Below are 57,671 nucleotides of genomic sequence, written 5' to 3' on the forward strand. Positions count from 1 at the left end.
TTTCTTAAACGATCGGCATTAGTCCGACGGACGAGGCTTTACACGATGGGGAAATATTGAACTACTTTTTTGGGGGAATCAAATCTGTGTAACCATCCCTTAAACTAGGGGCATATATTTTAAGAGTGATTCACAGTACGTGGAATTTTCACTGTTTAGGGTAGTATTGTAGTGGCATAGTGAATTCAGCCACCTGATAAGAGGTGTTAACTGCATGGCTGTAACTGAAGGTGAAAACAAATGGGCTTCTTGATTTGGCTTCTGGCTCACATAATGTTGATATGGTGGGTAGTTAAAACACCTCGGAGACAAAAATTATTGGATCTACAACAAATAATCAGTGATTTTAAAGAGTCTCCTTTTAGAAATTTATATTTGATTACCGTTGTTTTAGCAATAGAGGTTTTTGCTTTGGGAGTTACCTGTCCATCATTGTTTATGTTTCATGTGAGTACCCCCTTTGGTGTTTATGAAAGCTGGTTCCTCGCATTAATTTACTCATGTATTTGGTATTTTTGGGGATGGTTTATCAACAAATAATTATAGAGATTATGTAGTTAACAAACGTATAACCCTTAAACATACTTTTCCTAATTTGACAGAAACGTTTTAAAGCAACAGAGATAACACGTTTCTGCCCCATTTCTAGTTACGGGTGTACCCTCATGGTTAGTATTTTTCCTTTCACCAAATATGCTTGATATGAAATAAGTTGACTATTATTCTCCAAGTGTCATGATGAAGCTTATTAGGACGACATGTTCCACATTTGTGCCTGTAACCTAAAAATTTTGGATTATTAATCAGTATTTTAATCCAGATGTTTCCATATTTTATCTTTTACATATACAGAACATATCTGTTGAAAAGCTACTATGTGCTCTGCGGAGAAAACGAAAAATCATGGACATATTAGAGTCTATTTATCCTAGTGAATTGTTGATAAATTCAGAGAAAGTTCAAAGGTATGCTCTAGCTATGACAAAAGGGGAGAGTTTTCCTCCACCCGAACTTGTATCTGTCGGCTCATACACTGTTGTAAGAGATGGTAATCATCGTGTTTGTGCTTGAATTCAGTGCTTTGAGCAGAGTATAGATGTTCATACCATCGAGTGTTGAACTACATAACAAAATGGCAATCAAGCAGTTTAAAGTCATTGCTGAAATGTACGGAAGTCGAATTAACGGCTTCTTGGGTATTCCTAGAGCTTCTTCTGAAGAATATGATGAGAGGCATGGCAAGTTACAGTAACAAATCTATCCATTGATACGCACATAACAAGTTTGAATCATTTAGTCCATCGGTACTACTTGGCTATGAACAATTAGCTACAAAGGCATAACAATCTACTGCAATTGACGCTGTCAACAGTGGCGGTTAGGGTTTAAAGTAATTTGTTAACTTCGCTTCCAGCGTACTGCGCAATTGAGTGGGGCGCTATAGCCACCCCAATTTTTTTATTAGTATAAATTTTTCAAGTAACATTCAGTTTGAGGTCGTAATGACAGATAGTTTTAATTTATTTGATGAAGTCAATAAAGCAGTAGAAAGTGCATTAAAAAGCCGCGGTGTCGCAAATATTTTACTGGCGGGGAAAACAGGTGTTGGTAAAAGTACGCTTTTAAATGCGGTATTCCAAGATAATTTTGCTGAAACTGGTCAAGGACGTCCCGTGACTAAATCAACACGTAAATTTACTAAAGAGGGAATCCCTGTAAGTATATACGACTCACGAGGCCTTGAAGTTAAAGACTACAAAGAAACGTTAGAGGAACTAGAACAACTAATTGTGAGCCTCAATACATCAGACAACGCACTAGATCACATTCATGCATGCTGGCTATGTATTTCAGAAGGGGGGAGAAGAATTGAAGATGCAGAAATAGAACTAGCCAACTTATTAGCGCGCCATAAAATTCCAGTAATTGTGGTTATTACTAAAGCAATGTCAGATAATGGCTTTAGAAATGAGGCAATCGAGTTAATACCATGTGCAAGAAACCATGTGCGTGTGAACTCAGTATCTTTTGAACTAGATGGTGGTTTAAATATTCCTGCGTTTGGTTTAGATAACTTAGTTACTTTGACTATGGAGGTTATCCCTGATAGCCAAAAAAATGCATTTGCCGCAGCCCAAAAAGTTATGCTTGATGCGAAAGTGTCAAGATCTCACAAAGTAGTTGCCGGAAGTGCTTCAGCAGCAGCTACAGCTGCGGCTATTCCTATACCATTTTCAGACTTTTTTGCAATCGTTCCTATACAGATTGGTATGCTCGCAGGTATTAGTGCAAGTTTTGGTCTGAATCTAGATAAAGCGTTTATGGGGACGTTAGTCTCAGGCACTTTTTCTAGTGTAGCTGGCTCAATGGGGGGGCGTGCACTAGTTGGCAGCTTACTCAAAATGTTTCCTGGCATGGGGTCAGCAGGTGGTGCTGCTGTATCGGCTACAGTCTCGGCTTCGATTACCACTTTGTTCGGTGAAGCATATATCGCAACATTATATAGCCTTCTCAAAGAAGACCCATCAAAAGAACTGTCCGCTGACGAAGTCACAAGAGCTTTTAAAAATAAGTTAAACTCGTAGCTATAAAAAACTGTTTAAGAGTGATTCGCAACGCGTGGCATTTTTGCTATGCGTTACGTTTAGCGTTTAAGGTGGTATGCAGCAGCATCAATATTGCGTTGCTCACACCTTAACAAGGCTACATGGACTTCTGTAACCATCCCAGATACCATCGAGATACCCCTCATCCCATCGGTATGAGCGTCCTGACGGTCTTCCTGTTCCCCAAAACTGATACAAGGGAGCTATTTCCACAACCGGAAAGTCCCCCGGCTCATTCCGTTAAACCTCATCTTTCCACCTTACCCAAAGCTGCGCACTTTTACCTGTGTGCGGTTTCCTTTTTCGGAGATGGTTACAAGGACTACGCTACTTTCTCTTCCTCCAGCCGTTTCCTCAGCGACCGAACCGTTTCATCATGCTCTTGATAGAACATACTCAGAATGGCATCAAATGCTGGTTTCAGGTCTGAATGCCATAACTTCTCTGAAACATGAATGCCTTTCGTACGTAAATACTTGAAAGCATTGCCAGCATTCGGCATAAAACTTCCGACTCCTGAACATGCTGAGCACACAGCTCTCACTGTCCTCCCACATCCATGACACTTCGGACACTGATATGATTGTTGAGCCTGTTTACCTGCCCAGAGACTTAATCGCAACTCTTCACGGTTGATCAATTGTTCATATCTGCTGATTTCATTATTTATTTCCCATACTCTGAAATCTGTCGTTACGGTTAGGAGTCGGCTATTCAGAAGCGCAGTATGGGTTTCATATTGTTTTACCAACCGTCTACTCCGTTTTGCCTGAGCAGAGTGTTTTTGCCACAGCGAGGCTAGTTTTCTGATTTGTAGGCCGCCCCAGAAAAATCATGAACGCTATGGATGATAACTGACGCAGAATATCAGGCCGAGCGGTCTTACATTCATCCACATAGTCATCCAGATATTGCCCGACCCGCTGAATTGCATAGCTATCATTCAGCCAACGTGCCATCATTAAGTCACACCCGAGCGGATGCTGATGCTGTATAACACCTAGCACCGCAATAATCACATCACCAGTCAGTATCGGTCGGCCTCGCTGTAGCTCCGGGGCTCTCTCCAAATGCATTCTGATGAATAGTTCGATAGCCTTATCACTCATCGTTTTACTCTCCGGGTTAAATTCAGTTTCGGTGTCCACCAGCGCGATATCCGGTACAATGATTAAGCGGCTTCCCTGACTTTCACTTTTGTCATATCCCGCTCCCAGTGCTCAAAAATATGCTTATGAGGCTGTCTCCCTTTATCGTTCTGGTACGCATGAGCAAGCCAGCTCCGGCAGATGTTGTCTGTTGGAATAAACTGATAGCGGAACATCCGGATCTCAAAGTTCTGGGCAACTTCATTGAGCCGACCGGCATACTCTGCGGTAATTTCTTTATGATACATGTTCAGCACCGTACTCAGTGAAATGCCCAGATGTCTGGCAACAAAATCATGCGCATCATGGGTACTCAGAGGCATACGCCGAACCAGTGCCGAAAACGCATGGTTCATCAGTTCACGGCGCATGGCTGTGATTTCGTTGGTTGTAAATTGCATAGCTTCCTCCTGTTATTTTCTGTAACTTTCCCATTGAAACGAGATCCATTTCCCACCGTTAGCCCTCATCCGATCCATGATCCGGACTCCCAGCACACTGTTGATTGTCTGAGTGTCCAGTGCTTCAGCACCGGCAGGAAGATTAGTCAGCATCCCGGTCGGTTTAAATCTGCATGTCCGCTGGTCTACAATCTGATTGAGCACCAGCCGTTCCGCATCAGAATTTCTCTGTAGCCCAACCTCATCGAGAACCAGCAAGTTGAAATCAATCATGGTCCGGAGAAACTGCTCTTCGGAGACTTCACTGCTTGCCTTGTAGCAAGCCCGTAATTTCTGCATCAGCTCATTGACGGTGATGACCAGACATGAATATCCGGCGACCATAAGCTCATTACAGATTGCTGCTGCCAGATGATTTTTTCCGGTTCCCGGCTGTCCTCCGAAAATAAATCCTGTCCCATTGTTGAGATAAAAATTATCGATATACCACCGGGCAAAATCCGCTGCTTTGCGATGCCCTTGGGTTAAAAGTTCAAAGTTTTCAACCCGGCAATTTTGATGGATGGGTAAAACACCACACCGGCTGAAAGTCCGTTCAGCCTTAAAATCATGAAACTGCTTCCTGAATCTTTCGTCCTGTCGGGCTTCATCTTCAGCACGTAAACGCTTCAAGTCTTCCCATGAATATTTATGGCTCCCCTGAGCAGCCCGACGTTTAATTTCATTCAGAGTGATCATGACTCTCGCCCCCCGTCAGGCTCCCATTCCCACCCAGCAGGCGGGGTAAAATCTGTTCCGATATAATTCACCCCCTGAGAAACAGATGGCGAGGTATGGCGATGACCGATATGATTTGCCAGCCACTCAAATTCACACCCCTGCCAGCCTCTGGAAACACAAATACTCAGCACCGCATCGACAGATAGACTCAGTTCATTTCCGGCTCGATGCATCACCTGCCCCATATGATTCAGGACGGTCTGAGTAATGGCTGCCCGTTTAGCTTTCCTGAGGGTTTTCCAGTCATCCAGCACCTGTGGGTCAGGCAGAGTCGGCCAACATGAGAAATCCAGTTTCTGAGCCATTTTCTTTTTTGGTTTACTTTTTCCATCTTGTTTTTGATCCGTATTTATTACTAGATCAGTATTTATTAGTGTCTGGAAAGCCACATCTGGCTTTTCCGGCTCAGGGATATTCTTATCTGTATTTTCCATATCTGGATTTGCCGTATCAGGCTCATCGTAAATAACGTAGTCCAGCTCTCCGGACGCATGTTTTCTGGTTTTGATATATCCTGCATCTTTCAATTCTCTGAGGATCACATAGACCCCATCCCGTCCGGTTTTCTTCGCTGTCCCCGATGTAACCGTTACCAGTTGAGAGGGACTGATCCGCCAGTTATCCGGCTTTGACAGGATGTAACCGAGTAATCCCATCGCCTGAAAAGAAAGGTGCCCGCTCTGATAAACATGATTTCCAATCAGGGTGAAACTGTGTCTTCGTCTTGCCCTCTGGATAGCCATTAACCTGTCCTTTCTGTCGCTTGCTGAGGTTTCGCCAAATCCAGAGTCAGTGCAGCACTATTCCGGCCAAAATCATCCGGGTTGTATGTATAGGGAATATGAGGGTCGAGATGACATAACAACGCAACATGCTCAGGCACTCTGTTTTTAAAATGCTGGGCTCTGGTCACACCAAACGCCTGAGATATCTTTGCTTCGGTTCCGAAATGATTGATAAGGATCTGATACAACTTGCTCACTGAACTGTCTCATGAAATGTTATGTTTCATTTCATTCTAAGGAATACTTTCGTTTCGACAAGTAATTTTCGTGACAAACCTTAATTTTCATGACATTATGAAAGAATACTTTCAATAATCTTATTCAATAGATTTCATTTCAATGGAAACATTATCAGAAAGATTAAAAGCGAGAAGGCTGGAAAGAGGGCTGACTCAGGATAGACTGATCGAAGAAATTAAACGGCTCTATCCACAGGTTGATTCACTGTCAAGAATGACGATTTCCAACCTTGAAACCGGGATGCAGAAATCTGTCAAGGACTTGATGTTACTGGCATTATCGAAAGTCCTGAACTGTAATGCGGAATGGCTGGTTTGTGGGACCGGCGAGAAAGAGCCTCCCTGCGCTACCGCAATCAGTCAACCACTCAATGTAGAAGGCAAAACACACTTGCAGTATTGCCCGGTACAGTCATGGGAACAGCTTCACTCATTCATTCAGGCACCGGATGCGACAATTTCAGAAACGACACAGTTTTTACTCTGTCCTCTGCCCACCGGTCCCCGAACCTTTGTGTTGAAAGTCCGGGGGGAAGCCATGGCTCCCCGGTTTAAAGAGGGTGACTGGCTGTTTATCGATCTTGATCAGATTGAACCTGCCCACAATCAATTTGTGATTTCCCGACATGATGGGGAATATACGTTCAAACAGTTTCAGTCCATCGAAGGCAGAAATTTTTTGAAGGTGTCTAATCCCGACTATCCACCAGCGCTGCGTTATGTAGAAATCACTGGCAGTCATACCATCATCGGCACCGTTATCACGACGGTCAGCTCACTGTAATCACCCGACACACCATTAAATCTCAGGCTGGAAAAGCTCAAAGCGACCCACCTGAGATTTAATGAAATAAAACCTTCAATTCATATCTATTCACAGCCTTTCACCTTGGATAAAAGCGACTTCAAATAAGTGATACATATCACACAAATACTCGGATTAATTATAATTTCACTGAATTATGTTGATTTCATTTCTACATTTTTTATTCTACTGAGCATTAGCGTGATGACAGGAAACAAGTAATGAAAACGAATGAACATGAACAGCAAAGTGAACCACTGTATATCAGCGATGAACAAATCAGAGACTTACTAGATATCAGCCAGCCAACCTTATGGCGACTGACTAAAAATGGTGGTTTACCGGAGTCAATTTCCGGAATGCGGGGAAAACGACCCTATGCAAAATTTAAAGCATGGGCCATTGAACGCGGGATGATGACGGCTACTCAACTTCTTCGGTTATAATCTGACACCACATTTCATACGCCTCTCGCTGCTCATTAGGATATTTGTAATCCAGATAGTGAGCATCAATACCGGTATGAACTTTATGCCCAAGCATCACTTCACTGACTTTATAAGGAACCTTGCGCTCTTCCCATATATTACGAGCGTTTCGTCTCATGTCATGGTTTGTGGTTCTTGGGTATCCTAGAGCTTGTATTGTGTTCGCCAGCTTGGTTCCGATTTTCACAACACTTGACTGATGCATCACCTGATCCCTGCCAAACCCTACGGACGGAAACATCACTTTAAAGTCAGGCCAGAGCTTCATTTGCTCGGCAATAATTTCAGCGGCTAAATCCGGTATGGCTCTCACAATGGGAGACGGATCTTTTTTTCTGTTTTTGTTATGTTCAACGGGAACAGTCCAGATTCGCTTTTCTAAGTCAAACTCAGATTTTGTCGATAATCTCAGTTCGTTTCCCCGGCAGGCAAAAATCATCATCAGTTTTAATAAATTCCGATTACTCTGGTGCGTTGGAACGGTATCAATCGCCTTCCATAGCGCAATTACCCCCTCTTTTCCCTGCCGGGTTTTTCGTACCTTAGTCCCTTCTCCGACGTCAGTTCTTCGTAGTTCTGCAATAGGATTAAATTTAATTAAACCATGCCTGACTGCATAGGAAAGAACACTTTTCAGTTTTGACATCAGACCTGCTGCGTGTTGAGCACTCACACGCTCCCGGGCTTTTTTGAAAACCGGCATAAAATCAATCAACTCAAGCTGCCGGACCGGATAAGCACCAATATAGGGACTAATATCCGTTTTAAACATCTTTTGATGCGCTTGCCACAGTATCACATTATCCATCGCATGATTTTCAATCCAGTAGGCAATCGCCTCATCGATTGTTGTTGGCTTAGTTTTCGTTTTCAGATTCAGGCCGGAACGCGGGTCAATGCCTTGAGCAACCAGATCAGCCTTATCGTCCCGAATTCGCAATGCATCCCGAATTTTCAACTCAGGATAACCACCGAGAGTCATTTTGAGTGGTTTACCGAAAAAATTAACCCTGTAAATCCATGAGATTTTTCCTTTAGGACTAATCCGGATACCAAGACCATCCCGATACGTTATCTCCGGTTTCCCGTTATATGGTTTACCACTGTTCGCCCGCAGCCATGCATCTGTAATTGCCATTATCCACCCTGTATGTACCAAAAATTTAGTACAAGTTTGGTACATGCAACGAAGGTATGCAAGAGATTTATTCAGAAAATCATCGAATCAGAGTGAAACATTACGAATAAAATAATACATATTATTCAAATACTTAATAATAAAAAATGCAAACTTGTGAATTATAAAGAAAGAGAGTGATAAGTATAAAAACATCAAGCCCTATTCAAGGCCGAAAAAGTACCCCAAAAGGCCTCGGGGTTGAGTTCAGCGCACGTAATCAGGGTCGGGTTGATTCGCATCCTGCTCAAGCAATCCTGAAAAATCCTCCATGATTTTTCACCCTGAGAGCATCGATCAAGTTGGCTTTTTAAAAAGATTTCACTCCATCCAAATCAACCACTCCAGTCACCGTCATTCATGAACATTGATGAAAATCGCTGAACAACCGGACAAACCATGCGATTTTCGGGTCATTATGACGGGTTTTATGCCAGTAAAGCGTCAGCTGATAATCCGGTACATCTAACGGCATAGGTGATAAACGCAGCGATAAGCTTTCAGCAATGGTCTCAGCATACCGGGACGGTGCGGCCAGCAAATAAGATGTCTGCTGCAAAAAATAAGGTGCAGCCAGAACACTGGCAGTCCGAATCGCAATTTGGCGCCTTTTTCTTTGCCGTGACAATGTAATATCAACAATCCCTCTGGATTCATTCCACGGTGTCACCAAAATATGTGGATACTGAAGAAACTGAGCCAGTGAAAGATGCTCAGCCACCGGATGACTCTGACACCGCACACTGACATAGTAGTCGCTCAGCCAGACCAAGCGATTCAGACTTTCTGATTCTTCCTGTTGATGGGCAAACCCACATACCAGATCGATAGCTGACGATTTTAGTGCTGCCTCCGGTAATCGTTCGGCCAACTGGATAAATTCAATGCGGATATGAGGAAACGACTCGCTCAGGTAAGTGATAAATTCCCGCAGACACCATGATGTATAATCCGTCACGGCGATCCGGAATATATGCGTATCCTCCGGTGTAAAAGGATGCGATGAGGCCAGCCCCTGCCCCAGTAATGCCAATCCCGGCAAAACTTGTTCAGCTAACCGCTCAGAATAAGCTGTCGGTAACATACGATTTTCAATCCGGATGAACAGGTCATCCCCAAGCCGCTCTCGCAAACGTTGCAGGGCATGACTACACGCTGACTGACTGATATTCAGTTCATCGGCGCTGAGCGTTACCGAGCCCGTATGATATAAACTGGCGAACACCTTAAGTAAGTTCAAATCTAGATTAGGAAATTTACGCATGGGACTGTTTCTTGATGGGTAACCATCTGTCATGAATACTGTTCATATGAAGCCTGCATAAAGTGCACTTCATTCATAATTCATTTGAGCATACACTGTCACTAACCTGAGTCAACCAAAGCAAGGAAATCATGACCATTCATATCAGCCCTGCCACAATTTCAGACGCAGCGACCATTTTAGATTTTATCAATCAACTGGCGATTTATGAGAAAGAGCCTGATGCAGTCGCCAATAGCGTCGAATCGATTGAACGCAAGTTATTCGGTGACGACGTTCGTGCCCATGCCCTGATTTGTGAAGCAGACAATCAGCCCATCGGCTTTGCCGTTTACTTCTTCAACTATTCGACTTGGCTGGGTCAATATGGCCTGTATCTGGAAGATTTATATGTCAGTGAACAGCACCGTGGCCTCGGGGCAGGCAAAGCGTTAATGAAATATCTCGCTCGTCTGGCGGTCAGCAAAGATTGTGGCCGCTTTGAGTGGACCGTTCTCGACTGGAATCAGCCATCCATCGACTTTTATCAAAGTATCGGTGCTGAACCTCAGGATGAATGGATTATCTACCGGATGACCGGTCAGACGCTACTCGACTTTGCCGAACAGGGGTAAACTCACCGGTCTTTTATCTGCGTGACTGGCTAACAGAGGTGGCGTTTCAAGCCCGCTTTTTCGAGAATGCGGGCTGAAATTTCCTCAACCGACAGTGAGCTGGTATTGATATAAGGAATCGCTTCACGGCGAAAGAGCGCTTCCACATTTGCCAGCTCATGCTCACATTGACGGACGCTGGCATATTCACTCCCCGCCAGACGATTCTGCCGAATGGCCGTCAGACGTTCCGCGTTGATAGTCAGGCCAAATAATTTATGTCGGTGAATCTCAAATGCCGGCAAGAGCTTGAGCGAACGCATATCATCATGAATAAACGGATAGTTGACCACCCGCAGTCCGAACTGCATTGCCATATACAAACTGGTCGGCGTCTTACCACTGCGGGAAACCCCGAGCAGCACAATATCAGCCTGTTCAATATCTTTCAGGGACATCCCATCATCATGCGCCAAGGTATACTCGATGGCGGCAATCCGATCAAAATAAGTGTCGGTATTTTTGCTGATACTCCGTGACCGTTGCAATTTCGGCTGCGGTTCGGTTTGGGTATCGGCTTGCACACGCTGAACAATATTTTCCAGCACATCATAGCAATGAGCTGAGGCCTGAAGCAGTTTGGTCCGGATTTCAGGGACCACAATCGAGAAAAAAACCAACGGTGGCACACCATGTTGTTGATAAGAGCACTCAATCTGTTTGATCACATCTGTCAATTTTTCATCACTTTCGACAAACGGAAAAGTTTTCTCATTGACGATGAAGGGAAACTGACCTAATACAGCATGTCCTAGAGTCTCACATGTAATCGCTGTACCATCAGAAACGTAGAATACGTCACGACTTTGACTATCAATTTGCATATTTTATTTAAACTTTCAAATTATTTTGATTAGCATCATTATCACACTATAAATAGAACGACCTTCGGTATTCAACGACAGGTGCCACAGCTTTTAAAATATCTCCGGTTATTTTTTTAGCAGGCAAATGTAAACGATTACCAAATCCAATAACAAAGTCATACTTCTGGAGAAAAAAATGCCCAACAATACCCTCTGGTTCAACAACTTATCGATGACAGATGTCGATAAGGTCGGTGGTAAAAATGCTTCACTCGGTGAAATGGTTTCAAATCTGGCCAACGCTGGTGTCTCTGTGCCAAACGGCTTTGCGACGACCTCGTATGCATTTAATCAATTCCTAGATTATGAGGGGTTAGATAATCGCATTCATCAACTGCTTGATGCACTTAATGTTGACGATATTGACGCATTACGTCAGACCGGAGCCACCATTCGTCAATGGATTTTACAAGCCCCCTTTCCTGCCGATTTAGAACAGGAAATTCGTGATAACTACGCAGTGTTGACCGAAAACAATGCTGAAATTTCCGTTGCAGTCCGATCATCGGCCACCGCTGAAGATTTACCGGATGCCTCTTTTGCCGGGCAACAAGAAACCTTCCTCAATGTCAAAGGCATTGATGCCGTCCTTGAAGCCACCAAACATGTCTACGCGTCCCTGTTTAATGATCGCGCGATTTCATACCGGGTGCATCAGGGTTTCGACCACCGCGGCATTGCATTATCAGCCGGTATTCAACGGATGGTGCGTTCAGATAAAGCCTCTTCAGGTGTGATGTTTACCTTGGATACGGAGTCAGGCTTTGATCAGGTGGTGTTTATCACGTCCGCTTGGGGGCTGGGTGAAATGGTCGTTCAGGGTGCGGTCAATCCAGATGAATTCTATGTCCATAAACCCTTACTGGAAGCCGGTCAGACCGCCATTGTGAAGAAAACTTTCGGCTCTAAAATGGTCAAAATGATCTACTCAGAACGACAAGAAATCGGCAAACAAGTCGAGATTATTGACACCAATGAGCAAGAGCGTCAGCAGTTCTCTTTAAATGATGATGAAATCAGAGCACTGGCGCAACAGGCGATGATCATTGAACAACATTATCAGCGTCCGATGGATATTGAATGGGCCAAAGATGGTATTGACGGCAAGCTTTACATTGTTCAGGCTCGCCCGGAAACGGTTTGCTCGCAAAATGAAACCAACGTGATTGAACGTTTCCAACTTAATGCCAAAGCCGATGTACTGCTTGAAGGCCGGGCTATCGGTCAGCGTATCGGGTCGGGCACTGTACGTCTGGTTGACTCACTCGATCAAATGTCGCTGGTGCAACAAGGCGATATTCTGGTCACCGACATGACCGATCCCGACTGGGAACCGGTGATGAAAAAAGCTGCTGCGATTGTGACCAACCGGGGCGGACGCACCTGCCATGCTGCAATTATCGCCCGTGAACTCGGTATTCCCGCGATTGTCGGTTGCGGGACGGCCACCAGCGAATTGCAAGACGGTGCACTGGTCACCGTGTCATGTGCCGAAGGCGAAACCGGCTATGTTTACCGGGGTCAGCTCGATTTCGAAGTGCGTCGCTCTTCGGTCGATGAACTGCCAAACCTCCCCACCAAAGTGATGATGAATGTCGGTAACCCTGATCGCGCTTTCGATTTTGCTCAGATTCCCAATGAAGGGGTTGGCTTGGCGCGCCTTGAATTTATCATCAACAAGATGATCGGGATTCACCCGAAAGCACTGCTTGAATTCGATGCCCAAGATGATGCCCTCAAAGCCGAGATTCGTCAGCGTATCAAAGGTTATCAGGATCCGATCGATTTCTACGTCAGTAAGCTGACGGAAGGGATTGCAACGATTGCTGCCGCCTTCTGGCCGAAGCGCGTCATTGTCCGGATGTCTGACTTTAAATCAAACGAGTACAGCAATCTGGTCGGTGGTCGAAACTACGAACCGCATGAAGAGAATCCGATGCTCGGTTTCCGCGGTGCATCCCGCTACATTTCACCGACCTTTGAAGACTGTTTTGAGCTGGAAACGCGGGCGATTAAACGGGTGCGTCAGGAAATGGGGCTGAAAAACGTCGAGATTATGATCCCATTTGTTCGCACCCCGGATGAAGCGTCATCGGTGATTGACTTGCTGGCAAAATTTGGTCTGAGACGGGGCGAGCAAGGGCTCAAAGTGATCATGATGTGTGAACTGCCCTCCAATGCCATACTGGCGGATGAGTTTTTGAAACACTTTGACGGCTTCTCGATCGGCTCGAATGATATGACCCAACTGACACTGGGGCTGGATCGGGATTCCGGGGATGTCGCGCACCTGTTTGACGAACGTAACCCGGCAGTCAAAGCAATGCTGAAAATGGCCATTGAAGCCGCGACCCAAGCCGGTAAATATGTCGGGATCTGCGGTCAAGGCCCGTCTGATCATGACGATCTGGCCGCATGGCTGATGGAACAGGGGATCAGTTCTGTATCACTCAATCCGGATACCGTGATTGATACTTGGCTGAAGTTAGGGCAAGTGGCTCAATCCCGTTAATGGCAGATGTCACCGTGTTATAAAACGTCTTAATCGCATCGGGCACTTTTGAGTGCCCGATTTAATTTTCACTCACACATCATCACCTGCTCTGCTTGATTGCTGGATCGCCTCGACCAGTAGATTTAACTCATTCTCCACTTCCGGAGTGAGCTCAAAACCAATATTAATTCTGAAACAATCATTATAGAGCGACAGCGTACTGAATAACTGCCCCAAACGAATATCAATCTTATATGCTTCGATAAGAGCAGTGAATCGGGTGAGATTCAGATCAGGCACCTGTAGCCAGAGCACCATGCCGCCTTGCGGATTACTTATCTTCACCTTATCCGGCAAACATGCCGATAAAAAACTGAGATACGCTTGCCTTAAGTTGAGCAACCGGCTACGACGACGTTTCAGTTGTTTGGCATAGTGACCTGATTCAACAAAATCAGCCACCGCGAGCTGAATGGGCAGAGAAACGCCAAAGAAAGAAGCCGTATGCTGATGCACATACTCTGCGGTGAATCGACCGGGCAAACACCACCCCAGACGATAGCTCGGTGACAGGCTTTTCGATATCGAACCGCACCACAGAATGTAACCGCCCTGATCGTAATACTTCGCAGGCAAAGGCGTATGTTCAGCATAAGAGAGCTCAAGATAAACGTCATCTTCAATCACTGGGACTTGATAGTGGTTTGCCAAGGCTGCCAGCTTCTGCTTTTGCCGGGCAGACATGGTGATCCCCTGCGGATTCATATGTGACGTGCAAAAAATCCCCGCCTTGACACTCCCCTGTTGTAAGTGTTGTTCCAGTTGGTCAAGATCGATACCTTCGTCGAGCGATGGGATTTCGACAATCTGACGCCCCATTTGTCCGAGTAAATCTAAAATACCACTAAAGCAAGGAGAGCTGATTGCAATCGCGTCCCCGACTTGCGTACAAGCTTCGACCGCTGACTTAATTGCCGGCATACATCCGGATGTGATCACCAGTTCATCCGGGTTGATATGGAGTCCGAGCTTGGCAAAATGAGCACTAAGCGCATGACGCAGTGAAGGTTCGCCTTGTGGATGAGGATATTGATTGAGTCGCTGGCCGAGCCGTTTGCTGACGCGGCGAAAGCTCTGCTCAAGCGCATTCAACGCCATGTCATCAAGATAACTGGTTGAAATCCCGAGTGGCCCGTTATGTTTGGCAGAAGCAGCGAATGTTTGTCTGACCTGAGAAACCCGACTCACAAACTGCGCCCACTCCGGCGTGTGATGTTTATGACGCCGGGGCGACACATAATACCCGGCCTGAGGACGCGCATGGATCCAGCCTTGGGATTCCAGTTCTTGATAGCAACTCACCGCCGTAGACATACTGACGGCCTGCTGTTTTGCGAGCTGTCGTAGTGAAGGCAGACGACCTCCCTCAGCCAGCTGTCCCGTTTCAATCTCGCGAATAAATTGACTCGCCATCATCTTATACATACTCATAGGCCACCACTGTACTGGTTTTAATCTAAAAAATTGTATCTGTACCCTTAACTGTACCCGAGTCATACTGTTTTTCAAGTAAACAGGAGAACAGTAATGATAAGAAACGATTTATTTTTGGCGATTGTTGTCATGGCGATTTGGGGATTTAACTTCTCAATGATTAAGTTGGGTATTACAGAAGTACATCCATTACTGGCGACAGCGGCCCGATTTACCTTAGCCGTGATACCCGCGATATTCTTTATCCGCAGGCCGAATGTGGCTTGGCGTTATTTGTTTGCTTATGGCTTGGTATTCGGGGTCGGCATATGGGGGATGGCGTCCTGGTCGATTACTGCGGGGCTCTCTTCCGGTATGTCTTCCGTACTGCTCTCATCGAACGCGTTGATTAGTATGGCCGCCGGGGTATGGATCCAAAAAGAACAGATCTCAAAACGCAAAATCATCGGTGCTGTAGCAGCGCTCGCGGCGCTTTTAGTCTTGGTGGCGGCAACGAATGGTAATATTACCTCACAGGGGCTGATGTTTATTATGATCGCTGCAACTTGCTGGACCATCATGGGCATGATTGTCAAAGCCTCAAAAACCACCCAAGCCTTTGCATTTAACGTCTGGGGAATGCTCTTTGCGCCGATTCCTCTGGTACTTTTTGCAGTGAGCATTTACGGCTCTGAGATCATATTCCATGCTGTTGCAGCTTGGGATACGAAGACGACAATCGCTGTTGTCTTTCAGGCTTATCCAACCACATTGTTTGGCTATTGGGTATGGAATCGGCTGCTGATTCGTTATCCGCTCAGTACCACGGCACCGCTGACCTTATTAGTGCCCGTATTTGCCTTGATCTCCGGGTATTTGATGTATGATGAGCTGCTAAGCCTTGCTCAGGTTGTCGCTTGTATCATGTTTTTAGTCGGCATTGGATTCATCGTTAAACCTGTGGCCCCCCAAAGCGAGCGACAACAAATCCAACCTTCTATTGGTTATCTCTTGAAAAAATAACCACCCTATACTATTCGTTAAAACTAGTTTGATATGGATTTTATTAATAACGAATAATTTATTACATCAATAAATCTGCACTCAGTAAGGAATTACTGTTGTTGCAGATTCCCCGGGTGATCATTTGGCTAAGGAGAAGCAGGATGGACCTATTTAGTGTTAGAACAATAAGGGCCAGATATACTTTTAATTTTTCATTACTCAGTATTGTGTTTCTCATGGTGGTGGTCGCAGCCTATCAATTAGTAAGCTATATCCAGTATAATACGGGGCGGTATTCGCAAGGTGCCAATTTAATTCAGAATGCTGACCGAGATCTTTATCAATCCCGGCTCGCTCTCTCAACATTAATTTTTTCACCGGATGATGATGCACTGATTAATCAACCGACACTCAAAGAAGAAGTCATGTCCAATGCACAACAGGCATTGGATCGAATGCAAGCTTTTATACAAATGACTAAAGATGAACCGGAAATTGTTAATTATCTCTCATCTTTTCAAAACTATTACCAACGATGGCACGCAGAACACACTGCAGTATTAAAAGCATTAGAAAATCAACAGCGTGATTTAGCGGTTAACTTATTTTTGACTCGTGGTTTTGATTCATTCAAGAAATTAAGACATTTATATGACGGGTCTGAAGAATTGATCACCAAATATGCAACCCAAGAGAAACAACAAATTAATCGTCACGCTGATCAATTCAAGCTATTTGTTTCGATTCTTTCCGTGATTGTCTTATTTTCAAGCCTCATGCTTGCTTGGTTTGCCCCGAAAAATATTTCCAACGCCATCAAGAAAATCACATCGGATATCCATCAAATCAGTCAGGGCGATGGTGACTTGACGCGACGGATTAATAGCCGGAAATCAGATGAAACTGGCGATCTGAGTCGCGAGCTGGATGGTTTTGTCGATAAGCTCGGTCATATTATCCGCCAAATCAGAAATGGTTGTGGCAGCATTCAAGACGAGATGAAAACCATCAGCCATGCTGCCGCAGAATCCTCATCGCTCAGTGACAAAGAGGATCAATCGCTGGATATGGTCGTCACTGCAATCGAGGAGATGAGTTCTGCAACGAAAGAGGTCGCCCAAAATGCAGCCGAAACAGCCACACAGGTTGAGTTGCTTTCCCGTCTGGTTGATGAAGGGGAAGCATCTATTCTTCATTCAACCGAGCGGTTACATGATTTAACCCAACAGATTGAACATGCCTCAGTTGTCATTGAACGCTTGTCTCACAGCTCCGAAAAAATCTCATCCGTTTTAGATGTGATTCTCAATATTTCCGAACAGACCAATCTATTGGCATTGAATGCTGCCATTGAAGCAGCGCGAGCTGGTGATCAAGGCCGGGGATTTGCGGTGGTCGCCGATGAAGTCAGAAATTTAGCGAGTAAAACCCAGCTATCTACTGAAGATATTCGCCAAATGATCAATAGCCTCCAAAACGAAGTATCAGAAGCGGTTCAATCCATCAAAACAAGTGTCGATATTGCCACCAGTACCGAAACCTTGAATGCTCAGACAAAAGGTTTGCTCGAAACGGTGAAATCATCTTCGGATCAAATTCAAGGGTTAACTTTGCAAACAGCCAGTGCAACGGATGAGCAAAGTCTGGTTGCCAATGAAATTAATACCAATTTAGCGAACCTCTCTGAAATGTCGAAACAGATCAGAAATATGTCCAATACGGTGAATCAGTCGGTGCAAGATGCGGTAATAAGTATCGAATCGCTGGCAACACAAATTAAACGTTTTTCTGTATAAACCGGTGACCGGAAGGACGCATCAACACGTCTCCACAGACCAACGTCACAGCTAAAATGTGATATGACCTGTCCTCTCTTTCTGCGGGAGAACTTATATTGATCTCCCGCAGAGAACAGCCCGCTGTTATCATCGGATGAGTCGATTGTTCCATCACAATGCTTTCTTCTTGATGACTCCCCTTATTCATCCAGTCCAGCTTTGTCGCCCATGAACAAAAGTTACAAAAGCACAAGATAGTTACATTAGCCATAGAATCAATCTTTCTTCGCCACAGTGTTGATAGACTTCCCCCACAAAATCAAAAACACCCACCCCCTACAGAAACAAAAAAGGTGCAGGTAAGCTATGTTAACCAATAACTCTATCAACCCTACCGATAAGCGCATGATTCATATTATCTTTGCGCTTGCTGCGGCAGTAATTTTGCTCGCCACAATCCAAAATAAAATTCCAACGGGAATCATTGGCGCAATCGGTGTCATGGCCGTCGTCGGATATATTTTGAATGTCGTCGGGGACAAAACACCCATTCTGAACCAGTTTTTTGGTGGCGGAGCCATTGCCATTATTTTCGGCTCTTCTTATCTGTTTCACAGTGATTTCATGCCTCAACAGATTGCCGGTTCAATTACCACATTTATGAAAAGCGGTGGCTTCCTCTCTTTCTTTATCGCCAGTTTGGTCACCGGTTCAATCTTAGGTATGGACAGAGAAATCCTCAAAAAAGCTGCGCTGAAATATATCCCGGTGATTTTCGGCGGTGTCATTTTTGCATTTTTGTTCGCTGGACTTGTCGGTTTCATGGTCGGAGACGGGTTCTTCGATTCTATCATGTTGATTGCACTACCAATCATGGGTGGTGGCATGGGTGCCGGAGCCGTCCCTCTGGTTGAGATCATGTCCGGCAACACCACGATGACGGCTGCCGAACTGATGTCAAAAATGGTTCCGGCACTGGCTATCGGTAATGCGATGGCGATTGTTATCGCCGGCCTGCTGAATAAATTAGGCACCATCTATCCGTCACTGACAGGCAACGGTCAGTTGATCCGTGGCTCACAACAGCCATCGGTAGAAGAAACAAACGAAAAACCATCAGTTGATACTTTAGGCATTGGTGCATTACTTGCGATCACCATGTTTTTTGTCGGTACGATGCTCACTGAAGTGATCAGTATGCACACTTATGCACTGATGATTTTGTTCGTTGCGTTTATTAAAGTCATGGGCGTGATTCCCCGTGAACTCGAAAAATCGGCACACGCGTGGTACAAGTTTGTGGTCGATAACCTCACACCAGCACTGTTAGTCGGTATCGGTGTCGCATATACCGATCTCAATCAGATCATCGCTTCACTGAGTGTTGAATACTTCCTGATGGTCTTGGCGACTGTCGTTGGTGCGGTCGTTGGCGCTGCGTTGATTGGTCGATTGATGGGATTCTATGCCATCGAAGCGGCAATCACTGCCGGTCTGTGTATGGCCAATATGGGCGGAACCGGAGATGTAGCTGTACTGGCGGCATCAAAACGGATGGAATTGATGCCGTTTGCTCAAATTTCATCTCGAATCGGCGGGGCCTTTATGCTGATTTTGGCTACCGTGATCTTAGAATTACTGAAATAAGAAAGAAGGGACGATGACAATCGTTCCAATACAACAGCGAAGATGCGTCACCGGCGCATCCTTTGAAATAATAAACTGAAATTAAACATAATAATTGATAAGTGTCCGGACCTGCTCAGCTCTGAGTCACGTTTAATCTTCAGACAATACCAAAAAGCAATACTGTCAGCCCAAGGAAAATAAGCATTCATTTCAGAATAACAAGAATGCATCGGTATCCGACCCTCGCGGGTCGGTATACCTACTTGTTTGATGTGGAAAGTACCCCGGTACTTTTGAATTGATTATTTTTACACTTGGAGGATAGCTGTGAAAACTTTAACCACAGATATCGCAATTATTGGTGCCGGCGGTGCAGGACTACGTTCTGCGATTGCTGCCACCGAAGCAAATCCAGAATTAGAAATCGCCTTGATTTCTAAAGTCTATCCCATGCGTTCTCACTCAGTGGCTGCCGAAGGTGGTTCTGCTGCCGTCATCAAAGAAGAAGACAGTCTGGACAACCACTTCAATGATACAGTTGGCGGTGGCGACTGGTTGTGTGAGCAAGATGTCGTTGAATATTTTGTTGCCAATGCCACCCGGGAAATGATCCAGATGGAGCAATGGGGCTGCCCCTGGAGCCGGAAAGAAAATGGTGAGGTCAATGTCCGCCGTTTCGGCGGGATGAAAGTCGAGAGAACTTGGTTTGCCGCAGACAAAACCGGTTTTCATATGTTGCATACCCTGTTCCAAACATCGATTAAATACCCGCAAATCAAACGCTTTGACGAATACTTCGTCGTTGACCTGTTGGTCGATGACGGTCAAGTACAGGGGCTGATTGCCATTCATATGGCGGAAGGTGAGTTAGTCGCGATTAAAGCGAAATCCGTTATTCTCGCAACCGGTGGTGCAGGCCGAGTTTACCATTGTAATACCAATGGTGGCATTGTGACCGGTGATGGTATGGCAATGGCTTATCGTCACGGTGTGCCGCTGCGCGATATGGAGTTTGTCCAGTATCACCCGACCGGCCTGCCCGGTACCGGGATCCTGATGACCGAAGGGTGTCGGGGTGAAGGCGGGATTATCGTCAACAAAAACGGCTACCGTTATCTGCAAGATTACGGCATGGGTCCGGAAACGCCCGTCGGCCAACCGAAAAATAAATATATGGAACTCGGTCCGCGTGACAAAGTGTCTCAGGCGTTTTGGCACGAGCAGCAAAAAGGCAATACCATCAAACACCCACTCGGTGATGTTGTCCATCTCGACCTGCGTCATCTGGGTGCAGATTATCTGAATGAACGCCTGCCCTTTATCTGCGAGCTGGCCAAAGCTTACGTCAATGTCGATCCGGTCAAAGAGCCGATCCCAATCCGTCCGACGGTGCACTACACCATGGGCGGGATTGAAACCAACGGTCAGTGCGAAACCCGGATCCAAGGCTTATTCGCGGTCGGTGAATGCTCTTCTGTCGGTCTGCACGGTGCCAACCGTCTCGGCTCGAACTCTCTGGCGGAATTTGTGGTATTCGGCCGCGTTGCCGGGGAGCACGCTGTTGAACGTGCAGCGACCTTTACCGGATGGAATGACGCTGCGATAGCCGCACAAATCAAAGCCACCGAAGACCGGATTGCCGCACTGACCGAGCAAGAAGGCGATGAAAACTGGGCCGATATCCGTACTGAAATGGGTCATGCGATGGAAGCCGGATGTGGGATCTACCGTCAGGAAGATCTGATGCAAGAGGCCGTTGATAAACTGGCTGAACTGAAAGCTCGCTATAAAAAAATCAGCATTAAAGACAAAGGCAAAGTCTTCAATACTGACCTGCTGTACGCTTTGGAAGTTGGTTATGGCCTGGAAGTGGCTGAAGCAATGGTTCACTCAGCGATTCTCCGTAAAGAGTCCCGTGGTGCCCATCAACGTCTCGATGAAGGGTGTACCGAGCGTGACGATGTGAACTTCCTCAAACATTCACTGGCATTCTATCAACAAGATGCAGCCCCTCGGATTGACTACAGTGATGTCACCATCACCAAGTCACAACCGAAAGCCCGTCTTTACGGTGCCGCTGCTGAGCAAGCCGCAGCAGAAGAAGCCAAACAGCGCGCAGAGGAGAATTAATCATGGTCACCCAACGTATGCAAAAAGTGACATTCTGCGCTATGACCCGGAAAAAGATGAGGCGCCTTACTTACAGTCCTTCGAAGTCCCGTTCAATGAAACCATGTCGATCCTCGACACGATTTCATATGTGAAAGATCATCTGGACAAGAACCTCTCCTATCGTTGGTCTTGCCGGATGGCGATTTGTGGCTCTTGTGGCGTGATGGTCAACGGCGTGCCGAAACTCGCTTGTAAAAGCTTCCTGCGCGACTACCCGGATGGTGTCAAAATCGAACCACTGGCCAACTTCCCGATTGAGAAAGATCTGATTGTCGATATGACGCCATTTATCGAGCGTCTGGAGGCAATCAAACCTTATATCATCGGTAACGACCGTAAACCGGAAGACGGCACCAACCTGCAAACCCCGGAGCAAATGGCAAAGTACAAACAGTTTGCCGGCTGTATCAACTGTGGTTTGTGTTATGCCGCCTGTCCGCAGTTCGGCCTCAATCCTGAATTTATCGGTCCGGCTGCACTGACACTGGCACATCGCTATAATCTCGACAGCCGTGATAATGGTCAGGCCGAGCGGATGAATCTGATCAATGGCGAAAACGGTGTCTGGGGATTGTACCTTTGTCGGTTACTGCTCTGAAGTTTGTCCGAAGAGTGTTGATCCGGCAGCCGCGGTGAACCAGGGTAAAGTGGTGTCGTCGATGGACTTTGTCATTGCGATGTTGAAACCTCAGGAGGCATAAGAGATGAGTAATCGTAAGCCCTATGTAAGAGAAGTGAAACGGACGTGGTGGAAAAGCAATCCGTTCTATCGCTTCTATATGATCCGTGAGGCGACCGTTCTTCCTTTAATCGTGTTTACCCTATTCCTCACGGTAGGTCTGGGATGTCTGGTGAAAGGGCCGGAGGCATGGCAATCCTGGCTGAACTTTATGGCCAACCCGTTGGTGATCGTTATCAACGTCATTGCGCTGGTCGCCAGCCTGTTTCATGCCCATACGTTCTTCGGCATGATGCCACAAGTGGTACCGATGCGACTGAAAGGCAAGCTGATTGATAAGAAAATTATCGTGCTGAGCCAATGGGTTGCTGTTGCCGTGATTTCTGTTTTTGTGCTCATTATCGTTTAAGGAGACACGCGTGATTAACCAAAATCCAAAACGTTCAGACGAACCCGTCTGGTGGGGCCTGTTCGGTGCCGGTGGTACATGGTTTGCCATGATTACTCCAATCACCATTTTTGTACTGGGGATTATGGGCCCGCTGGGCATGCTTGATGCAGACGCGCTGAGCTATGACCGCGTGGCAGGTTTTGCGACCAATATCATTGGCGCACTATTTGTGATTGCCACGATTGCACTCCCAATGTGGCATGCTATGCACCGTGTTCATCACGGCATGCATGACCTGAAAATCCATACCGGTGTTGTCGGTAAAATTTTGTGTTATGCCATTGCATTTGCCGCATCAGCCATGGCTGCTACTTTTATATTTATGCTGGGGTAGTTCCCCCCATGTGACCTTGCGATTACACGTTGTGGTCGCCAAGGTCACGCAATGAAAGAGATAATGACATGTTCTATATTCATATGTTGCTGTTGCTTGCCATCATCTTTGTCGGGATCCGGCATGGTGGTATCGCTTTCGGCCTGTTAGGTGGACTCGGTGTCACCATTCTGGCCTTTGTGTTCAAAGTGACACCGGGGCATCCCCCTGTCAGTGTCATGCTGATTATTCTTTCGGTCGTTGCCGCATCGGCCACGCTGGAAGCAACCGGTGGTCTGAAGCTACTGGTCAAATACGCTGAAAAATTAATGCGTAAACATCCCGGTCAGATTGTTTTTCTGGGACCGCTTTGTACTTATACCCTCACGGTTTTGGTCGGGACCGGCCACTCTGTTTATCCGCTTTTACCGGTCATTTACGATGTTGCCTATAAAAAAGGGATTCGTCCGGAACGCCCGATGGCAATCGCGTCTGTTGCATCACAAGTGGGGATCACGGCCAGCCCGATCGCTGCGGCCGCAGCCGTGGTCATGGCAACTGCCGTTGATAATCATCTCGACATTAGTTTGATCGATGTACTGATTGTGACGATTCCAGCCACACTGACCGGTTTACTGGTTGCCTGTACCTGGAGTCTGAAACGCGGTAAAGATTTGGATAAAGACCCTGAGTTTCAGGCACGTTGTCAAGATCCTGAATTTGTTCAGGAACTCGAAGATAACAGTGCGCTGGAGCAAGGCAATGAGGTCGATAAAAGTGCGAAAAAAGGCTTAATCATTTTCATGCTGGGGATTGCAACCGTTGTGTTTGTCGCCATGTTTGGTAAAGACCTTAACCTGCTGCCTCCGGGTGTCAAAATGTCCGTCGGTATTCAGTTTTTAATGCTGGCTGTCGGGGCGATTATTCTGATCAGTACCAATGTATCGCCGAAGAAAATCGTGCACAGCAATGTATTTATCGCCGGGATGACAGCGGTCATTATCATCTTTGGGATTGCCTGGATGAGTGAAACCATCATCGGCTACCATAAAACCTATCTGATTGATATGGTTAGCGGTATTGTGCACTCGCATCCGTGGGCTTTCGCCTTTGCAATGTTCTCGGTGTCGATCTTCCTGAAAAGTCAGGCAGCGGTTCTCACCATTATGCTTCCGCTCGGTTTTTCTCTGGGTATTCCACCGAAAGTACTGATTGGTGTATTACCCGCTTGTTATGCCTATTTCTTCTTCCCGTTCTACCCGAGTGACCTCGCGGCAATTACCTTTGACCGCACCGGCACCACTCGTATCGGAAAATACGTTCTCAACCATAGCTTCATTCTGCCGGGATTCATTTGTGTCCTGACGTCAACCGTGGTCGGTTATTTCCTCTCAACCGCCATTCACTAATTAGATTTTTCGTTCTTTCCCGCGCTTGTGCAGCTTGTGCTGTACGGGAGCGGGCTCTCACTTCCCACCGACTTCTTTTCGCACTTGTCTCGCTGAACACCGACCCATGATACAATGCCACCGACTTGCTACCTGAACAGTTCAAGCCGATTGACAAATCATTTCTGACGTTAAATTTATGAAGTTAAGTTTATGAAATTAAAGAGTTACCTGATTTTAACGACGATTGCGACCACCTCTTCAGTCGTGATCGTCATGACGATCGCGATATTGTTTCTGTTACAGAATTCTTATCAGTCAGGTCTCGAAGCCCGTGGCCTGGAGCTTGCCCGGGTCATTGCCCATGACCCCAAGGTCATTCAAGCCCTGCACGCACAAGCGGCGCATCCGTCAACGGGAAGCATCCGTGATTATATTGAGTCGATTCGCTCCCGGACCGACGCCTCTTACATTGTGGTGGTTGATCAGCAAGGGATGCGTCTCAGCCATCCGGATCAAAGCCGGGTCGGTAAACACTTCATCGGTGAAGATATCAACCGGGTCTTGCAAACCGGTCAATCCTACAGTGCCGAAGCGAAGGGCTCCCTCGGGAAAGCAATTCGCAATTTCGTGCCCATTTATGATCACGGTAAACAAGTTGGTGCGGTGTGTATCGGCTACTTGTCTGAAAGAATTTCCGACATCATTTTTCGCCAACATGTTCATATCGGCTTATTGATCGCACTCATCTATCTGTTTGGTATCGCGACAACCGCTGCTTTTTTACTGAAGATGAAAAAGACATTTCTGGATTACGAGCCGGAATTTATCGTCAATAAATTTCGGGAACACGGTATGGTCTTTGACAGTATCCGAGATGCTATTATTGCAGTTGATCATGATATGAACATCACAATGATCAATAACAGTGCAATGAAACTCCTCTCAATGGGAGTGTTAAGCCGCTATGACTACCAGCGTCATCCACTGTCTCATTATTCGCTCCCTTTAAGTCATTTGGTACTGGAAAATCAGGGACGCTTCCATCAGGAAGCATTCAGTATTGGAAAAATCAAATACCGGGCTAACCTTTATCCGATAAAAACCGCCAAAGGTTTAATTGGTCATGTGATTGTATTCTTCACCGACCTGACTCCTAATGAACTGGAAAAAGAAATTATCTATCTGAAAAATTATGCCGAGCTGCTGCGTAGTAAAACCCACGAGTACTCGAATAAACTAAATGTGCTGTCGGGGATGCTGCAAATTGGCAAATATGAAGAGTCAATTGATTTTATTCAGCAAGAAACGGATCGCTATCAGGCGGTCATCAATCATATCGTGTTGAGTGTGTCAGACAGTGCCGTAGCGGGTCTGTTACTGGCTAAATTTAACAAAGCTTCCGAAATGGGGGTTAAATTTACCATCGATGTTGATACGACACTGGCAAGTTACGCCAAACAGACGTCTGAAAAACTAGTAACGATTATTGGTAATCTGGTAGATAATGCGCTGCTGGCCGCTTGGCAAAACCGGGGAGCGGTACATCCTGAAGTCATTGTTTATCTCAGTGATCGTGGCAAACATATCATGCTGGAAATTCAGGATAACGGCATCGGTGTCCCCGATGAAATCGCTGAGCATATTCTTGAGTTCGGGGTCAGCTCAAAACAAGAAGATGAACAAAATGGCGTTGGTCTGTACCTTGTCAAACAGTTAGTCGATTACTTTCACGGCAGTATTGACTGGGAACGCACCGAACAACACACCACCTTGTTCAGTATCTATTTAGAAAAGCAAGAAGAGGCACATGACGATGAAAACCCGAGTAATGTTGCTTGAGGACGATATTCGAGCCAGCTATACCTTGGAATCAACAATCAACCAACATCCTCATTTTCAGGTCGTTGCTGTCAGTGAAAGCTGTGCAGATGCACAAATTCAGTTCGATGTATTTCAACCACAACTGGTGTTTGTTGATATTACGCTTCCCGATGGCAACGGTTTGGCGTTGATTCAGCAGTTGCGTCAACAAGCGGCCGACTGCCACTTCATTATGACGACCGCTGAGCGTGAAACCACTACCGTTGAAAAAGCGGTCCAACTCGGGGTCATCGACTATCTGGTCAAACCGATCCGTATGTCGCGCATTCATCAGGCACTGGATGATTACCTACAATATAAACAGAAGCTGATCAGCGCTTCGACCGTTGATCAGGACGATATTGACCAGCTACTGCGTAAATCGCCCATCCAGCCAATTCGTCAGACGCCGAAGGGAATTGACGCAACAACACTGGAATCATTGAAAACGTTGCTCTATCAGGAACAGTTACACGACTTTTCTGCGGATGATATCAGTGAACGGATGAATTTCAGCCGTATCACCGCCAGACGCTATTTGGAATACCTTGAATCTGAAGGCGTGTTACGTCTGGTACTCAATTATAATACCGGTGGCCGGCCAAGGCGTCTGTACCAGATGATAAAATAGATATTTCCCTGTGCGTTACCGGTGCAGTCTTGATGCACTGACATTCACACATAAAGTGTTCTACCCTTGATACAATTAGACTGTTTTACGCGTGCTCAGATAACTTTTTAAGTGAAACAACATGCTCACACAATTAAGTATGCAACATGAAATATTCACTTGAACACGGAAAGAAGTGCCGCTAAGAGATTGTCATAAAAAGAAAAACTGTGTAACATTTCACCAAATTACGTGGTATGCCCATCGGGGCTGTTGGACGCTACATCGCTGGGGTCTATGTATGGTCATGAAATATATCGCCTTCGCGGATGTCGCTGTCGGCATTTTTCTACTGATTTACAGTATGAAACCCACTTATCAGATAGGTCGTATTGAACAATCGCCTCGCTGGAAAATACTCGTCACGTTACTCTTTATCTTTATTCTTGGCTATATTTCCGTGCTTATCGCGCTGGTTTATAATCAGATGAATGCATACCTGATGACAATTTCACTGATTCTTTTCGGTGCCAGTCTTTTTATTGCATTGTTTGTCTCACTATCCCGAAATACCCTCAACAAAGTCAATCGAGCAGCTCAGGATGAACAGTACAATTCTTTGCACGACAGTCTGACTACACTGGCAAACCGCAAATATTTACTCTGTTCGCTTCAAACGTTCGTTCAATCAAAACAGTTGTTTAGCTTATTGTTGATTGACCTGAATAATTTCAAACAGATCAATGATGGTTTGGGTCACTACTTCGGTGATAAGTTTCTGATTTCGGTTGCCAATCTGTTACAAGAAAACACCAAACAGTATGGTCGGTTATACCGTATGGGGGGCGATGAATTTGCGCTTATTTTTCCCGGCAATGACGACGACATGATTCTCACTGTGGTTGAATCCATCCACGACGCCCTCCATGCTCCGGTGAAAGTGATGACTTACTCGATGAAAACATCGGCAAGCGTCGGGATCACCAAGTATCCTCTCAACGGACATGAGGTTTCCAATCTGCTGAAACAGGCAGATTTAGCCATGTACGACTCGAAGAAGAAACATAAGCCCTATACGTTTTATCATGACCAGCTGGGCTCCGACTCTTATAAAAAGCTCAAACTTTCCATCAAATTATCTGAAGCACTCAAAAATGACGTCTTTGAACTGCATTACCAACCGATTATTCGCGGTCAGACACAAGGAATTGCTAGCCTCGAAGCCTTGCTGCGCTGGCCTCAGGAAGATGGTAGTTTTATCGAACCGGGGGATTTTATTCCCATTGCTGAAAAAAGTGCGCTGATTTCTGTATTAACCCAATGGGTCATCCATCGAGCCGCTCAGGATTTAAATGTCTTAAGGGCGCACGGTTTCCATGGCAGTATCCATATCAATCTTTCCGCCAAAGACTTTCAGGATGATGAGGTCGTCGCTCAACTGCGTAATCTGCTTCATGCAGGACAAATACAAGCTGATGATTTGGTGTTTGAAATTACCGAAAGTGCGGTGTTCGAAGATATTGAAAAAGCAAAGTGTGTGATTCATAAAATACATGCACTGGGTTTTCGATTCAGCATTGATGATTTCGGCATCGGTTACTCTTCTTTGGTGATTTTGCGTGAATTGCCCATTACTCAGATTAAGATTGATCGCTCGTTCGTCACGGAGTACCACCAGAAAGAATCCAACCGGACCATTATCTACGCATTGGTCCGGCTAGCACAAGATTTGAACCTGAGTGTCGTTGCTGAAGGTGTGGAAGTTTACAGTGTCGAACAGGCATTAGGGAAAATCGGCTGCCACTATACGCAGGGTTTCCTTCATTTCCCACCGGAACCTTTACACCACTTACTCTACAATGAGCAGTTCCGCAACCATCTTGAACCCATGCTTCCACAATCTCAGCAATGACGCTGTTGTATAGCACAACACTTTACTCAAACACCTTACCCAACTTTAAACAGGTCGGTGACCGACTCGTCAGTACATCGGGCTGCAATATATTCTGTAATTGCTTGCTGCTGTTCCTGATTGAGATATAAACCCAGTTTAGTTCTGCGCCATAAAAAGTCATCACTGGTTCTGACAAATTCACAGGCAATCATATAGTCGATTTCCCGCTGATAGACCCCTTCGGCAAAACAGCGTCCCATTGCTTCTAAACTATCGACACCGGACAACATTTTACGGGTGTAGGTACCAAACTGAATTGCATAGCGAAATGCCAGCTTCTGACTCAACCAAGGGTAACTGGCCCGGAATGATTCACCCAGTTGCTCCCGGGTACAGCTAAAGGAACCGCCCGGAAGCGGTACACTGGCCGTCCACGGTTTGCCCATCTGCCCAAAGTACGGTTTAAGCTTATTCATTGCTGCTTCGCCCAGCTTACGATAAGTCGTCAACTTACCGCCAAATACCGACAACAATGGAGCCTGCTCCCCTGCCTGTTCCAGCTCAATGGTATAATCTCTGGTAACGGCCTGCGGTGAACTTGACTCGTCATCACATAATGGGCGTACCCCACTGTATGACCAAATGACATCCTCACGAGAAAGCTGTCGCACAAAGTGCTGATTGACAATATCGATTAAGTAGTCCTGCTCTTCATCGTCGATTTCAACCTGACGGGGATCACCATGATATTCGACATCTGTGGTTCCAATGATGGAGAAATCGTCCATGTAAGGAATGACAAATACAATTCGGTTATCTTTATTCTGTAAGATATACGCCTGTTCTTCATGATGAATCCGGGGAACGACAATATGTGACCCTTTCACCAGACGAATATTGCGTGGTGACGCCGTCGATAAACCATCATCAAAAAACTGTTTCACCCAAGGGCCGGCGGCATTGACCAGTGCTTTCGCATAACGTTCGAAGCGCATATCCGACTGCTGATCATGAATTGTGACACGCCAGACATCGTTTTCACGAACGGCTCGTTCAACCCGACAGTAATTACTCACTTCTGCACCATTTTCTTGCGCAGCTAAAATGTTCAGAATCACTAAACGTGCATCATCAACCCAACAATCCGAATACTCAAACCCGGTTTTCATTTCTGGTTTTAATAACCCGCTTTCTGCCAGATTCACCTTATGGCTGGCTGGCAAGGTGGTCCGTTTTCCGAGGTGATCATATAAAAACAGTCCGCAGCGAATCATCCATGCAGGCCGTAAATAAGGACGATGCGGTAACCGAAATCGCATCGGACGCGCCACATGAGGGGCCTTTCTGAGCAAAACTTCCCGTTCGGCAAGTGCTTCTGCAACTAAACGAAATTCATAATGTTCCAAATAGCGCAATCCTCCGTGAATCAGCTTAGAGCTGGATGAGGAGGTTGCAGAGGCAAAGTCTTGCGCTTCATAAAGTCCGACGGACAAGCCCCGTCCGGCAGCATCAGCAGCGATTCCGGCACCATTAATGCCGCCACCGACAACAATTAAGTCCAGCAGACAATTTTCTTGATTGGGTGTTATCACATCCATAAAGTAACCTCAAAATGAGCAAACGAACATTTACAAACATTATTGAGCGTAACTTAACTGCCGTTCAAATGCATCATTTATTTTCGATTATGTTCGTTTTGTCGATAAATCTAAAAAAACCTTCTTAAAAGAAGGTTTTTAATCAAGTCATCGATATTGGTATTGAACCCGACTCAGGTCAACGGAGACAAATCTGAAACGGTTTCCTCGGTTTGCTGAGATGACATACCGGCAACTTCTAAAGACACTTGGTTAGATTCAAGAATTGAGCGAATTTCCTGTGGGGGCTGTTTATCGGTAAACAGCGTATTAATTTGGGAGATGTTACCGAGTTTGACCATCGCATTACGACCAAATTTCGAGTGATCGACCGCGAGAAAAACACTCCGGCTGTTTTCAATAATCGCCTGTTTGACACGGACCTCATGGTAATCAAAGTCCAGCAAAGACCCATCAAAATCAATCCCACTGATCCCGAGAATACCGAAATCAAGCCGAAACTGCTGAATGAAGTCCAACGTTGCTTCCCCGATAATCCCACCATCGCGATTACGCACTTCACCACCAGCCAAAATGACATTAAAGTCCGGCTTCGAGAGCAGAATGCTTGCCACATTTAGGTTGTTCGTCACAATTCGCAACTGCTGATGACTTCGGCTCAGCGCACGAGCAACCGCTTCCGGAGTTGTCCCGATATCAATAAACAAGGTGGCGTGATTCGGAATATGCTTCACCAATGCTTCGGCAATATGATCTTTTTCAGAATAGTTATGTGACTTACGGGTCGTATAAGAATCATTTTCCGAGCTGATTGGCACCGTCGCGCCACCGTGATAACGACGAATTTTATTTTCATCTGCCAACTCATTCAAATCACGACGAATCGTTTGTGGGCTAACGTGAAAGCGTGTCACCAGTTCATCGGTACTGATGTAACCATGTTTTTTAACTAACTCTATTATTTTCTGATGTCTCGGAATTTGCTTCACATCCGGCTCCATGTCTCATTAACTCATCACTCACTGATACAGCAACACATCACAACACGCGGAAACTGCTCTTGGGGATGGCTTTATCTATTCGAAAAAATTCACTCAAACTTTCACTCAAACTTTCACTCAAACTTTCACTCAAACTTTCACTCAAACTTTCACTCAAACTTTCACTCAAACTATTGTGCGGTAAATCTGGGAGAGAAAGAAGCCTCTTATATACAAAAAGTACCGTCCATCACCGAAAAGAGTCACCCGATTAGCTTTCTTGTCATCTATCAAGTTTAGACTTTACTGGCTTAAGTGAAAATGACTTGACGACAATAAGCACCCAATTGAATATTTATTATCACTCAATCAATGAAAGGAAGCATAACAATGCCGAAACACAGACATCACTATGGCTTGGCTCTCTCCATCTCACTGTTATTTTTCAACTCCGCTGATGCACATGATTTTTCTAAACTGGATCAGGCACTGCCTGCTAATATCGATGCCTACTCAATAGCTCCGGTGTTTGACTTCGATACCGATGGTTGCCTGCCGAGTGCCGGCATCAGCCGTACCGGTCAGCAAAATGGCGGGTTGAAACCATCCGGCGGCTTAACTTCAGGTTGCCGGAACGCCAACTTCCTCAATTTATCCAATACTTATCATCGCTATGCCTGCAAAATCAATGGTTCAGATCAGTATTGTGGCCACTTCTACGCTTTATATTTTCTCAAAGACCAGATTCTCAACGGTATCCAAAGTGGTCATCGTCATGATTGGGAAAATGTGGTGATCTGGACGAAAAATGGCCGTGTCACACACGGGAGCTACAGCGCTCACGGAAAACTGACCACGCGTGCTGTCTCTGAGTTAGATACCAATGGCAAACACATCAAATTCGTTTATCACAAAGACGGCCTCCTGACCCATGCGTTCCGCTTCAGCAAAATCGGAGAAATTGCTGAAAATCCATACGGCTACTTCGTCACCCCCGATATAGTCAGTTGGTATACCATGTACGGTGACCAAGTCACTAACGACACCCTAAGAAACCAACTCAATCGTTATGACTACGGCTCAGCCAATGTGCCGGTCAAAGACGGGAGCTTCCTGAGTAACTTAAATCGTGGCAAACCCGATAGTTATCCGCAGTTCTCCGCTTCAGATGTGGTCAATTCACGTTAAATACATGCCGATGACTCCGAGTCAACGGACGTAAAAACGGATGCAATACAGCGAACAATCACGCAGGGTTGCATCCGTTGAGTCAAACTCGGCCAGCCGGCAGACTAGGCCAATGCTTGTTCTTGCTTGTCTCTGTGCACTCTTCTTTCACCAATCAATGCATAAATCAGACAGATAATCGCAGCGATACATGCGCCAACCAGAATGATAAATCCGCCATTCCAGCCAAAGTGATCAACGGTATATCCCAAAATGGCATTTGCAGCGACAGCCCCGCCCAGATAACCGAACAGGCCGGTGAGTCCGGCGGCGGTTCCCGCCGCTTTCTTGGGGGCCAGTTCCAACGCATAAAGGCCGATTAACATGACCGGCCCGTAAATAAGAAAACCGATGGCAATCAGTGCCAGCATATCGACACTCGGATAACCCGCAGGATTCAACCAATACACCAGTACCGCAAGTAATACCAGTACCATAAACAAAATACCGGCGGGGGCGCGACGTCCCTGAAAAACTTTATCGGAAACCCATCCGCACAATAAGGTGCCCGGAATACCGGCCCACTCATACAAAAAGTAAGCCCACGATGATTTATCAACCGAAAAATCTTTTGCTTCTTTCAGATAGACGGGAGCCCAGTCCAGTACACCGTAACGGATCAAATAGACAAAAGCATTCGCAACCGCAATTGACCATAACAGTTTATTAGACAAAACATATTTGAAGAAAATCTCTTTCGCACTCATCTCTTGCTCATGCGATTGATCATAATCCTCGGGATAGTCATTTTTATACGCTTCAATCGGTGGTAAACCACATGATTGTGGTGTGTCTCTCAGCGTTACCCAGATCAGAATCGCCACCAGTATTGCGAAAAATGCCGGGACATAAAATGCCGTACGCCAGTCGTCATGAAATAGCCATAGCCCCAACAGAAAGATCGGTCCAATCAAGCCGCCTCCGACATTATGTGCCACATTCCATACCGAAACGAGTTCACCACGCTCTTTGCGCGACCACCAGTGCACCATCGTTCTGCCACAAGCCGGCCACCCCATTCCCTGAAACCAGCCATTCAAAAACAGCAAAATGAACATTGCGGTAATACTACCGGTTGCCCACGGCATAAAACCGAAACACAGCATGACGCAGGCAGAAAGCACTAAACCGGCACTAAGGAAATAGCGAGGGTTTGAGCGATCAGAAACACTCCCCATCAGAAACTTAGACAGGCCATAGGCAATCGAAACCGCAGCAAGCGCAACCCCCAAATCACCGCGACTGAATCCCTGTTCAATCAGAAATGGCATTGCCAGACTAAAATTTTTCCGAACCAGATAATAACCAGCGTAACCCACGAAAATGCCGATAAAAAGTTGCCAGCGTAATCGCGTGTAAACCCCGTTAATCTGCTCACGGGGAAGTGGCTCAATATGAGCCTGTGGTTTGAAAATTCCAAACATGATGACCTCAGCGATGGTGATAATATCAATATTCTGATGAAGCGAATCATCAGAACAGAACCGGAAGATAAAGCACGAATAAAATGTTCGTTCGAGCCCATCGTATTTTCATACGCTCAATATTACATTTTTGTGACAAACCCAACACACCCATTAATTTGCATATGAAAACAAGTCATTCATGTTGGTGTCCGCACATTCTGGGTCGGTCAAGATCCTGCTCTCCACTCACAGCGATGAAATTCAACCAGTCATTTTAAAAAAATTTAGCTAAAATAAAGACATGTCTATCATCTGTATCGGCCTCCTGCTATGACCCATGTTTTTGCCAAACTCTGGCGCCGCTTCCGGCAACTTCCCCGGGTGTTCCGCGTCTCAAGTTATTTGTTACTCTGTTACGCCGCTTATGCGCTGCTGCTCGGGGTGATCACACCACTCATTCTCCAGTCGCAAATGCCGAAATTCCTGAGTGAACGTCTGGGTAGAGAGGTCCAAATCGCGCACATCAGTATCAACCCTTTTTTACTACGTGTCCGAGTCGAAGATTTTCAGATCATGACCCGGGAGCAACAGGGAGTGCTCGCATCAATCGGCCAGACCGAACTGATGTTCAGTTTCTGGCGTAGTCTGCTTCATCTGACGCCAACCATCGATCACCTATGGATGACCCAGCCGTCTCTGAATCTTGTGCGGTATAAGGCCGCCTCCGGGCAGCTCCGTTTCAATATCAGTGATATTGTCGAGCGGCTGAGTTCCCGACAAACGCCACCATCACAATCAACAGAACCACCACAATCAACAGACACAGTACCAAGCATCGCTGCCTTCCGTAGCGAAGACATTCATCTTTCTCAGGGGCGTGTGCAGTTCTCTGATCAGGTCAGCGGTGCCCTGCTCTCCTACCACGGACTGGATATCCGTTTACAACAGTTCGATACACAAGCAACGATGGTGCAACTTCCGTCAGAGCCAAGCCAATCATCTGCGCCAGACAAATCATCAACATCAACGCTCCTCCCGAACCGATATCAGCTACAAATCACAGGTGCAGATCAAAGTCAGCTACAACTCAGCGGTCAGTTGCAGCTGCTGCCCCTTAAAATCAGTGGTGAGTTGTCGCTTCAGTCCGTCACACTGGCGCCGTTTTGGCCTTTTGCTGCTGACATCATTCCCGCCCGATTAACGGATGGCGTCATCGATTTCCACACGCACTATGATTTGCAAGATATACACAACCATATCGTCTATACCACTCGACAAGGTGAGCTGACATTACAGCAACTGGTTTTTCAGGCCGACCAAAAGCCGCAGGTCAAACTGTCACAATTGTCGCTCAGCGATATTGCGTTAAACGGTGCTGAACAAATCCTCGACATCGCACAATTACAATTATCCGGCCTATGGGTGAACGGACAACTGGACGCACAAGGGCTGGATTTGCAACATCTGTTTACCCCGATTCAGAACGCTGATGTCACACCATCTCAGGCTACACCGGCTGAAAATCAACCTGCGACATCCTCTTCATGGCTCGTACGCCTTCATCAGTTCCGGATGACAGGGACGGATTTGAACCTTGCGGAACAACAACAGACCAGCGGAGTTCATTGGCGCATTTACAATCTGTCTCTCTCGACCGGCGAGATTGACAGTCATCTCAGTCAGCCGATCGACTACCAACTTGCATTCGATATCGCATCCGATCCTCACCATCCTCCTGAAAATGCTCAGGGACATTTCACTGCACAAGGTGTTGTTAATCCGCAACAACTCAGTACCAGTGGTGAGATTGATCTGCAACGGCTGGAACTCAGCCAATTTCAGCCTTATTTACAATCCTATCTGAACTTACAGCTCAGCAATGGGGTCTTTTCGACACAGGGGCATTTTCAGGTCAATCCTGCCGCATATGATGTGCGCTATCAGGGGACGGCGGCTTTAAATCAGTTGATGATCAAAGATACCCGCAATCGTCAGCCGCTGCTGAAATGGGAGAGCATGTCAATCGATGCTATTTCCTTTGATCAAACTGCACACCAACTCACGATTCACCAAGTCACATTAGATAAACCGTATGCCAAAATATTGATCGACCCAAATAGAAATACCAATATTGATCACCTTGTCATTGAGTCTCATCCCGGAAAGATTTCCGAAGCCCCCTCCGCGTCGGTCAAACCAGACACGCAACTCCAGCCGAAATCAGAATCACGATCGCCCTTTCAGTTTGAAATCGGTGCGATCAAAATCAGCCATGGTTCGGCTTTTTTTGCCGATCAATCTCTTACCCCAAATTTCGCGACCGGGATTGAATCTCTGGAAGGTGAAATCATCCGACTATCATCTAACCCAGCGCAGAACGCTCAGGTTCAGTTAACCGGTAAGATTGATCAATATGCCCCGGTCTCCATTCACGGAGAAATCAACCCACTCTCTGAGCCTCCCTATCTGGATTTAGCGGTGAATTTTAATCGTGTTGAGCTCACGTCGGTTAATCCATACTCCGGTACTTACGCCGGTTATTATATTGATAAAGGACAACTGACATTAGGATTGCAATATCAATTAGAACAGAACCAGCTCATCGGTAAAAATCACATCGTGATCGACCAACTGCAACTGGGAAAAGCAAGCAACTCCGAGCAAGCGCTCAATTTGCCATTGAAACTCGCTGTTGCGCTATTACAGGATCGCCACGGTGTGATTGACCTGGGACTGGATATTTCCGGAGATCTCGATAACCCCAGCTTCAGCTTCGGTAGTATCGTCATGACCGCACTGACCAACATGCTCGCCAAAGCAGTCACGGCACCATTTACGCTACTGGCAGGTTTAGTCGGTAGTGATGATGAACTCAATATTGTTCAGTTTGAGCCCGGTCGGGCAACATTAAGTACCGCAGAACAGGCGCGGTTGAAAACGCTGGCGAGCGCATTGACAGACCGGCCAAAACTCAGCGTCAGTGCCAAAGGTCATGTATCACTCACACAGGATAGTCAGGCAATCAAAGCAATGAAGCTGCAACAACAACTCCGGAGACAGAGTGGTGTTGACCCCTTGCCGGCTGAGCTCAGCGCCAGTCGCTTTCCTGCAAGTGGCCCCTTGGTTGAGGCGTTAAACAAACTGTTTAGTACCGAGCTGCAAAAGCAACCGGATGCCGAACGGCAGAAAATTATCCAACAGTTGCAAGGTGAAAATCCGGATGTTGAACCCGATCCGGCAGCGGTAACGACCCGACTCCATATTGCAATGTACAATCAGCTATTGAATGCTCAAGCAGTGAGTCATGATGAACTGGGTTATCTGGCTCAAAGCCGGGGTAATGCGGTGAAGGCGTTTCTGGTCAATGATGCCGGGCTGCCTCCGGAACGTATTTTTCTGCTCGACAGTAAAACCGAGTTGAATGATCGTGAGCCGCAGGTAAAACTGATTTTAAGTGCCGATTAAAAGCTCAGTGAGCCTGACCGTCTTCAGACATAACCGGATTGATAACACAAAGGGGTGGCCGCTACCGGCTGCCCCTTCGACATTTGAGGTTCCCTACCGGGTCAATTAGTTTTTGTAGATTTCAAACTCAGCAATGGCTGGTGTGCCACTCGCTGCATGAATGACAAAGCTGATTTTTTCCAGATTGGTATTCGGGAATGCAATCACACTAGGAATCGAGCTTCCCGATGCCAACGTCGCACCATCATCATGGTTGACCAAAGACCAAGAGGTCACGGTGCCCTGAGTACCGGATAATTCAACAATACGAACCGCATTAATCGTTTGATTGAGACGTTTGACACTGATCGTGCCGGTGCTACCGCTTGGTGACCAGTAGGTACTGCTATCTCCGTCAGTGACATTGCCATAACTGGTGCCATTTCCTTTCGAGCTACCGTCAGCCGCAACATTGAGTGCAAGATTCACACCCTGAGTAGAACCGCCGCCATTATCGCCACCGTTGTCCTGACCACCGCCATTGCCGTTGTCACCATTGCCATTGCCCGGTTGATTGTTACCCGGTGTGGTGACGTGACAGCTCCCATCAGAGACAGCCAGACCTTTATTGGCACCCGCAGTTGCCATCACAATCGCAGGAACACAGCTTGCCTGATCAGGTTGATACTGATAAGGAATATGAATCGATGTGGTTGAAACCGGATTCGGGCCAGCAGGATGCATTTTACTGCCATCATTGGACCAACGCACGTTATCCCAGATATTGCCACTTACATCCCAAAACCCCATATCATTGGTATAGAAAGTACCAAGCGGATCTTTAGAATCTTTTACATAATTATTTTCTGCTTTGATCTTGCCACCGATTCTTGGATTCATCCCTGAAGAAATTAAGCCATCATAGTAATTATTATAAGAATGTGCTGTGGCATGGCGTAATAGTGGCGTCCGTGAATTAATATTCTCATAGTAGTTATGGTGGAAAGTCACCGGCCCGTTGTTATTATCACTGTCACTTGAGCCCACCAGCCCACCCCGCCCCGAGTTTTTCAGGATACTGTAAGACAGCGTGACATACTTGGTGTTGTTCTTCATATCAAATAAAGCATCATAACCGGCACTTTCACCACCACTCGCTTCTAATGTGACATGATCAACCCAGACGTTTGAGACATCTTTCTCCATCCCGATAGCATCCCCGCCATTGGATAACGGAGAACCGGATTTCTTCACATTTCTGACATGTACATTCCGGATGATAATGTTGGATGAAGAGCGAATATGAATACCTAACTCATCGAAGAGCGCACCTTGACCGACCCCAATCAGAGTAACATTACTGATATCTTTCAGTTCAATTTTATCTGCTGCGGTATTACAGCTATTACCGGAAACTTTTGAAGTATTACCATGATTGATGGTTCCCTCAACCTGAATAATAATCGGTGTATCGTTTGAGGCTCGGTTACATAACGCTTCATGAATTTGCGTCCCGGTTGTTGCACGGACGACTTGCCCCCCTTGCCCGCCAGTTGTGCCACCATTTTCGGTGTGGAAGCCATTGGCAAAAGAAGGTAAAGCGACCCATGCCAGCGATGATATCAGTGAAGCGACGATGGTGTGCTTAAAATGTTTATCAGTCATCATGTTCTTCCTTATCTATATCTATGTCATTAAAAATATTGATGATCTTTCTCGCCTGTCATTCACGGCAGAAACAGGCCTTATCGCAGATAGATTAATTATTTTTCAATTACTTTTATTTCTGAAAGCCTTCTTTTTTGGATGAATGTCATGCTTTATAAAAGCATGTCTCTATCAATGTCTCTCTTGATATGATTCAGCCAAAACAAGCACCAAATATATATCAAAACAAGATTACTTTTAAAATGAAACATTGTTTCTTTTTTGATCTAGGTTGAAAAATAACCTTTATTTATTAGAAATTATTTTTGTTGAAGAGGTTCACACCACCCCATTTTTTCTCTGTTAAACTTACGAGGAACCCCGTTGTTAATCCTATATTTTTTAGTAATTGGCAATCAAGAATAATATCAATGTAGTCATTTGATAAATCGGATAATTTCTATAATGATTCAGGAAATTAGGATCTCTATAGATTCGCCCTAAACTGAAAATAGAATAAAAATACCCAGAACAGGTTCAACCTGTTTATTGATCAATCCAACAACGTCACTAGGAAATAATATGAAAAAAATCAAAAAGATATATATAATAATGTGGGCATTAGCTACCTGCATTTCCAGCTTCAGTGCACAGGCTGCCTTCCAGTTATTAACCTCTCAGGATTTTTATACAGTCGATACCAATGCTGGTGTAGTATTCAGCATACGCAGAGTTGATCATGGTGTCAGTACGCAATCACCCGGTGATCTTGCTTCACTAAAAATTAATGGTGTCGAGTATCAAAATCAGCGTCGAGGATCTCAGATTAATTCCGGATTTGATTGGTTATATAACAATACATCCAATGTACAGGTTTATGCTCAAAATTATCAGAACCAATATATAAAAATTACGGTTCAGGCTGGTAATCTTACCCATTATTATATGGCCAGAAATGGTTATCCATATATCTACATGGCAACTTACTTTTCATCTGAACCCAATATTCATGGTCATGTACGTTATATTTTAAGACTACAACGTAACCGGCTCCCTTACGGACCGGAGCCTTCAGATATTTCTCAAACAGTATCCACCGTTGAGTCCGGTGATATTTTCGCACTTTCCAATGGGGAAACTCGCTCGAAACATTACTCTAACATGCGGCTGAAAGACTGGAATGCCATTGGCGCACGAGGACCAAACCTTGGTGTCTGGATTGTCAGAGATAGTCAAGAAGGCAGTTCTGGTGGCCCGTTCTATCGCAGCCTGCTGAATCAGGGCACAGCAACCGATCAAGAAATTACCTATATCATCAATTATGCCGAAGCTCAGACAGAAGCATTCCGTACCGGTGTACTGAATCATTACACACTGGTTGTCAATAGCGGGCAACAGCCTCCTGCCGATGATGATATTAACCTCTCTTGGTTCTCACAAATGGGATTGAAAGGTTATGTTGCTGCATCAGACAGAGGCCGGGTTGCGGGAGTTGGCATCACCGGACGAGACACCAATTATGAATATACCGTTGGTTTTGCCAACAATCGTACGCAATATTGGGCAACGGCAAACCCAGCAAGTGGTTACTTCAGCCGGGACAATATGTTACCGGGCACCTACACGATGACCACTTATAAAAATGAGTTGGCCGTCGACACGCAGACGGTAACCGTTCATTCCGGCCAGACGACAGTTTTAAACTCCTATCAAATCACCGGTGATCCAAGTCATGACAGAGCCATTTGGCGTATCGGTGATTGGGATGGTAGCCCGCAAGAGTTTCTCAATGGCGATAAATTAACCATCATGCACCCTTCAGATGTCAGAATGGCAAATTGGGATCCATCTAACTTTATTGTCGGTAACACACCTGCAAGCGCTTTTCCTGCCTATATGTGGAAGGATATCAATAATGACCATATCATTTATTTCCGTCTCAACGATGCACAACGCGCGAAAGCCCATCGGATCCGGATTGGGATTACTGTGGCCTACGCGGGAGGGCGTCCCAAAATTTCGGTAAATAACTGGATATCTTCCAATCCGCCACCGCCATCTCAACCTAAGACTCGGACTTTAACCGTCGGGACGTATCGGGGAAACAACACAACCTATACATTTGATGTTCCCGCCGGTGCCTGGACCAGTGGAAGTAACTGGAATCGCCTGATCATTACAGCTATCAGCGGCTCCGGTCTGAGTGGTTATCTGTCTGCCGGTTATAGTATCGATAGTATTGATTTACTTGATTAATACAGACAATTGAGTCCATGAATACTAAAGATTAACATTTAACGCTCGATATCGGCCCTCTTTCAACATCGCACAGGGGGCCGATGTCATCCACTATGAGTAAAGATACTCGATATCACCTCTTTTCTGACATCTGTACCCAAATATCAACTCACATTTCCCTCCAAATTTAGCCGTGGATTAACTTCATGTTGATAACATCTCAGATGTTCTATTTACATTTTGTTTAGATTTGATACATCATATAATTTGAATTAAATCACAAAAATAAACATTCAACATACATTTTTAATAAGTGAAAAACGTAATAGTTCATAAAACTATTTTAAATATAAAGTTCAATACAAATAACTATATTGATAACAAAATAACAAACATGTACAACTACATTTCAAATAAAACAACATAAATAATTTTGTCATCATAACGTCATTTATATGTAAAAATACCTTAAACTTACACACAATAAAAAATTAACATATTGTTTTTAATTAAAAAAAATCAAAAAATAAACAAAAATTTATACCACTTGACACATATATTTGTCTTTTGCAATCTAGTCCCCTCAATTATTGACTCATGTCACTAATCGTAGATACACATAATAAGCAGAAATGCAGAGAGCCAGGAAAGGGCCTCTTAGTTTTTAAATAAAAAAGGTAATGGACTATTATGAAAAAAACGCTCATAGCGCTCGCAGTGCTTTCAGCTGCAAATGTGGTTAATGCTGCTGAAATTCTCAAAACAGACACCGCATCGGTGGATTTTTATGGTCAACTCCGCGAAGAATTGAAACAGGTGGGCTCGGACACAAAAAAAGGTGATGATACAAGTACTACCCTCTCTTCAGGCTCATCGCGGGCCGGGGTCAATTCCATTTACACCATCAACGATGATCTTGATGTACTGGCAACCGTTGAATTTGGCATCGGTCAAAGCAACAGTGGTGACAGTCGTAAACACTACATCGGTTTTGCATCCAAGGAATGGGGCACTGTGACCGTTGGTAAACAGAGTATTCTGACTGATGATGTCTGGGGTGTCGAAAACGACTGGATTGGTTTAGGTTACAGTCTGCTTCCTGAAGCGGGCGGTTATGACATGAAATGGCTTCAGAATGCAATGATCAAGTATACGCTGGAAGGCTCTGCCGGCTGGTTTAAAGCCGCCTATTCATACAAAAACGGCAATGATGACCCGACCACAGCTGAAATTTTTGCCGGAACCACTTTCGGTAATATCGAATTATACGGTGGTGTCGGTTATCAGGAAGATAAAACCACATCAACAGATACCAAAGATATTACCATTACCAGTGGCGGTGCAACACACACGGTTGAATCCAAGATCACCACGGTCAACAGCAAAGAGCTGAAACATGGTATGCTCACCGTCAATTATAAAGGCGACGGCTGGAACTTAGGAACCACCTACTGGCATGCTCAGGTAGACGATAATGTGAAAAACACCAAGCTCACGTCAGACTCTGTCGCACTGGCGGGTTCTTATAACTTCACTGAAAAACTATCACTCTATGGTGGTTATGAATATATTAAAGATTTTCAGCAAGAAAATAATGACTTCGATGGCGTATATTCCGGCTTGCTGTATAAGTATGCGAGCTGGACCAAGGTCTATGCTGAAACCGGATTTAACGACTCCGATAAGCTAGGAAGCGACAGCTACTGGGGTATCGGTGTTCGTATCTACTGGTAATCCATAAAATGTCTGGTCACAGTCGTCTGCCTTCGGCTGTGACCAGATTGATTTGCACCATCTTTTTGTATCAACCTCCCTTTATCCCTACAATCTATGTCGTCCACGCATGACCCTTTGACTCAAGGAATAAAAATGAAAATCGCATTGCCATTACTCTTCACGCTGTCACTGGGTATCATTCCATGTACAGTCGCAGCTAAAACTGTTTTACAGATTCCAGATAACGTTGATGTGTTTGCTATCAATGCGCAATCTCCTGAAAAGGCAAGCGGTTTATTCCCTTCAGATCAGGAAGAATTAGACGATGGTGTGAACCAGATTGTATTCAAATACTCCCCTGCATTTGAAATCGGCAAAGATATCAGACATGCTTATAGTCAGGTAATTATTGCTAAATTTAAAGCGTCAGATACTCAACTTCATTTTAAACTCCCGTCTTATCGCAGCTTGACGCAAGCCCGGCAAGAAATCGACCATATGCAATGGGCCCTCATTGATGCACAGGGTAATAATGTCGTCATTGCAGAAGATACTTTACAGAAAAATGGTCTTCAGGTTGGCCGTGATTATGTGCAAGAAGTACAACATTACAATGCAGGCTCAGGAGTTGCCGCCATTCATATCAGCGCAACATCGCCACAACCGGCCACTTCTGCCAGACAACATACGATCTCAGCAACGAAAGTACCGGTCGCATCAACACCGATTACCTCAGCAGATTCACCCAACCTTGCTCAGCTCAAACGCTGGTATCAAAAATCAAGCGAACAGGAACGGAAAGCGTTTCGCAAATGGATTATCGATCAGGAATAACCGTGCTGAATTTCTGTCATGGCAAGAGTAAAAAAGTACATAACCTGAGCTAAACATATAAAATTGTAAAAAATACTTGACCCTGTACTCAGCTACAGGGTTTAAACTCATACCATGTTATCCGAAGAAGAGAGCGTGGATATGAGGGCACTCAAACGGGGAGAGCTGGCAAAAGAAGCCGGTGTGTCTCCGGAAACCATTCGCTATTACGAGCGGCAAGGTCTGTTGCAGGCTAACAGAGATGACAACGGATATCGACGTTTTGATCCCATCTGTATTGACCGGCTTAAATTTATTCAACGCGCCCAGCGTGTTGGTTTAAGTCTCAAAGAAATCGGCGAATTGTTAGCACTGGAAATTGCCCGGGGCGAGCACACGTGTGAAGAAGTCAAAGCCATTACTCAGGCAAAGCAGCAAGAAATCCAACAAAAAATCAGTGAATTACAACATATGTATAATGCACTGACAGTGCTCAATAATCGCTGTTGTGGCGGCTCTCATTCAGCAGAGCATTGCACCATTCTGACCGCATTAGCGGATACCAAATCATCCACAGAGGAGCTCGCTCATGAACACCATAGCACGCATTAGTCAGGCCTTTGTCGATCTGTGGCTGGATGCTGCATTCTGGCTCCTGTTCGGCCTGATGATCGCTGGACTGCTGCATACATTTATCAAAAGTGACAAGTTAGGTGATCACTTAAAAGGACAAGGATTTTGGCCGGTGATTAAAGCAGCCATTTTAGGCATTCCCCTCCCTTTATGTTCATGCGGAGTGATTCCCGCAGCTGTCGGACTGCGTCGGGCCGGCGCATCCAAAGGAGCCACGACGGCGTTTCTCATCTCAACACCGGAAACCGGTGTTGACTCAATTGCTATCTCTTATGCGCTACTTGGTCCATTCATGACCATTATCCGCCCAATTGCTGCCGTTTGTTCATCGATTGCTGCCGCGATGTTGGTTTTATCAGGAGAAAAATCCGCGTCCCGGTCAGAAATACGCCACGAACAGCAACCGACGACCTGTGGGTCTTCTGGTGTGCAAGGAAGTGATGGTGGCTGTTGCTGTCACAGTCAACCCAAACGCGCCGCAGACCGTCAAGCACATTCGGACTCAATATGGCGCAGAATCTGGCGAGGTCAGGTGTATGCGTTTACTGACTTATTAGGTGATCTCTCCCTCTGGCTTTTAGCAGGCCTCATCATCTCTGCCGGTGTCGTGGCACTGGTCCCTTACGATGCATTGGCCGAAATCAGCCGGGGGGGCTGGGCGATGGTGATCATGGCTTTGATTGGTGTTCCCATGTACATCTGCGCATCCGCCTCTACCCCTTTGGCCGCAGGGCTTTTAATGGCGGGTGTTTCACCCGGTGCAGTGCTGGTCTTTTTGCTGGCAGGCCCGGCGACAAACGTTGCCACGTTAGGTATTGTACGTCGCGAAATGGGCTGGCATGCACTAGCAAGTTACTTGATTGGTGTGATTGGTGTTGCCATTGGCTTTGGCTATCTCACCAATGCGTTAGTCGATCTCTGGCATATCGATATTCAAAGTGAATTAGGGAGTAGTAACAGCCTCATGCCGTTTTGGCTGGCTGGACTCTCAGCACTCTTTTTGATGCTGTTGGTTGGTAACGATCTCCTGATGCGAGCCTACCAACGACTATTCAAAAAAGCGCCGGCTCATAGCCACAGTCACCACTAGTACGCTAAGGTATTCGTTCTGAAACTGGATCTGCATTGTTTTTGCAGATCCAGTTGACTCAAACCGAAAAATCGTCACGCGATATCACACCAGCAAATCGATTGATAGTTATCGTTTTTCATGCTCTGAGTAACCCGCAACAAAAACGACTCACCACAAAAACTAGCCGAATTCTGTCTATAGAAGCCTGAATGATTCAGATGGGTGCACAAATGTACCGGAGATATGGCGTATTTTCAACGGATTCCATTGCTCAGATACCCGATAATGAAGGTATGACCGTTGTATTGGACATATTTGGCAAAGGAGTTTGCACTTTGACTTTCACACGCGCTCAACTTCAGCTGATGATTGTGGCCGGCATCTGTATTACCTTTCTGGCATCCACGATCAAAAGTAGCTATCAAATCTATTTTATCCCCCTGACAGAGTTCCTCTCGATCACCCGGGGTGAGCTATCCGTCTCCGGTGCGCTGTTCGGATTGTCCGTCGGAGTCATGTCACCGCTTGTCGGATGGGTCTGTGACCGATATGGCGCACTACTCACTATATTGAGTGGCGCACTCATGGCATCGGCAGTTTTCCTGCTGCTCACGATTACCGACAATTATGCCGCTTTTTTGGTGCTCTACGGTATCATGTCGGCCTACGCTTTAACCGCCATGACCTATATTCCACTGGGTATCTTTATTGATCAGATGTTCAGCCAACAGCACAAAGGAATGGCCTTTGCAGCCATTTCAAACGGTACAGCAATCGGGTTTATCTTACTCTCACCGGTTTTAGTCTGGTTGAGCGGATTTATATCATGGTCAATGCTCTGTACGGCAATCGGGTTGATTTTTCTCGGTTGCGTCGTGCCCTTGATTGCCCTGCTCCATCGCCAACTTGCCCAATCCTCTGCACCACAACAACACGTCAGTCAGGTGACATCCCGGCAGGTACTCCAAAATATGCAAACACCGACTTTCATCTGTCTGGCTGTCTCTTTTGCTGGCTGCGGTGCATCAATGGGATTTATCGATGTTCATCTCGTTCCATTGATTCAACAGCAGTTCACTACGTTCTCGACTTATCAGGAAGTCACGGCCTCTACCTTGAGTTTACTCGGGATCGCCGAGTTGTGCGGTGCAGTTATCGTCGGCTGGCGACTAAGGCGCTCATCATCGGTGGGCTTGTTAATCCAACTTTATCTGTTGCGTGGTGGTTCATTGTTACTTATCTATGATACGCAATCGAGACTCGCCTATCTGCTGTTCGCGATTGTGTTTGGATTAACCTATATGGGAACCGTCATTATCACCTCATTGATGTGTTTGAATTATTTTGGCGCTCAACTGAAGGGACGTTTGTTTGGCTTATTGTTCACCGCCCACCAGCTTAGTGTATTTGTGACGGTTTCAGCCGGGGGATTACTGTATGATACCTTCCATCATTACCGCTATCTTATCTTGCTGCTAGCCTTACTGTGTGTCGGAGCGGCCTTTGCCGCAAGTCTATTGTCCCGGGAATATTCAGAACGTACTGTTGACGACAAATGTGAAGATAGCTGACTGGGTAATGAAGCAAATCGTTTTTTCCACACGGTACGCAACGCAGCCGGATTGGGAAACCCAGACAAATAAGCGGCCTGTTCAACCCCCATGCCATTGTCGATTAACACCTTGGCTTCTTGCAGGCGAGTTTCGGCAATGTAATCACGCAATGTTGCTTCCGTGTGAGTTTTAAACGTCCGTTGCAGATGACGTGGTGATACTCGGAAATGCTGACATAAATCGCTGATCGTTAAAGGGTGCCGATAGTTATCCAGAATGTAATCCTGAACGGCATGAATCAACGGACTGATATGGTTACGATGCTTAAAATGAACCGAAATTTGTGGATCATGTGCCATTCTGCGTCGATGAACAACCAGTTCCCTTGCGACATCCACTGCGGTTTTGACTGAAGTCAGCCGTTCAATCAGATACAAGGTGGTATCAATCCCTGCTGTCACACCGGCACTGGTGATCAAGTTGTCGTGGTGAACAAAAATTCGATCCGCCAGTACCTGTGTCCCGGGGAACTGGTTAGCCAGCACCTGCACCAGATCATGATGCGTGGTCACATCTTTACCTTGAGTGAGTCCCGCTTTCGCGAGTAAGAAAGTCCCCGTGCAGACACCCACAACATAAGTATCTGGTTGAATCGCTTGTTTCAGCCAGCCGATACTTTGCTGCGCGATGGTATCGGTATAGATATCTTGCGAATATTTTGAACCACAGACAAAAATGACGGCACGTTCGGGAAGTTGCTCCGGTGGGGTCGCAATGTGAGCCAACCCAAGCCCCTGATGACTGTCCATATGATCAGAAAAACCAATGAAGTGAGTCTCAAACTGATCCGTCAGTTGGTTAGCGTTATTGATCGCCTGAACCGGGCCGGCAAGATCAAGTAGATGGATTTGCGAGTTGATCAAGAAATAAATCTGATACGGATTTGCCATATTCACCTTAACCTCGTTGATCCTATCCACATTGTGATGCTATCGGAATGGATTTGCCCCATACGATGATGGGGCATGATAGGTTCTCAAACGATCGGACGTTGTCCCCGACTAATCAATTTGAGTAACACACGATCAGCGGCTTCGGCAGCCATTCCCGGGAGTTTTTCGGTCAGTTTTTTCTTTTGTACATAATGGACAGACAGAACTTTTTTCTGCTGACAAGCTTCAGTCACCAAATCATCTGAAGTGCGAATATCATCGATCAACCCTAAATCTTTCGCTTGCGTGCCAAACCAGTGCTCGCCCGTTGATACTTTATCGACATCAAGTGATGCACGATGTTCACGGATGAAATGCTTGAATAGCCCATGCGTTTCTTCCAGTTCCTGTTTGAATTTATCGCGCGCTTTGTCGGTATTCTCACCAAACATCGTTAAGGTACGTTTGAATTCACCGGCGGTCAACTGTTCAAACTCAATATGATTCTTTTTCAATAACTTATTGAAATTCGGCAACTGAGCAATGACACCGATTGATCCCACAATCGCGAAAGGGGCGGCAACCAGTTTATCCGCAATACATGCCATCATGTATCCACCGCTTGCAGCCACTTTATCGACGGCAATCGTGAGGGGCAATCCGGCGGACTTCAGACGATCAAGCTGTGATGCTGCAAGGCCGTAACCATGAACCATGCCGCCACCGGATTCAAGTCGCAGCAGAATTTCATCTCCGGATTGCGCAACCGCCAGAATGGCCGAGACTTCTTCACGAAGCGAGGTCACTTCTTTGGCATCAATACTACCGTGAAAATCAAGCACAAACAGATGCGGTTCTCGCTGGGATTCCAGCGTCCCTTCTTTCGCTGCTTTTTTGATCTCTTTTTCAGCCGATTTATGCTTGGCTTTCTCTTTTTTCTTCTCTGCTTTATCACGCGCTTTCAGATAAGCGTCATCATGCAGGTAAGATTCTAAATGATGGGTGGTCTGTTTATATTTTTCTGTCAGGTCGATAATTTCTAGCTCACCTTTAGCACCGTGACTCTTTCCACTGACTGATTTGACAATCACAAGTATGACGATAAGCGCAGCAACCAACGTCGCAATCTTGGCCAGAAACAGGCCATAATCCAATAAAAAATCCAATGTTCTCATCCTCTCCTTTACGAATTGGTGTATTGTAACCATCTTAAACAACAAAGCATAACAAAAGGAGGCTAGATGAATTATTCTGTTGCACCAAACACACTCAAAAACCGTGTGATTCTGGTTACAGGTGCCGGTGACGGCATTGGCAAGCAGGCAGCAATCAGTTTTGCTCAACATGGCGCAACGGTCGTTTTACTCGGCCGTACGGTCAAAAAACTGGAACAGACTTATGATGAGATTGTGGCGCTCGAAGTACCGGAGCCAACCATCATATCGATAGATTTACAAGAGGCGACACAACAGGATTATCGTGAATTGATGCAAACGATTGAACATCAATTTGGTCGTTTGGACGGTGTCCTGCATAACGCCGGTTTACTGGGAACGCTTTGCCCGCTTGAGCAAATCGAACTCGCAACTTATGACGCTGTCATGCAAGTCAATGTTCGTGCTCAACTGATGATGACTCAGGCGCTATTACCGCTATTACGTCAGTCTGACGATGCGCGAATTGTCTTTACGAGCTCAACGGTCGGACATCAGGGACGCGCTTACTGGGGTACTTATTCAATCTCCAAGTTTGCTACGGAAGGCATGATGCAGATTCTGGCGGATGAACTCCGTGAGACTAATATTCGCGTCAATGCAATCAACCCGGGCGGTACACGAACAGGGATGCGTGCTGAAGCATTCCCCTCAGAAGATCCGGACACCTTGAAAACACCGCAAGATATTATGCCGCTATATCTTTACCTGATGGCTCCCGAAGGTCGGTCTGTTCACGGTGAGTGTATCGCAGCACAGTCAAAAGACTAACGTATAACTCAGGGTCTTGCCGGTCGTTCAATCACCGCCGACTCGATGATACGAAACCGGGTCATCAAACTGATGACCCGGTACTTCAAAAACGCTTAATCGACAAATCAGGATAAGACTTCACGTAATCGGTCTTGTGCGACTTGAACTAACATATCCGGCTGAAACTTCGATATAAAACGGTCACAGCCAACTTTTTTCACCATTGCTTCGTTAAAACTACCGCTCAATGATGTGTTCAGGGTAATGTGCAAATCTTTCATCCGCTCATCATTACGAATTTCATAGGTGAGTTTATAACCGTCCATTTCCGGCATCTCAGCATCAGTGATCATAAATAGAATCTCTTGGCTGACATTTTTACCGTCATCGCACCATCTTCGGAGCAAATTATAAGCTTCTAATCCATCCCGACACTCGATGATCTCCAATCCCAACTGAGACAATGTGCCTTTGATCTGATTTCTGGCTGTAGCCGAGTCATCGACAATCAACACTTTGCGCCCCATCATTTCCGGTATTAAATCCTCATCCAGAACTTCGGCTGAAATTGAAACATCATAATGCACGATTTCTGCCAGAACCTTCTCGACATCGATAATTTCAACAATGTGTACCTGATCCTGCTCTTTAACCTGAGTGATTGCCGTCAGGTAATTCGACCTTCCCGTAGTTCGGGGCGGGGGCTGAATCTCTGTCCAGGCTGTATTGATGATATTGCGAACTTGTCCGACTAAAAAGCCCTGAACCGACCGATTATATTCCGTAATGATCAAGTTCTGTTCTTCCGACTCAGTTTGGGAGGCAGGAAAGCCAATCGCTCTTCTCAGGTCGATGACAGGAACCGGCTCTCCACGCAAAGAAGCAACACCGGTGATATGCGGATGTGCTCCGGGCATTTTGGTCAAAACCGGAACTTTGATCACTTCTTTGACTTTAAACACATTAATCGCAAAAATCTGTCGACTGTTCAATCTGAAAAGGAGCAGTTCAAGGCGATTCTCTCCGACGAGATTCGTGCGCTGGTCAACCGTATTTAAAACACCTGACATACGAGATTCCACCAATTAAAAACTGTTAATAGTATATACCTAAACGCTTTCGGGTGCTGTGTTACATACCCATATCAGCACCCTGTATTTCGTATTTATCGACACGAAACTTCCTGCTTTCCGCATCTACATAAAATGGTCCGGATTGATGCAACCCAATAATCAAACAACGGAAAGATCGAACAGACCTGGAAAGTCGTCAAAATGCCTGATTATAACTGTGAAACATATTAAGCGATAAAGCTAGGAGAATACATCAGAAAATAGACAATGGTAGGGAAACTCGCAGTGATCTTACCTCTGACCTGTCACCCTGATTAACTATCAACAATGGTCATCAATAATGAACCATCGTATAGAGCTTGTTTGATGAGTGCAGCTCCCGGCATCGTTGACTGTTTATAAAAACGGGATTCCACAATTTTGACCTGCTCTCGGTAGGCCGGGTTACATTGGCTCTCGATATATTTGAGCATCGGAGGATAGACAATTGCTTTGGCCTGATTGATGACGCCGCCGATGAGCACTTTCTCCGGATTAAACATATTAATCACGATCGCAATAGCCTGACCGAGATGTCTGCCCAGCCGATCCATAATATCGCACGATAATGGATCCCCTTGAGCCGCTGCGATACAAATATCCTCAATTGAGATTTCCGTCAAACGACTCAGCGACGATTCTTCACCATTGGCAATTCTTGACATTGCTTGCTCTCGCAAAGCTTTCGAACTCGTCACTGTTTCCAGACAACCGCGATTCCCACAATGGCAAGGTAGACCTAGGGGATCAATCTGGATATGCCCCAAATCACCGATGTTACCATGTTTACCTTGTAGTACGCGCCCATTGACAATCACACCCGCATTCAAACCATTGTGAATGGAGATTAAGACCGAGTTGTCATCGTCCTGAGAATGACCAAATAGTTTTTCGGCCAATGCCCAAGCCCGGGTATCGTTGGCAATAAAGACCGGCAACCCAGTCACTTGATAGATCTTAGCTCCTAACGCAAGATTATCGACATTGTAATGAGGCATTTGCAGGACAACCCCATTGTCTGCATCGACCAATCCCGGTAGTGTCACAGCAATTGCGGTCACCCGCTCAAGCTGCTGGGTGTAGGTCAGAAAGAATTCTTCGATCTCGTGGAACAGTCGGGCCAGTAAGTCATCCTGATCAACTTCATGAATATCAATTTTAGTATCGATCAGCACATCACCACTTAATTCATGGAGTGCAATCGTCAAATATCCCCGCCCCAGACGAATCGAAAGAAATTGCCACCCCTCATTTCTGGTTTGCAAACCGACCGCAGGACGCCCACGGCTAATGGCTTCTTGAACAGTTGTTTCATGGACAAGATGGGCATCGATGAGCTCACGCGTGATCTTGGTGATACTCGCCGGAGCAAGTTCACTCTCTTTAGACAGATCAATACGTGAAATAGGACCTTTTTGATCAATCAATTTGTAAACACGACCAGCATTAATTTGCTTGATGTGATCAATATGTCCGGGCTGAGCCGTATACATGATGTGCTCCAGAAATCAACAACCTGCTAATTTTTTTACTTTGCAAAGTAATTGTGAAGCAATTTGATATGTGAGCGTGACAGGCATCACGTACGATCAGTCAAGTTTGTGTTGAGAGTCAAATGTTCACTCATTCGAAGCACTCTGAATTCTCGATACTTTTTTTACAAAAATGTTAAATTTTTGTCCATTCCCTCAGCGCTTCGAGTGTTCTCAAGTATACTTACACTGCTCACTCTATGATTTTCAGTCAGGAGCAAATCATGCCAAAAAAAATACAACGAAGAACTAAAATTGTCACAACCCTCGGCCCCGCAACTGATCGGGATAATAATCTTGAAGCACTGATCAGCGCGGGTGCCAATGTTGTTCGCCTGAATTTTTCGCACGGAACAGCGGACGATCATCGCCTTCGGGCAAGAAAAGTCCGTGAAATTGCCGCCAAACTTGGGCGCAACGTAGCGATACTTGGAGACCTTCAAGGACCGAAGATTCGTGTGTCTACTTTTACTCACGGCAAGATCACGCTGAATGTCGGAGATCGATTTACACTGGATGCAGACATGCCTCCCGGAGCCGGCCATCAAGAAGCCGTCGGGATTGATTACAAAAACCTCCCTAATGATGTTCAACGAAACGACATTTTGTTACTGGATGACGGACGGGTTCAGCTACAAGTGATCATGGTTGAAGGACAAAAAATCCACACGATCGTCACTGTTGGAGGGCCCCTATCCAACAATAAAGGGATCAACCGTCAGGGCGGCGGTCTTTCCGCTCAGGCACTCACCGAAAAAGATAAGCAGGATATTCTGCTGGCGGCAGAGCTTGACGTCGAGTATCTGGCCGTTTCGTTTCCCAGAAACGGTGAAGATATACAATATGCACGGCGTCTGGCACGGGATGCAGGACTAGAAGCCAAGATCGTCGCCAAAGTTGAGCGCGCAGAAACAGTCTCAAACCAAGCCAATATTGATGATATCATTATGGCATCTGACGTCATCATGGTCGCCCGAGGCGACTTAGGGGTCGAAATCGGTGACCCGGCATTAGTCGGTGTACAGAAGAAATTGATTTACCGTGCAAAGGCGCTGAATCGCGTTGTGATTACTGCCACTCAAATGATGGAGTCAATGATTGAAAACCCGATGCCAACCCGGGCAGAGGTGATGGATGTCGCTAATGCAGTCATCGATGGCACCGATGCAGTGATGTTATCCGGAGAAACTGCAGCAGGGAAATACCCTGTCGAGACGGTAAAAGCGATGGCCGAAGTCTGCATTGGCGCAGAAAGTGTGATGGAAGTGAAAACTCAGAGTTATCGACTGGAAAGCACATTTGTCACCGCAGAAGAGACCGTCGCCATGTCAACGATTTATGCAGCAAACCATATGGATGGTATTCAAGCAATTGTGACCATGACCGAGTCAGGCAGAACAGCGTTAATGACTTCACGTCTCAACTCAGAACTACCCATCTTTGCTCTGTCGAATAATGAAAAAGCGTTAAACCGCTGTGCGCTGTATCGTGGGGTAATTCCTTGGTATTTTGATAGTCATCAAGAATCCGCCTATGAGATCGCACTCGAAGCCCTCTCAGTTCTCAAAGAGAAAAAGCAACTGGCATTTGGCGATATTGTGATTATCACTCAGGGTGATGTGATGGGCGTAGAGGGGTCAACAAACTGTATGCGAGTCCTCCCCGTATTTTAAGTTGAAGAAGGGCTGCTATGATTCCAGCAGCCCTGATTTTGACGCTTTCAGCGGTTGACCGCTCAAGGCCCGGGCGTCTTCCCAACTACGAATAAAGTTATAACCCGCTTGTAGCCCTTGCTCATAATCCCATAATAAATCGCTTTTTCTGCTCAGCAACGTGTTGGAACGGAGTGGCTGCTCCGGGGCAATCTGAATCACGAAGACATCATCTGGCGGTCGTTTTAAAAACTCAAGGGTCAAGGCATATGTCTGGTAATGAACCATCAGCATATCGGTCAGGCGTGTATCCACCGAACCACCAATTAAATGACTCATTCGATACAGTTGATCCGAGCCAAATAACCAGCGCCCGCCATTCAACATTTCTTCCTGAGGAACCAGAGACATTTTCTGACGTACGTAGTTACGCCAGTCTTGACGCCACTGTGTAACTTTCTGCTGCCACTGATTTTGCAGATAGCTGAACGACTGACGCAGCCATACTTCACTCGGTTTCGTCGGCAAGTTAGTAGATTGTAACCCGGCTTTGTTATTGATGACCGATTCAGTCCGAATGACAGCGATAAACCGGGCCCCCTGCCGCCACGCTTCTTGGACAGGAATCGATGCCGAAATACCCCCGTCAACATATGATTCACCATTAATATTGATTGGATGATGGCATAGCGTCGGAATAGCACATGAAGCTAACAGCACCTCTCTCCAGTTTGAGTGAACCATCGGCAAGTAATGATCGATCAACGTCTCTGAACTGGTAACTGCCGCATATGCCTTTCTGTCTCCTAAGACCTGACGCCCCATATCCAAATCAAGTCGATACGGATACTCAACGATGCGCTCAAGAGCCCATGACAAATCGACGTACTGCTTTTTCCTGATATAGGCAAAAAGATTAAAGAATGAAGAATCCGTGGTTAAGTCGGTAATGAACGCTTTGCCAAGCCCATGCTGACGACAAAGAAATGCACAAAGGTTTAACGCCCCCGCTGACGTACCGTAGTAGACATCAAACGGGTCAAAGTTAGAAAGGTTAAAGGCATCCAGAACACCGGCAGTAAAAATGCCTCGCTGACCGCCACCTTGAGCAACCAAAGCATTTTTCCCACCAATGAACCGAGATAAACGGTCACAATCATCGATGACCTGCTGTTCAGAAATTACACCAACATTTTTTCCCATAGGCGGCTGTTGTAATCTAGTTAGCAATGGCAATCAACCCAGAACCAATCAATACCGCAAAAATAATGCCTGTAATTATCACCGCATATTTCAGATCAACATCCATACACACCTCCAGTATTTCGGATCATCTGACCCTATTCATAAAAAAGAAGAGATACTATGCTGATTACGACTTCAGCATCTACATCTATCTAATAAGATGGCAATTACTGTCAATTCTTTCATCACACTTATGAAAAGGATATCACAAATATTGCTCGAATAAATTCATCCACTTGACACCTAACAATTCTATGACCTTGATTGAAAATCATAACATTGCGATAAACACTGCTACAGATTTGCTTCTCCAACGAGTAATACACTAGTTCTTGAATAGAAATTAGACAGAGTACCAATGAGATTAAAGTAGATTAAAAAACCATATCAACCATTAAAAACAGACCAATTAAACACATCAATACAAAAACAATAACGTAATAACCCATATATATAGATATATATAAAATATGCGCCTGCAACACAAAACACCCATTGCATTTACAATCTATTGCCTTTCTATTTATAAATCTGTAATCTCGATAACTATGCATAGGTGAACATCTCACCTGTTGCACACACACATCACAACATACAGAACAATATTCTGAGATATCGTTTAGAAATAAAAATATAATTCTAAATAATTAGTGATTATAAGTAACGAAAATAAGTCAAGGGAGTCATTCACCCTTCCTATGTTTTAACTAACTATAATCTAACTATTAACGGTAGGGTGAAACTTCATCACTCAGAAAGCATTACCAAAGGAGTATCAAATGAAGCGAGAACAATGGGGCTCTCGTGCTGGTTTTATCTTGGCTGCGGTCGGATCCGCTATCGGCTTAGGTAATATCTGGCGCTTTCCGTATATGGCTTATGAAAATGGAGGTGGCGCATTTTTTATCCCTTACCTTTTCGCCATGCTCACGGCCGGTATCCCATTCATGATTCTAGAATTCAGCATGGGACAGAAACACCGCGGTTCAGCACCAAAGACAATTTCCCAGATCCATTCAAAGTTTGAGTGGCTTGGTTGGTTCCAAGTTGGGGTTGCTGCTGTCATCGGTGTTTACTATGTTGCCGTAATCGGCTGGGCCATCTCCTATTTCGGTCTTTCGTTTACCCAAGGTTGGGGAACAGAAACTAATACTTTTTTCTTCAGCAATTATCTAGGACTTGGTGAGAATACGCCGACAAACTTAGGTGGCATCCGCTGGAATATTGCATTGACCGTGGCGCTTGCGTGGGGGATTACCTACATTGCAATTGTAAATGGTGTGAAATCAGGGATTGAGCGTGCATCAAAAATTATGATGCCGATTCTATTCATCATGGTACTGGTTTTGATCGGACGTATGTCCATGCTTCCCGGTGCATTAGATGGCATGAACTACATGTTCAAACCAGACTTCAGTAAGATATGGGATGTTAAAGTTTGGGCAGCCGCATATGGTCAGATATTCTTTACCCTGAGTATCGGTTTTGCCATCATGCTGGCTTACTCCAGTTACCTGCCGGAAAAATCAGATATCACCAACAATGCATTTATGACGGTTTTGATTAACTGCGGTTTTTCAATTCTCGCAGGTATCATGATTTTTTCAGTGTTAGGTTACATGGCCCAAGAACAAGGGAAAGCACTCACTGATGTCGTTTCATCAGGGGTCGGACTTGCATTCGTCACCCTTCCAGCTGCAATTAACTTATTGCCGGCACCATACATTTTCGGCCCATTACTGTTCTTTGCACTCGTCGTTGCCGGTTTGAGCTCTCATATATCGATTATGGAAGCCGTAACATCAGCAATCATTGATAAAACCAAATGGCGTCGTAACAAGGCCGCAAGTATTGTCATCGGTATTAGCTTTATTGTTTCAATGGCTTTCGTCACTGATGGCGGCATCTTACTGCTCGATCTTGTCGATCACTTTGCAAACAAT

Annotated in this window: 47 protein-coding genes and 1 pseudogene (1 of these 48 running past the window's edge); 28 read left to right on the forward strand and 20 right to left on the reverse strand. The window is 45.6% G+C overall.

Annotated elements, in window-relative coordinates; genetic code table 11:
* Positions 1-1,096: 1,096 nt before the first annotated feature.
* Positions 1,097-1,252, forward strand: coding sequence for a hypothetical protein (locus tag VRK_RS20975; RefSeq protein ID WP_157371886.1), 156 nt, complete (start codon positions 1,097-1,099; stop codon positions 1,250-1,252).
* Positions 1,253-1,502: 250 nt separating this feature from the next.
* Positions 1,503-2,585 carry a YcjF family protein gene (locus VRK_RS09315; protein WP_059121103.1) on the forward strand — a complete coding sequence of 361 codons (1,083 nt, stop codon included), beginning with the start codon at positions 1,503-1,505 and terminating at the stop codon, positions 2,583-2,585.
* Between the two features lie 343 nt (positions 2,586-2,928).
* Here VRK_RS09315 and VRK_RS09320 read toward each other — a convergent pair whose 3' ends face one another.
* The 6 genes from VRK_RS09320 to VRK_RS09345 all read right to left on the reverse strand — a co-directional run bounded on the left by VRK_RS09320 (position 2,929) and on the right by VRK_RS09345 (position 5,917).
* Positions 2,929-3,108 carry a hypothetical protein gene (locus VRK_RS09320; protein ID WP_059121104.1) on the reverse strand — a complete coding sequence of 60 codons (180 nt, stop codon included), beginning with the start codon at positions 3,106-3,108 and terminating at the stop codon, positions 2,929-2,931.
* Between the two features lie 253 nt (positions 3,109-3,361).
* Complete coding sequence (locus VRK_RS09325; protein ID WP_157371887.1) at positions 3,362-3,715, reverse strand: hypothetical protein; 354 nt, start codon at positions 3,713-3,715, stop codon at positions 3,362-3,364.
* Positions 3,716-3,777: 62 nt separating this feature from the next.
* Positions 3,778-4,155, reverse strand: a complete 378-nt coding sequence (locus tag VRK_RS09330; protein ID WP_059121106.1) for a hypothetical protein — start codon at positions 4,153-4,155, stop codon at positions 3,778-3,780.
* Between the two features lie 12 nt (positions 4,156-4,167).
* A complete protein-coding gene (locus VRK_RS09335; RefSeq protein WP_197413088.1) occupies positions 4,168-4,893 on the reverse strand; it encodes an ATP-binding protein in 726 nt (241 codons plus the stop codon).
* Positions 4,890-5,678 (reverse strand): helix-turn-helix domain-containing protein, encoded by a 789-nt coding sequence (locus tag VRK_RS09340; protein WP_059121107.1) that lies wholly within the window; start codon positions 5,676-5,678, stop codon positions 4,890-4,892. The genes VRK_RS09335 and VRK_RS09340 overlap by 4 nt, the downstream gene beginning before the upstream one ends.
* Positions 5,678-5,917, reverse strand: coding sequence for a hypothetical protein (locus tag VRK_RS09345; protein WP_059121108.1), 240 nt, complete (start codon positions 5,915-5,917; stop codon positions 5,678-5,680). The genes VRK_RS09340 and VRK_RS09345 overlap by 1 nt, the downstream gene beginning before the upstream one ends.
* A 142-nt stretch (positions 5,918-6,059) precedes the next feature.
* Here VRK_RS09345 and VRK_RS09350 point away from each other — a divergent pair, with 142 nt between their 5' ends.
* A complete protein-coding gene (locus VRK_RS09350; protein ID WP_059121109.1) occupies positions 6,060-6,743 on the forward strand; it encodes a helix-turn-helix domain-containing protein in 684 nt (227 codons plus the stop codon).
* Between the two features lie 242 nt (positions 6,744-6,985).
* Complete coding sequence (locus VRK_RS09355) at positions 6,986-7,210, forward strand: hypothetical protein (protein WP_059121110.1); 225 nt, start codon at positions 6,986-6,988, stop codon at positions 7,208-7,210.
* Here the strand turns inward: VRK_RS09355 and VRK_RS09360 are convergent.
* Complete coding sequence (locus tag VRK_RS09360; RefSeq protein ID WP_059121111.1) at positions 7,188-8,390, reverse strand: tyrosine-type recombinase/integrase; 1,203 nt, start codon at positions 8,388-8,390, stop codon at positions 7,188-7,190. The two genes, VRK_RS09355 and VRK_RS09360, sit on opposite strands and share 23 nt — an antisense overlap.
* A 397-nt stretch (positions 8,391-8,787) precedes the next feature.
* Positions 8,788-9,693 (reverse strand): LysR family transcriptional regulator, encoded by a 906-nt coding sequence (locus VRK_RS09365; protein ID WP_059121112.1) that lies wholly within the window; start codon positions 9,691-9,693, stop codon positions 8,788-8,790.
* 131 nt (positions 9,694-9,824) lie between these two features.
* Between VRK_RS09365 and VRK_RS09370 the strand changes: the two genes are divergently transcribed.
* Complete coding sequence (locus VRK_RS09370; protein WP_059121113.1) at positions 9,825-10,307, forward strand: GNAT family N-acetyltransferase; 483 nt, start codon at positions 9,825-9,827, stop codon at positions 10,305-10,307.
* Positions 10,308-10,336: 29 nt separating this feature from the next.
* On the opposite strand, the gene ppsR is transcribed toward VRK_RS09370, so the two are convergent.
* Positions 10,337-11,170 (reverse strand): posphoenolpyruvate synthetase regulatory kinase/phosphorylase PpsR, encoded by an 834-nt coding sequence (gene ppsR / locus VRK_RS09375; RefSeq protein WP_059121114.1) that lies wholly within the window; start codon positions 11,168-11,170, stop codon positions 10,337-10,339.
* A gap of 178 nt (positions 11,171-11,348) precedes the next feature.
* Here ppsR and ppsA point away from each other — a divergent pair, with 178 nt between their 5' ends.
* Positions 11,349-13,724 carry a phosphoenolpyruvate synthase gene (ppsA, locus tag VRK_RS09380; RefSeq protein WP_059121115.1) on the forward strand — a complete coding sequence of 792 codons (2,376 nt, stop codon included), beginning with the start codon at positions 11,349-11,351 and terminating at the stop codon, positions 13,722-13,724.
* A gap of 72 nt (positions 13,725-13,796) precedes the next feature.
* On the opposite strand, the gene VRK_RS09385 is transcribed toward ppsA, so the two are convergent.
* Positions 13,797-15,197, reverse strand: coding sequence for an aminotransferase-like domain-containing protein (locus tag VRK_RS09385; protein ID WP_197413089.1), 1,401 nt, complete (start codon positions 15,195-15,197; stop codon positions 13,797-13,799).
* A gap of 96 nt (positions 15,198-15,293) precedes the next feature.
* Between VRK_RS09385 and VRK_RS09390 the strand changes: the two genes are divergently transcribed.
* From VRK_RS09390 to VRK_RS09440, 11 genes and pseudogenes are all read left to right on the forward strand, one after another.
* A complete protein-coding gene (locus VRK_RS09390; RefSeq protein ID WP_059121117.1) occupies positions 15,294-16,202 on the forward strand; it encodes an EamA family transporter in 909 nt (302 codons plus the stop codon).
* Positions 16,203-16,345: 143 nt separating this feature from the next.
* A complete protein-coding gene (locus VRK_RS09395) occupies positions 16,346-17,980 on the forward strand; it encodes a methyl-accepting chemotaxis protein (protein ID WP_059121118.1) in 1,635 nt (544 codons plus the stop codon).
* Between the two features lie 348 nt (positions 17,981-18,328).
* Positions 18,329-19,609: a 2-hydroxycarboxylate transporter family protein gene (locus tag VRK_RS09400; RefSeq protein ID WP_059121119.1), complete on the forward strand. Its 1,281-nt coding sequence runs from the start codon at positions 18,329-18,331 to the stop codon at positions 19,607-19,609.
* A gap of 309 nt (positions 19,610-19,918) precedes the next feature.
* Positions 19,919-21,721, forward strand: coding sequence for a fumarate reductase (quinol) flavoprotein subunit (gene frdA, locus VRK_RS09405; RefSeq protein ID WP_059121120.1), 1,803 nt, complete (start codon positions 19,919-19,921; stop codon positions 21,719-21,721).
* A pseudogene (locus VRK_RS09410) lies at positions 21,717-22,464 on the forward strand (succinate dehydrogenase/fumarate reductase iron-sulfur subunit). The gene frdA and the pseudogene VRK_RS09410 overlap by 5 nt, the downstream one beginning before the upstream one ends.
* Before the next feature lie 3 nt (positions 22,465-22,467).
* Positions 22,468-22,851, forward strand: a complete 384-nt coding sequence (gene frdC, locus VRK_RS09415) for a fumarate reductase subunit FrdC (RefSeq protein WP_059119707.1) — start codon at positions 22,468-22,470, stop codon at positions 22,849-22,851.
* A 10-nt stretch (positions 22,852-22,861) separates the two neighbouring features.
* On the forward strand, positions 22,862-23,227 hold the full coding sequence (frdD, locus tag VRK_RS09420; RefSeq protein ID WP_059121121.1) for a fumarate reductase subunit FrdD: 366 nt from the start codon (positions 22,862-22,864) through the stop codon (positions 23,225-23,227).
* A 68-nt stretch (positions 23,228-23,295) separates the two neighbouring features.
* Positions 23,296-24,615, forward strand: a complete 1,320-nt coding sequence (locus VRK_RS09425; RefSeq protein ID WP_059121122.1) for an anaerobic C4-dicarboxylate transporter — start codon at positions 23,296-23,298, stop codon at positions 24,613-24,615.
* 192 nt (positions 24,616-24,807) lie between these two features.
* On the forward strand, positions 24,808-26,436 hold the full coding sequence (locus tag VRK_RS09430; RefSeq protein ID WP_059121123.1) for an ATP-binding protein: 1,629 nt from the start codon (positions 24,808-24,810) through the stop codon (positions 26,434-26,436).
* A complete protein-coding gene (locus VRK_RS09435) occupies positions 26,411-27,088 on the forward strand; it encodes a response regulator (protein ID WP_231735758.1) in 678 nt (225 codons plus the stop codon). The genes VRK_RS09430 and VRK_RS09435 overlap by 26 nt, the downstream gene beginning before the upstream one ends.
* Before the next feature lie 280 nt (positions 27,089-27,368).
* A complete protein-coding gene (locus tag VRK_RS09440) occupies positions 27,369-28,979 on the forward strand; it encodes a putative bifunctional diguanylate cyclase/phosphodiesterase (protein ID WP_059121125.1) in 1,611 nt (536 codons plus the stop codon).
* Positions 28,980-29,014: 35 nt separating this feature from the next.
* On the opposite strand, the gene glpD is transcribed toward VRK_RS09440, so the two are convergent.
* Together glpD and VRK_RS09450 are read right to left on the reverse strand one after the other, a co-directional pair.
* Complete coding sequence (glpD, locus tag VRK_RS09445) at positions 29,015-30,559, reverse strand: glycerol-3-phosphate dehydrogenase (RefSeq protein ID WP_059121126.1); 1,545 nt, start codon at positions 30,557-30,559, stop codon at positions 29,015-29,017.
* 173 nt (positions 30,560-30,732) lie between these two features.
* Positions 30,733-31,548 (reverse strand): DeoR/GlpR family transcriptional regulator, encoded by an 816-nt coding sequence (locus VRK_RS09450; protein WP_059122727.1) that lies wholly within the window; start codon positions 31,546-31,548, stop codon positions 30,733-30,735.
* A gap of 381 nt (positions 31,549-31,929) precedes the next feature.
* On the opposite strand from VRK_RS09450, the gene VRK_RS09455 reads away from it, so the two are divergent.
* Entirely contained in the window at positions 31,930-32,727 is a 798-nt protein-coding gene (locus VRK_RS09455; RefSeq protein ID WP_059121127.1) for an NPP1 family protein, read from the forward strand.
* A gap of 104 nt (positions 32,728-32,831) precedes the next feature.
* On the opposite strand, the gene glpT is transcribed toward VRK_RS09455, so the two are convergent.
* On the reverse strand, positions 32,832-34,190 hold the full coding sequence (gene glpT / locus VRK_RS09460; protein ID WP_059121128.1) for a glycerol-3-phosphate transporter: 1,359 nt from the start codon (positions 34,188-34,190) through the stop codon (positions 32,832-32,834).
* 312 nt (positions 34,191-34,502) lie between these two features.
* Between glpT and VRK_RS09465 the strand changes: the two genes are divergently transcribed.
* The gene (locus tag VRK_RS09465; protein WP_059121129.1) at positions 34,503-37,637 is read left to right on the forward strand and encodes a DUF748 domain-containing protein; all 3,135 of its coding nucleotides are present in this window, start codon (positions 34,503-34,505) and stop codon (positions 37,635-37,637) included.
* 105 nt (positions 37,638-37,742) lie between these two features.
* On the opposite strand, the gene VRK_RS09470 is transcribed toward VRK_RS09465, so the two are convergent.
* A complete protein-coding gene (locus VRK_RS09470) occupies positions 37,743-39,284 on the reverse strand; it encodes a pectate lyase family protein (protein WP_082671355.1) in 1,542 nt (513 codons plus the stop codon).
* 591 nt (positions 39,285-39,875) lie between these two features.
* On the opposite strand from VRK_RS09470, the gene VRK_RS09475 reads away from it, so the two are divergent.
* From VRK_RS09475 to VRK_RS20640, 6 genes are all read left to right on the forward strand, one after another.
* A complete protein-coding gene (locus VRK_RS09475; protein ID WP_059121130.1) occupies positions 39,876-41,519 on the forward strand; it encodes a rhamnogalacturonan lyase B N-terminal domain-containing protein in 1,644 nt (547 codons plus the stop codon).
* Positions 41,520-42,191: 672 nt separating this feature from the next.
* Positions 42,192-43,235 carry a porin gene (locus VRK_RS09480; protein ID WP_059121131.1) on the forward strand — a complete coding sequence of 348 codons (1,044 nt, stop codon included), beginning with the start codon at positions 42,192-42,194 and terminating at the stop codon, positions 43,233-43,235.
* Between the two features lie 135 nt (positions 43,236-43,370).
* On the forward strand, positions 43,371-44,051 hold the full coding sequence (locus tag VRK_RS09485) for a DUF2057 family protein (RefSeq protein ID WP_059121132.1): 681 nt from the start codon (positions 43,371-43,373) through the stop codon (positions 44,049-44,051).
* Between the two features lie 141 nt (positions 44,052-44,192).
* Positions 44,193-44,642 (forward strand): Zn(2+)-responsive transcriptional regulator, encoded by a 450-nt coding sequence (gene zntR / locus VRK_RS09490; protein WP_059122729.1) that lies wholly within the window; start codon positions 44,193-44,195, stop codon positions 44,640-44,642.
* Positions 44,620-45,753 carry an SO_0444 family Cu/Zn efflux transporter gene (locus VRK_RS09495; RefSeq protein ID WP_059121133.1) on the forward strand — a complete coding sequence of 378 codons (1,134 nt, stop codon included), beginning with the start codon at positions 44,620-44,622 and terminating at the stop codon, positions 45,751-45,753. Before zntR ends, VRK_RS09495 begins: the two co-directional genes overlap by 23 nt.
* Before the next feature lie 317 nt (positions 45,754-46,070).
* Complete coding sequence (locus tag VRK_RS20640) at positions 46,071-47,306, forward strand: MFS transporter (RefSeq protein ID WP_197413091.1); 1,236 nt, start codon at positions 46,071-46,073, stop codon at positions 47,304-47,306.
* Here VRK_RS20640 and VRK_RS09500 read toward each other — a convergent pair.
* A complete protein-coding gene (locus VRK_RS09500; RefSeq protein ID WP_059121134.1) occupies positions 47,195-48,238 on the reverse strand; it encodes a GlxA family transcriptional regulator in 1,044 nt (347 codons plus the stop codon). The two genes, VRK_RS20640 and VRK_RS09500, sit on opposite strands and share 112 nt — an antisense overlap.
* 86 nt (positions 48,239-48,324) lie before the next feature.
* Positions 48,325-49,386 carry a protease SohB gene (sohB, locus tag VRK_RS09505; protein ID WP_157371978.1) on the reverse strand — a complete coding sequence of 354 codons (1,062 nt, stop codon included), beginning with the start codon at positions 49,384-49,386 and terminating at the stop codon, positions 48,325-48,327.
* Between the two features lie 75 nt (positions 49,387-49,461).
* Here sohB and VRK_RS09510 point away from each other — a divergent pair, with 75 nt between their 5' ends.
* Positions 49,462-50,205 carry a YciK family oxidoreductase gene (locus tag VRK_RS09510; RefSeq protein ID WP_059121136.1) on the forward strand — a complete coding sequence of 248 codons (744 nt, stop codon included), beginning with the start codon at positions 49,462-49,464 and terminating at the stop codon, positions 50,203-50,205.
* A gap of 107 nt (positions 50,206-50,312) precedes the next feature.
* Here the strand turns inward: VRK_RS09510 and VRK_RS09515 are convergent, their stop codons facing one another.
* Both VRK_RS09515 and mlc read right to left on the reverse strand, forming a co-directional pair.
* Positions 50,313-51,257 carry a chemotaxis protein CheV gene (locus VRK_RS09515; RefSeq protein WP_059121137.1) on the reverse strand — a complete coding sequence of 315 codons (945 nt, stop codon included), beginning with the start codon at positions 51,255-51,257 and terminating at the stop codon, positions 50,313-50,315.
* A gap of 317 nt (positions 51,258-51,574) precedes the next feature.
* Entirely contained in the window at positions 51,575-52,792 is a 1,218-nt protein-coding gene (mlc, locus tag VRK_RS09520; protein ID WP_059121138.1) for a sugar metabolism global transcriptional regulator Mlc, read from the reverse strand.
* Positions 52,793-53,055: 263 nt separating this feature from the next.
* Here mlc and pyk point away from each other — a divergent pair, with 263 nt between their 5' ends.
* The gene (gene pyk, locus VRK_RS09525; RefSeq protein ID WP_059121139.1) at positions 53,056-54,504 is read left to right on the forward strand and encodes a pyruvate kinase; all 1,449 of its coding nucleotides are present in this window, start codon (positions 53,056-53,058) and stop codon (positions 54,502-54,504) included.
* A gap of 15 nt (positions 54,505-54,519) precedes the next feature.
* Here the strand turns inward: pyk and VRK_RS09530 are convergent, their stop codons facing one another.
* Both VRK_RS09530 and cydH read right to left on the reverse strand, forming a co-directional pair.
* Positions 54,520-55,686: a patatin-like phospholipase family protein gene (locus VRK_RS09530; protein ID WP_059121140.1), complete on the reverse strand. Its 1,167-nt coding sequence runs from the start codon at positions 55,684-55,686 to the stop codon at positions 54,520-54,522.
* 16 nt (positions 55,687-55,702) lie between these two features.
* Positions 55,703-55,792, reverse strand: a complete 90-nt coding sequence (gene cydH / locus VRK_RS20980) for a cytochrome bd-I oxidase subunit CydH (protein ID WP_157371890.1) — start codon at positions 55,790-55,792, stop codon at positions 55,703-55,705.
* Positions 55,793-56,507: 715 nt separating this feature from the next.
* Here cydH and VRK_RS09535 point away from each other — a divergent pair.
* Positions 56,508-57,671, forward strand: partial view of a sodium-dependent transporter gene (locus VRK_RS09535; RefSeq protein ID WP_059121141.1) — the 5' portion only. Its footprint extends 297 nt past the window's final position; only the first 1,164 of its 1,461 coding nucleotides appear in the window; the start codon lies at positions 56,508-56,510; the stop codon falls past the right edge of the window.

It is taken from the genome of Vibrio sp. MEBiC08052 (genome assembly GCF_001506075.1).
Classification (GTDB): domain Bacteria; phylum Pseudomonadota; class Gammaproteobacteria; order Enterobacterales; family Vibrionaceae; genus Vibrio.

Excerpts from the sequence above, each read along its gene's own strand:
- zntR (WP_059122729.1), top strand. The coding sequence starts at position 44,193 with ATGAGGGCACTCAAACGGGGAGAGCTGGCAAAAGAAGCCGGTGTGTCT.
- VRK_RS09340 (WP_059121107.1), bottom strand. The coding sequence starts at position 5,678 with ATGGCTATCCAGAGGGCAAGACGAAGACACAGTTTCACCCTGATTGGA.
- VRK_RS09530 (WP_059121140.1), bottom strand. The coding sequence starts at position 55,686 with ATGGGAAAAAATGTTGGTGTAATTTCTGAACAGCAGGTCATCGATGAT.
- VRK_RS09465 (WP_059121129.1), top strand. The coding sequence starts at position 34,503 with ATGACCCATGTTTTTGCCAAACTCTGGCGCCGCTTCCGGCAACTTCCC.
- VRK_RS09360 (WP_059121111.1), bottom strand. The coding sequence starts at position 8,390 with ATGGCAATTACAGATGCATGGCTGCGGGCGAACAGTGGTAAACCATAT.
- VRK_RS09400 (WP_059121119.1), top strand. The coding sequence starts at position 18,329 with ATGTTAACCAATAACTCTATCAACCCTACCGATAAGCGCATGATTCAT.
- VRK_RS09370 (WP_059121113.1), top strand. The coding sequence starts at position 9,825 with ATGACCATTCATATCAGCCCTGCCACAATTTCAGACGCAGCGACCATT.
- glpD (WP_059121126.1), bottom strand. The coding sequence starts at position 30,559 with ATGGATGTGATAACACCCAATCAAGAAAATTGTCTGCTGGACTTAATT.
- VRK_RS20975 (WP_157371886.1), top strand. The coding sequence starts at position 1,097 with ATGTTCATACCATCGAGTGTTGAACTACATAACAAAATGGCAATCAAG.
- VRK_RS09395 (WP_059121118.1), top strand. The coding sequence starts at position 16,346 with ATGGACCTATTTAGTGTTAGAACAATAAGGGCCAGATATACTTTTAAT.
- VRK_RS09320 (WP_059121104.1), bottom strand. The coding sequence starts at position 3,108 with ATGCCGAATGCTGGCAATGCTTTCAAGTATTTACGTACGAAAGGCATT.
- VRK_RS09435 (WP_231735758.1), top strand. The coding sequence starts at position 26,411 with ATGAAAACCCGAGTAATGTTGCTTGAGGACGATATTCGAGCCAGCTAT.
- ppsR (WP_059121114.1), bottom strand. The coding sequence starts at position 11,170 with ATGCAAATTGATAGTCAAAGTCGTGACGTATTCTACGTTTCTGATGGT.
- VRK_RS09480 (WP_059121131.1), top strand. The coding sequence starts at position 42,192 with ATGAAAAAAACGCTCATAGCGCTCGCAGTGCTTTCAGCTGCAAATGTG.
- VRK_RS09390 (WP_059121117.1), top strand. The coding sequence starts at position 15,294 with ATGATAAGAAACGATTTATTTTTGGCGATTGTTGTCATGGCGATTTGG.
- VRK_RS09455 (WP_059121127.1), top strand. The coding sequence starts at position 31,930 with ATGCCGAAACACAGACATCACTATGGCTTGGCTCTCTCCATCTCACTG.
- VRK_RS09485 (WP_059121132.1), top strand. The coding sequence starts at position 43,371 with ATGAAAATCGCATTGCCATTACTCTTCACGCTGTCACTGGGTATCATT.
- cydH (WP_157371890.1), bottom strand. The coding sequence starts at position 55,792 with ATGGATGTTGATCTGAAATATGCGGTGATAATTACAGGCATTATTTTT.
- VRK_RS09440 (WP_059121125.1), top strand. The coding sequence starts at position 27,369 with ATGGTCATGAAATATATCGCCTTCGCGGATGTCGCTGTCGGCATTTTT.
- VRK_RS09325 (WP_157371887.1), bottom strand. The coding sequence starts at position 3,715 with ATGAGTGATAAGGCTATCGAACTATTCATCAGAATGCATTTGGAGAGA.
- ppsA (WP_059121115.1), top strand. The coding sequence starts at position 11,349 with ATGCCCAACAATACCCTCTGGTTCAACAACTTATCGATGACAGATGTC.
- frdC (WP_059119707.1), top strand. The coding sequence starts at position 22,468 with ATGAGTAATCGTAAGCCCTATGTAAGAGAAGTGAAACGGACGTGGTGG.
- VRK_RS09430 (WP_059121123.1), top strand. The coding sequence starts at position 24,808 with ATGAAATTAAAGAGTTACCTGATTTTAACGACGATTGCGACCACCTCT.
- VRK_RS09495 (WP_059121133.1), top strand. The coding sequence starts at position 44,620 with ATGAACACCATAGCACGCATTAGTCAGGCCTTTGTCGATCTGTGGCTG.
- VRK_RS09385 (WP_197413089.1), bottom strand. The coding sequence starts at position 15,197 with ATGAGTATGTATAAGATGATGGCGAGTCAATTTATTCGCGAGATTGAA.
- VRK_RS09510 (WP_059121136.1), top strand. The coding sequence starts at position 49,462 with ATGAATTATTCTGTTGCACCAAACACACTCAAAAACCGTGTGATTCTG.
- VRK_RS09470 (WP_082671355.1), bottom strand. The coding sequence starts at position 39,284 with ATGATGACTGATAAACATTTTAAGCACACCATCGTCGCTTCACTGATA.
- VRK_RS09500 (WP_059121134.1), bottom strand. The coding sequence starts at position 48,238 with ATGGCAAATCCGTATCAGATTTATTTCTTGATCAACTCGCAAATCCAT.
- VRK_RS09515 (WP_059121137.1), bottom strand. The coding sequence starts at position 51,257 with ATGTCAGGTGTTTTAAATACGGTTGACCAGCGCACGAATCTCGTCGGA.
- VRK_RS09330 (WP_059121106.1), bottom strand. The coding sequence starts at position 4,155 with ATGCAATTTACAACCAACGAAATCACAGCCATGCGCCGTGAACTGATG.
- VRK_RS09335 (WP_197413088.1), bottom strand. The coding sequence starts at position 4,893 with ATGATCACTCTGAATGAAATTAAACGTCGGGCTGCTCAGGGGAGCCAT.
- mlc (WP_059121138.1), bottom strand. The coding sequence starts at position 52,792 with ATGTATACGGCTCAGCCCGGACATATTGATCACATCAAGCAAATTAAT.
- glpT (WP_059121128.1), bottom strand. The coding sequence starts at position 34,190 with ATGTTTGGAATTTTCAAACCACAGGCTCATATTGAGCCACTTCCCCGT.
- VRK_RS09350 (WP_059121109.1), top strand. The coding sequence starts at position 6,060 with ATGGAAACATTATCAGAAAGATTAAAAGCGAGAAGGCTGGAAAGAGGG.
- VRK_RS09355 (WP_059121110.1), top strand. The coding sequence starts at position 6,986 with ATGAAAACGAATGAACATGAACAGCAAAGTGAACCACTGTATATCAGC.
- VRK_RS09315 (WP_059121103.1), top strand. The coding sequence starts at position 1,503 with ATGACAGATAGTTTTAATTTATTTGATGAAGTCAATAAAGCAGTAGAA.
- VRK_RS09425 (WP_059121122.1), top strand. The coding sequence starts at position 23,296 with ATGTTCTATATTCATATGTTGCTGTTGCTTGCCATCATCTTTGTCGGG.
- VRK_RS09475 (WP_059121130.1), top strand. The coding sequence starts at position 39,876 with ATGTGGGCATTAGCTACCTGCATTTCCAGCTTCAGTGCACAGGCTGCC.
- pyk (WP_059121139.1), top strand. The coding sequence starts at position 53,056 with ATGCCAAAAAAAATACAACGAAGAACTAAAATTGTCACAACCCTCGGC.
- VRK_RS09365 (WP_059121112.1), bottom strand. The coding sequence starts at position 9,693 with ATGCGTAAATTTCCTAATCTAGATTTGAACTTACTTAAGGTGTTCGCC.